Here is a 57,671-nt window from a genome sequence, read left to right on the forward strand (position 1 = left end):
CGTCTTCCCGACGCCGGCCTCGCCCTCGAGGAACAGCGGCCGGTGCATGGCCAGCGCCAGGTGCGCGGCGGTGGCCAGCCCCTCGTCGGCGAGGTAGCCGGTGCCCGCCAGGGCGGCGGACAGCTCGTCGGGGCTCCCGGGGACCGTGCGCTGGCTCACCTCCCGAGCATCCCACCTGGGCGCTTCCTCCCGCTCCCCCGCCTCCGTCCGGGCGTCGGGCACGATGACCGCATGCCGACGCCGGATGCCGCCCCGACCGACGAGCTCGCCCTCGGCGACGACCTGCGGGCCTTCGTCGACGCCTCGCCGTCCCCTGCCCACGCGGTCGCCGAGCTGGCGCGCCGGCTGCGCGCAGCCGGGTTCACCGAGCTGGCCGAGGCGGACTCCTGGGCACCGGCGCCCGGCGGGCAGCACTTCGTCGTCCGGCACGGCAGCCTCATCGCCTTCCGGATGGGCAGCGGCCCGCTGGCCGAGACCGGGATGCGGCTGGTCGGCGCGCACACCGACTCGCCGACGTTCAAGGTGCGGCCGCGCAACGACGTCCGGCAGTCGGGGTACCGCCTGGTGGGCGTCGAGCCCTACGGCGGCGGGCTGTGGCACACCTGGCTGGACCGGGAGCTGACCGTGGCCGGGAGGCTGGTGCTGCGCGGGGGCGGGACGACCCTGGTGCGGCTGCCCGGCGCCCCGCTGCGGCTGCCCTCCCTCGCCATCCACCTCGACCGGAGCGTCCGCGAGGGGCTGACCCTCGACCCGCAGCAGCACCTGGTGCCGGTGTGGGACCGCGACCTCGGCACCGGGCCGGGGCTCACCGAGGCCCTCGCCGCCACGGCCGGGGTGGACGCCGGCGACGTCGTCGGCACCGACCTGGTGCTGGCCGACACCCAGCCGGCGTCGCGCGCCGGGGCGGACGGCACGTGGGTGGCCGCCCCCCGGCTCGACGACCTGGCCTGCTGCCACTCCGGGCTGCTGGCCCTGCTGGCCGCACCGGCCGGGGCACGCACGCAGTTGCTGGTCTGCAACGACCACGAGGAGGTGGGCAGCGGCTCCATGTCCGGCGCCCGCGGCAGCTTCCTCGAGGACGTCGTCCAGCGGCTGGCCGCGGCGACCGCTCCTGCGGATGCGCAGGCGGTGCACCGGGCGCTGGCCCGGTCGGTGCTCGTGTCGGCCGACATGGCCCACGCCGTGCACCCGACGCGCGCCGAGCGGCACGAGCCGGCGCACCGGCCCGAGCTCGGCGGCGGGCCGGTGCTCAAGGTGAACGCCAACCAGGCCTACGCCACCGACGCGGCCTCCGGGGGCTGGTTCACCGAGCGCTGCGACGACGCCGGCGTCCCGGTGCAGACGTTCGTCACGCGGGCGGACCTCCCGTGCGGGAGCACCATCGGCCCGCTGACGGCGACCAGGCTGGGAGTCACCACGGTCGACATCGGCGCCCCCATGCTCGCCATGCACTCCTGCCGGGAGCTGGCCTCGGCCCGCGACGTGCCGCTCATGGTGGGGGCACTCACCGCCTGCCTGGCTGGCTGACCGGTGGACCGCCGGGCCGCGCCCGGCGGTCCACCGGCTCAGGTGGCTGCCGGCGCCCGCTCGGCCAGGCCGTCGCGGATGACCTGCTTGGTGAGCTTGCCCGACGGGTTGCGCGGCAGCACGTCGACGGTCACCACCTCGCGCGGGAGCTTGTACCGCGCGAGCTTGTCCCCGAGGAAGTCCCGCACCTCGTCCAGGGTGATCCCCTCGCCGTCCGCGCTCACGCAGACGGCCACGACGGTCTCGCCCCACTCCTCGTGCGGCCGGCCGACGACGGCGACGTCGGCGATCCGGTCGTGACCGCGCAGGACCTCCTCGACCTCCTGCGAGTGCACGTTCTCCCCGCCGACGATGATCACGTCCTTGAGCCGGTCGACGATGAAGAGGTAGCCGTCCTCGTCCACCCGGGCGACGTCGCCGGTGCGGAACCAGGGGCCGACGAACACGTCGGCCGTGGCCTGCTCGTTGCCGTGGTAGCCGGCCATGCGGGTGTCGGCGCGCAGCCAGATCTCGCCCACGCCGCCCGGGCCGACGTCCGCGCCGTCGGCGGCGACCACGCGCAGATCGACACCGGGCATGCCACCCCGGCCGATCGATCCGGCCTTCGCCAGCTGCTCGGCCGGGTACAGCGCCGTGCCGACCGGGCCCATCTCGCTCATCCCGTACACCTGGAAGAAGCGGTCGGTGCCGTAGGCGTCGACCAGCGCCCGGGCCACCTGCTCGCCCAGCGGGGCGCCGCCGTAGAGCCACTTGTCCACGCTGGACAGGTCGGCGTCGGCCAGCGACAGCCGCCCCGCACGCGCCAGCTGCACCGGTGCCAGGTAGGCGATCGGCGCTCCGAAGAACGCGGTGACGCGGTGCCGCTCGACCGCCCGCAGGAAACCGGCGGGGTCGTACTCGCGCTGCAGGACCGTGGTGGCCCCGAGGAACACCATGGTCAGCAGCCAGTCGTTCAGCGGGGCGGCGTGCCAGATGGGCATCGCGAGCAGGAACCGCTCGTCCCGGGTGAACCCCAGGGTGCTGACGATCAGCGGCGCGACCGCCGAGATGGTGCGGTGGGTGTGCACGCAGCCTTTGGGAGAGCTCGTCGTGCCGGACGTGTAGAGGATCTCGGCCGGGGAGGCGTCGTCGTCCACGGCCGGGCCGGCCACAGGGGTCGCCGCGTCGACCAGCGTGTCGAGGTGGGGGAGCTCCCCGGCGCCGGTCTCCGTGGTCAGCCAGGTCGTGCCCGGGCTGGCCTCGGTCGCCGTGCCGGCGAGGGCGCCGGCGACGACGCCCACGGTCGCGCCGCTGTGCTCGACGGCGTACCTGACCTCGGGGACGGCGAGCTTGTGGTTCACCGGCACCAGCACCCCGCCGGCGAACCAGGTGCCGAAGGCACCGATGACGAAGCCCGGGGTGTTGTACGTCATCACCGCGACCCGGTCGCCGGGCCGGACGCCGGCGTCGATGAGCACCCGGGCCGCCCGGCGGGCCCGGTCCAGCAGCTCGGCGTAGGTGATCGCCCCGTCGTCGGTGACCAGGGCCTCCTTGGTGGGCACGAGGCGGGCGGCACGCTCGAGCACGGCGGTCAGGTGCATGGATGGGTCCTCCGGGTCGGGTCAGGGAGTGGCGGCGCGGTCGGCCGCGCCGCCGGGTCGGGGAGGCGCCGGCCGCACGGCGACGACGGTGCCCTGGGCGATGGCGACCGGGGTCGTGGCACCGGCGTCGTCCACGGACAGGACCTCGCAGTGGCACACGGCCCTCCGTCCGGTCGTGTGGACCACGGACGCGCGCGCCCGGAGGGTGCGGCCCCGTGCCGGCGCCAGGTAGTCGAGGGTGAGGCTCCCGGTCAGCACGGCCGGTCCGAGCACCGAGCCACCGGCGAAGGTGACCGCGTTGTCGGCTGCGTAGGCCAGCACACCGCCGTGCACGTGGCCGTTCTGCTGGGTCAGCTCCGGGCGCACCGACAGCTCGAGGACGGCCGCGCCGTCGCCGAAGCCGGTGAGCCGCGCACCGAGGAGCCGGCTGAACGGCTGGTCCGCGAGCACGCGTTCGGCGATGGCCGGTGACAGCGGGGGATCGGCGGCCCGGGTCACCGGCGCCGTCGCGTCCACTGCCGGATCAGGCACGGGCGACGATGGCGGCGAGGTCCAGCGAGGGGTCCAGGGCGCCGTACTCGAGGGCGCGCTCCTCACCCAGCCGCGCGGCGACGAAGGCGTCGGCGACGGCGCCGGGCGCCTCGCGGATCACGACGGCGCCCTGCAGGGCCAGCGCGAGCGACTCCACCACCCGCCGCGCGAGGCCGGGCGCGGCCGCGGGGTCCGCCTGCGCCCGGGCGAGGAGCCGCCGGGTGGTCGCGACGTGCGCGTCGAATTCCCGGTGCTGCCCGAGCGCGGAGGAGATCTCCCGGTCGACGGCCTCGACCGACCGGGGCTCGCGCGCCATGGCTCGCAGCACGTCGAGGGCGATGACGTTGCCCGAGCCCTCCCAGATCGCCATCACCGGCTGCTCCCGGTAGCGGCGGGCCAGCGGGAAGCTCTCGGTGTAGCCGTTGCCGCCCAGGCACTCCATCGCCTCGTAGGCGTGGTTCGGCCCGCGCTTGCAGACCCAGTACTTGGCCACCGCGGTGGCCAGCCGGCGGAAGGCGACCGACTCCTCGTCCTCGCTGTCGTAGGCGGCGGCCAGCCGCAGTGCCGTCCAGGTGGCGGCCTCGGCCTCCAGCTGCAGGTCGGCGAGGACTGCGGTCATCGCCGGTTGGTCGACCAGCGTGGCACCGAACGCGCTGCGGTGCCGGGCGTGCCAGGCCGCCTCCGCGACGGCCTGCCGCATGCCGGCGGCGCTGCCCAGGACGCAGTCCAGGCGGGTCTGGCCGACCATCTCGATGATGGTGCGCACGCCGCGCCCCTCCTCCCCGAGGAGCCACCCGACGGTCCCGTCCAGCTCGATCTCGGAGGAGGCGTTGGACTTGTTCCCCAGCTTGTCCTTGAGCCGCTGGATGCGGAACACGTTGCGCTCGCCGCCGGGCAGCACCCGGGGGACGAGGAAGCAGGACAGCCCGCTGCCGGTCTGGGCGAGGACGAGGAACGCATCGGACTGCGGCGCCGAGCAGAACCACTTGTGCCCGGTGAGCCGCCAGGTGCCGTCACCGGCGTCGACGGCGCGGGTGGTGTTGGCCCGCACGTCGGAGCCGCCCTGCTTCTCGGTCATCGCCATGCCGAAGATCGCCGAGGGCTTGGTGGCCGGGTCGCGCAGCTCGGGGTCGTAGTCGCGCGAGTACACCCGGGGCAGCCACTCCGCGGCGAGCTCGGGCGAGTGCCGGAGGGAGGGCACGACGGCGTGGGTCATGCTCACCGGGCAGGAGTGGCCCGCCTCCACCTGGGCGAAGAGCATGAAGGTGGCCGCGCGGGCGACGTGCGCACCCGGCCTCGGGGCGGACCAGCAGCTGGTGTGCGCCCCGTGCTCGACCGCCGCGCCGATGATCCGGTGGTAGGCGGGGTGGAACTCCACCGCGTCGACCCGGTGGCCCCACCGGTCGTGGCCGGCGAAGACGGGGGGATGGGTGTTGGCCAGCTCGGCGTCGCGCTGGAAGTCCGCCCGCCCCACCAGCACGCCGACCTCGCCGAGCGCCTCGTCCGCCCACTGCGCGTCGTAGCGCTTGACCGCCTCGGTCAGCACCGCGTTCGTCCGGTACTCGTCGATGTCCACCCGCGGTGGCGCCTGGTTGAACACCTCGTGCGTGCTGGTCACTGGAGCTCCTCCGCACCCAGGGCCCGGAAGCAGAAGCTCCGGATCCCGGTGATCACGTCGTGGTCGGTGGTGGGGGTGGTCGTCGCCGGGCCGAGGGGGCGGAGCCGGTCGACGAGCGCCTCGGAGATGGCCCCCATCACGGCCGACGCGGCGAGGACCACGTCCTGCTCGACGAAGACGCCCTCGGCGATGCCGTCGTGGACGATCTGCTCGCCCAGTTCGGTGTAGGAGCGGCGGAAGACCAGGCGCTCGGCGTCGACCCCGGACGTGACCGGCTCGAAGAGCAGGGCCCAGGCCATGCGCCGCCCCTGCAGCGCCCGCCCGGCGAACGTGCGCACCAGCGCGTCCAGCCGGTCCGCGGGCCGGGGCCCGGCGTCGGCGACGGCGGTGCGGACGGCGGCGAGCTCGTGGGCGGCCGCGCTGCGGAACACCTCGGCGAGCAGGTACTCGCGGCTGTCGAAGTGCGAGTAGACCGAACCCACGCTGACGCCGGCCTCCCGGGCGATCGCGGCCACGGTCGCGGCGGCGAACCCGTGCCCGGCGACCAGGTGCCGGGCCGCAGCGAGGAGGGTCTCGCGCCTGCGCTCGGCGGTGCGCCGGGTGAGCTCGGTGGCGCGGTACGGCACGGCGCCCTCCCGATAAAGAAGTGAACCGCGGTTCAGTCGCGGACAGGAAGGAGTGAACCACGGTTCAGAACGGGCGCGCAAGGGGCCCGTGCCCGGACATGCTGACGGCGGCCGGCCGAGGAGAGATCTCCCCGGCCGGCCGCCGTTCGTCAGGTGCCCCGGCCCTCGGCCGGGGTGGGCTCACCGCCGACGGGCGTCGTCCGCGCCGTCGACCTCGACCTGCTCCTTGCGCACGTCGGCGCTGACCGTCTCCTGGTCGGTGACGGTCTCCTTGTCCATCCGGACGCGCTCGACCGGGACCGCCTCCTTGGCGACGACGGGCTTCTCGGCGTGGAGGGTGACCTCGTGCTCCTCCTCGCTGATGGCCGGCCCGTCCATCGCCTTGCCGGCGTTGGCGTCGGTGATCGGCTCGCGCTCGACCCGGACCTCCTCGTGGGACACGGGGACGGTCTCGGTCACGTTCTCGCTCACCACGTACTTGCGCAGGCGGGCGCGACCGGTCTCCTCGCGGCGGGTGCCGACGTCCAGCCGCTCCTCCGAGCGGGTCATGGCGTCGTCCGTGGTCGGGCCGGAGGTGTCGCGGCCGACAGTGCCCCGGGTGTCGGTGCGGTCCGTGTCGGCCGTGCCGGTGGTCCCCGCCACGCCCGTGGTCTCGGTCATGGTGTCGGTGCGGCCGGTCGTCCCGGTCGTGCCCGTGCCCATGCCGTAGTACCGGTAGAGCTCCTCCTCCTCCTGCGGGGAGAGGTGACCGTCGGTGTCGATCTTGGGCGCGTCCTTGACGCGGTCCTTGCTCACCGGTACGCGGAGACCGTCGTCGGTCAGGTCGGCGTCACGGATGGGGACGAAGGACTCCTTCGTCCCGAACATGCCGGTCTTCACGGTGACCCACTCGGGCTGGCCGGTCTCGTCGTCCAGGTAGACCTCGGAGGCCGACCCGATCTTGCTGCCGGTCTCGTCGTAGACGTCCTGGCCGATCACTCGGCTGATGGTCTCGGTGCCGATCATCGTCGTTGTCGCTCCTATCTGAGCTCGGGGATGTTCGTCCCTCCGATGGGTGACCGGCACGGTCGCAGCGAAACGAACCGATCGAGACCGACGGCGGATCGACCCGGCCCGGAGCGCTCCGCCCGTCACGGTCCCGGAGCGCTCCACGGGCTCCGGAACGGCCATCGGCGCAGGTCACGCGCGTATCCGTGGCGCACCACCGGATCGCCCGTTGCGCCCGGCAACTGCCGCAGCCACGCTCACTCTGCGTGTTTTGGACCTGCCCGGGCGTGTCGTCCGGGATCGGTCCGGCACGCGGGTCGGCGCGTCGCCCACGACCGTGCCGACAGCATGCCTAGCGTCGTCGGCGTGCCTCCCCGTTCGCCGTACGACAACCTGGTCCACCCGCGTACCGTCAAAAAGCCCAGCCCCCAGGTCGAGGCGCTCAAGGACGTCGTCGTCGAGGACCCCAGCAGCGGGTTCGTCGGCGCCGTGGTGCGCTGCGAGAAGGACGTCGTCCACCTCGAGGACCGGTTCGGGAAGGTCCGCGCGTACCCGCTGGGGCCCGGCTTCTGGGTCGACGGCCGGCCGGTGGTGCTGGTGCGCCCGAAGCAGAACGCGCCCTCGGGCCCGCAGCGGAGCGCGTCGGGCTCGACCTACGTGGTCGGCGCGCGGGCGCGGGTGGCCCGCGAGGGGCGCATCTACGTCGAGGGCAAGCACGACGCCGAGCTGGTGGAGAAGGTCTGGGGCCACGACCTGCGCATCGAGGGCGTCGTCGTCGAGCCGCTGCACGGCGTGGACGACCTGCCCGGGATCGTGCGCGACTTCCGGCCGTCGTCGGGACGGCGGCTCGGCGTGCTCGTGGACCACCTGGTGACCGGCTCCAAGGAGTCGCGGATCGCCGCCCAGATCACCGGGGACCACGCGCTCGTGGTCGGGCACCCGTTCATCGACATCTGGCAGGCGGTCAAGCCGTCCGTCGTCGGCATCAAGGCCTGGCCGACCGTGCCCAAGGGCGAGGACTGGAAGACCGGTGTCTGCAAGCGGCTGGGCTGGGAGGACGACACCGGCTACGTGTGGGCGCAGCGGATCCTGGCCCGGGTGAAGGTCTGGACCGACCTGGAGCCGACGCTCATCGGCCGGGTCGAGGAGCTGATCGACTTCGTCACGACCGACTGACGCTCCGATGTTGATCAGGTGACCTGATCGTCAGGGGGGCGGGGGGGGGGGGGGCGGGGGGGCCGGCCCCCCCCCCCCCCCGGTGAGTCGCTGGAACGGCCCCGTCCAGAGGCTCACCCCGAGCGCGCGAGGGGTGAGGAGGACGGGGTCCTGCTACACGCCGCGGAAGCGGTTGATCGCGTCGATGTGCTTCTCGCGCTTCTCGGCGTCCTTGACTCCCAGGCCCTCCTGGGGGGAGAGGGTCAGGACGCCGACCTTGCCCTGGTGGGCGTTGCGGTGGACGTCGAGGGCGGCCTGGCCGACCTCCTCCATCGGGTAGACCTTCGACAGGGTCGGGTGGATGAGGCCCTTGTCGATGAGGCGGTTGGCCTCCCACGCCTCCTTGTAGTTGGCGAAGTGCGAGCTCAGGATCTTCTTGAGGTTCATCCACAGGTACCGGTTGTCGTACTGGTGCAGGTAACCGGTGGTGGAGGCGCAGGTGATGATCGTCCCGCCCTTCTTGGCGACGTAGACGCTCGCGCCGAAGGTCTCCCGGCCGGGGTGCTCGAAGACGATGTCGACGTCCTCGCCGCCGGTCAGCTCGCGGATCCGCTTCCCGAAGCGCTGCCACTCCTTCGGGTCCTGGGTCTCCTCGTCCTTCCAGAACTTGTAGCCCTCCGCGGACCGGTCGATGACCAGCTCGGCGCCCATCTTGCGGACGATCTCGGCCTTCTCCGGGCTGCTGACCACGCACACGGGGATCGCGCCGCCGTTGAGGGCCATCTGCGTGGCGTAGGAGCCCAGGCCCCCGGACGCGCCCCAGATCAGGACGGTGTCGCCCTGCTTCATGTTGGCGCCGTTCTTGCTGACCAGCTGGCGGTAGGCGGTGGAGTTGACCAGCCCGGGGCTGGCCGCCTCCTCCCACGTGAGGTGGGCCGGCTTGGGCATCAGCTGGTTGCTCTTGACCAGCGCCAGCTCGGCCAGGCCGCCGAAGTTGGTCTCGAAGCCCCAGATCCGCTGCTGCGGGTCCATCATCGTGTCGTCGTGGCCGGCCGGGTCCTCCAGCTCGACCGAGAGGCAGTGCGCGACCACCTCGTCGCCCGGCTTCCACTTGTTCACGCCCGGGCCCACGCGCAGCACGACGCCGGCGAGGTCGGAGCCCACCACGTGGTAGGGCAGGTCGTGCCGCTTGGTGAGCTCGGAGACCCGGCCGTAGCGCTCGAGGAAGCCGAAGGTGGAGACCGGCTCGAAGATCGACGTCCAGACGGTGTTGTAGTTCACCGAGGACGCCATGACGGCCACGATCGCCTCGCCCGGGCCGAGCTCGGGGGTCGGCACTTCGTCCACGTGGAGGGACTTGCGCGGGTCCTTGTCCTTCGTGGCCTGGCCTTCGAACATGTGCTGCTCGTCCTTGCGGACGAGCACGGCGCGGTAGGACTCCGGCACGGCCAGGCCCCCCAGCGCGTCCAGCTGGTCGGCGAGGATGGCGTCCCTGATCTCGTTCACGCGTACTCCCGGGTCATCGGTGGCCGTGGTCGGCCGGGCTCGGAGGGCGGTGCGGGTGCGGTGAGGTTACCGGTGGGTAACCGGCAGGACGGGGCGGGTTCAGCGGGCCGGCTCCACGAGCTCGACCAGGACGCCGCCGGCATCCTTCGGGTGGACGAAGTTGACCCGGCTGTCCGACGTCCCGCGCCGGGGGGTGTCGTAGAGCAGTCGCAGGCCGCGCTCGCGCAGCGTCGCGCTCACCGCCTCGACGTCGTCGACCCGGAAGGCCAGCTGCTGCAGACCGGGACCGGAGCGGCCGATGAACTTCGCGATGGTGGACTCCGGCGTCAGCGGCGCCAGCAGCTGGATGCGGGTCTCCCCGGTGCCGACGGCGAGCATGGCCTCGCGGACGCCCTGCTCCTCGTTGGTCTCCTCGTGCACCGAGTGCACGCCGAAGGTCCGGGCGTAGAAGGCGATCGCCTCGTCCAGGTCGGGGACGGCGATGCCCACGTGGTCGATGGTCGTCAGCAGGCCCTCGGGCAGGCCGGGGCGGGCGGCGTCGTTGCTCACGCGAGGCATCCTGCCGTCAAGACGTCTGAGACGACAGGTCGTTGTGGTGGGCCTCACTCCCCGGGCGTGACGGCGGCCACGAAATCCGCCCTGCCGCGCGTCGGATGCCCGTCCTATCCTTCCCGGAAGGCCCGATGCCGCGCCGGTAACGCCGTCGCGGTGCGTCCCGACAACGAGGTCGCCACCGGCGGCGGCCCGCCACTGGAGGCAGCATGTCCCGCTCGGTCATCGTCAGCGGCGCCCGTACCCCGATGGGCCGGCTCCTCGGCTCGCTCAAGGACTTCTCGGCGGCCGACCTCGGCGGCATCGCTATCAAGGCCGCGCTCGAGCGGGCCGGCATCTCCGGCGACCAGGTCGACTACGTGATCATGGGTCAGGTCATCCAGGCCGGCGCCGGCCAGAACCCCGCCCGCCCGGCCGCGGTGGCCGGTGGCATCCCGATGTCGGTGCCCTCGCTGACCATCAACAAGGTCTGCCTCTCCGGCATGAACGCCATCGCGCTGGCCGACCAGCTCATCCGCGCCGGCGAGTACGACGTCGTCGTCGCCGGGGGCATGGAGTCGATGACCCAGGCGCCGCACCTGCTGGCCAGCTCGCGGACCGGCACGAAGTACGGCGACACGAAGCTGATCGACGCGATGGCCCACGACGGGCTGTCGGACACCTTCGACCAGGTGGCCATGGGGGCGCTCACCGAGCAGGCCAACAGCCGCTACGACCTGACCCGCGAGGAGCAGGACGAGTTCGCCGCGGCCAGCCACCAGAAGGCCGCGCGCGCCGCCAAGGACGGGATCTTCGACGAGGAGATCACCCCGGTCCTCATCCCGCAGCGCAAGGGCGACCCGATCGAGTTCCGCGAGGACGAGGGGATCCGCCCCGACACGACCGCCGAGAGCCTCTCGAAGCTCAAGCCGGCCTTCGCCAAGGACGGCACGATCACCGCCGGCACCGCCTCGCAGATCTCCGACGGCGCCTGTGCCGTCGTGGTCATGAGCGCCGAGAAGGCCGCCGAGCTCGGGTGCACCGTGCTCGCCGAGATCGGCGCGCACGGCGTCGTCGCCGGCCCGGACGCCACCCTGCAGAGCCAGCCGTCCCGGGCGATCCAGAAGGCCTGCGAGCGCGAGGGCATCGACCCGACGTCGCTCGACCTGGTCGAGCTGAACGAGGCGTTCGCGGCGGTCGGCATCGTCTCCACCCGTGAGCTGGGCATCGACCCGGAGAAGGTGAACCCGAACGGCGGGGCCATCGCCCTCGGGCACCCGATCGGCATGAGCGGCGCTCGGATCGTGCTGGACCTGGCGCTCGAGCTGCGCCGCCGCGGTGGCGGTGTCGGCGCCGCTGCGCTGTGCGGTGGCGGCGGCCAGGGTGACGCGCTGATCCTGCACGTGCCCGCGAAGAGTTGAGCGAGCTCGCGAGCTCGACCGGGGAGCGGAGCACCCCCGGCACGTGGCTGACGAGCGCCAGCGAGGAGGCCGCGTGACGGAGGGAACCGCGGTCCAGCCGGCGGCTCCGGGCGCCCCTCGCGGGCGGCGGAGCCGTCGGGCCGCCGACGTCCCGACGCTGGTAGCGGGGGCCCGCGAGGGCGATGCCCGGTCGGTGGCCCGGTTGATCTCCCTGGTCGAGGACGCGAGCCCGGCGCTGCGCGAGGTGGCGGCGGCGCTCGCCCCACACACCGGTCACGCCCAGGTCATCGGCCTGACCGGCTCGCCGGGCGTGGGCAAGTCGACGTCGACGACCGCGCTCGTGCGGGCGCTGCGGCAGGCCGGCAAGCGGGTCGGGGTCCTGGCCGTGGACCCGTCGTCGCCCTTCTCCGGCGGAGCCCTGCTCGGCGACCGTGTGCGCATGCAGGACCACGCCGGCGACAGCGGCGTTTTCATCCGGTCCATGGCCTCGCGCGGGCACCTCGGTGGGCTGTCCTGGGCCACGCCGCAGGCCCTGCGCGTGCTGGACGCCGCCGGGTGCGACGTGGTGCTGATCGAGACCGTCGGCGTCGGGCAGTCCGAGCTCGAGATCGCGTCGCTCGCCGACACCACGCTGGTGCTGGTGGCCCCCGGCATGGGGGACGGCATCCAGGCCGCAAAGGCCGGGATCCTCGAGGTCGCCGACGTCTTCGTGGTGAACAAGGCCGACCGGGACGGTGCCGACCAGACCGTGCGCGACCTGCGCTACATGCTCTCGCTCGGCGGGCGGCACTCCGAGGCCGGGCACTGGCGCCCGCCGATCTGCCGCACGGTGGCCGCCCGCGACACCGACAACGGGGTCGAGGAGGTCCTGGCGAGGATCGAGGAGCACCGGCAGTGGCTGGAGTCCTCGGGGGAGGGACACCGTCGCCGCAGCGAGCGGGCCGCCCGCGAGATCGAGGCGATCGCGCTGGCCACGCTGCGCGAGCGGATGGGTGACGTGCGCGGGTCCGCCGCGCTCGGGGCCCTGGCCGACGCGGTCGTCGGCGGCGGGACCGACCCCTACCGCGCCGCCGACGAGCTGCTCGGCCAGCTGTAGGCGCTGACCGGGCAGGGCGCGCCCGGTACGGCGAGGATGGACGGGTGAACGGACTACGGCATTGAACGGCAAGGCGGACGCCGTCGTGGTCGGAGCGGGACCCAACGGGCTGGCGGCGGCGCTCCGCCTCGCGGCTGCCGGCCTGCGGGTGCAGGTCGTCGACGCCGGCGAGCGGCCCGGCGGCGGGATGCGCACCGAGGAGCTCATGCGCCCCGGCTACCACCACGACGTCTGCTCGACCGTCCAGCCGCTGGCCGCCGCCGCGCCCTTCTTCCGCGAGTTCGACCTGCCGGCGCGGGGTGTGCGCCTCGTGCAGCCCCGGATCAACTTCGCCCACCCGCTGGACGGCGGCCGGGCGGCGGTCTCCCACCGCTCCCTGGAGCGGACCGCGGAGGGGCTCGGCGCGGACGCGGCCGCCTACCGTCGCCTGTTCGCGCCGCTGGTGGAGCACGGCGCCGACATCGTCGACTTCTTCCTCACCAGCCGGCTGCGCAGCTTGCCGACGCGCAGCCCGGTGCAGATCGCCAGGTTCGGGCTCACCGGCCTGCCCAACGTGCGCTGGCTGGCGCAGCGGTACTTCGACACCCCGGAGGGGCAGGCCCTCATCGCCGGCGCTGCCGCGCACGGAATGCTCGACCTGCGCCAGCCGCTGACCTCGGCGCTGGGCATGCTGCTGACGATGCTGTCCCACCACGTCGGGTGGCCACTCGTCGAGGGTGGGTCGCAGAAGCTGGCCGATGCCATGGTCACCGCGCTCGAGGAGCAGGGGGGCGAGGTCGTCACCGGGCGCCTGGTCACCGACCTGCGCGAGTTCGAGGGCGTGCCGGCGGTCCTGCTCGACACCACGCCGGACGCCTTCATGTCGATGGCCGGGGACCGGGTGCACGAGGGTTACCGCCGCTGGGTGCAGCGCTACCGGCACGGCGCCGGAGTGTTCAAGATCGACTGGATCCTCTCCGAGCCGGTGCCGTGGGCCAACCCCGACGTGCGCAGCGCCGGGACGATCCACGTCGCCGGCACTTTGGCGGAGACGATCGCGGGGGAGCAGGCGCCGAACGAGGGGCGGCTCACCGACCGCCCCTACGTGCTCGCCGTCCAGCCGACCGTGCCCGATCCCAGCCGCGCCCCGGACGGCGGGCACATCTTCTGGGCCTACGTGCACGTGCCGCACGGGTCCGACGTCGACATGACGCAGGCGATCGAGACGCAGATCGAGCGGTTCGCGCCCGGCTTCCGCGACACTGTCGTCGACCGCCACACGAAGAACGCCGTCGCGATGGAGCAGTGGAACCCCACCTACCGGGGCGGGGACATCTCCAACGGCCAGACGACGCTCTGGCAGATGCTGGCCCGCCCGGTCCCGCGCTGGAACACCTACAAGACGCCGGTGCGCGGGGTCTACCTCGCGTCGTCGGCCACCCCGCCCGGTCCCGCCGTTCACGGGGCCTGCGGCGACCAGGCCGCGCGCGTCGCCCTGGCCGAGGTGTTCGGCGTGCGGGAGGTCCCGCCGCTGCGGCCACCGCTGCACTGAGCCGCCCGGCCGTCGTCGAGTGGGCGGGGGGTCGAGCGGCCCGCACCTCACGCGGCGTCGAGGGTCAGTGCACGAGCCGCAGGGCCGCGGCGATGCGGGCGAGCAGCTGGACCGGGTCGGTGAGGTCCTCCGCGGTCACGAGGACGACGGTCCACCCGGCCGCCCTGCAGGGGGCCGCCGGGCAGGAGGGAACAAGGGATCGCCGCTGCATGCGCACCCCGCGGACGGCGGTCAGTTGTCGGCGGCACCGTGGCAGCGTGCCCGGTCGCACCGGAGTGCCGTGGCCCCTTTCCCAGGCACCCCCGGTGTCGACCCGACGTGGTGACGGTCGGGGTCGACACCACGACAGGTCGGCACCGAGCGAGGGTGGCGGCGGGGGAACGTGGCGCAGGTACCGTGCCGCGCATGGTCCGACCGCTGGGGTTGCCGTTCGACCCGATCGAGCGCGCCGGGGAGACGTGGGAGAAGCACTTCGGGCCGTCCTCGGCGATGCGGGCGGCGACGTCGGTCTTCCGGGTCCAGCAGATCCTGCTCGCCCGCTTCGACGAGGTGCTGCGCCCCCTGGAGCTGACGTTCGCCCGGTACGAGGTGCTCGTGCTGCTCACCTTCAGCCGGTCGGGGGAGTTGCCGCTGAAGGTGATCGGCAGCCGGCTGATGGTGCACCCGACGAGCGTCACGAACGCGATCGACCGCCTGGTCGCGGCGGGCTACGTCGACCGCCGCCCCAACCCCGCCGACGGTCGGGGTGTCCTCGCCTCGATCACCGAGCGCGGTCGCGCCGTGGTGGAGGAGGGCACCCGGGCGCTCACCGGCATCGGTTTCGGCCTGGAGGACCTCTCGGTCGACGAGCACGAGATCCTGTTCGCCACGCTGCGCCGGGTCCGGCTGGGCGCCGGCGACGTCGCCGGGTGACCCTCGACACAGGATAGTTGGACGTCCTAGCATCTCGGCATGACCCAGGACGCGCGGCAGCGGTGGCAGCAGCGGTACGACGCGGCACTGGCCGCAGGTCGGGTGCGGGACGCGGACTTCACGACGCTCTCCGGCGTCGAGGTCGACCCGGTGTACGGGCCGGCCGACGAGAGCGCGGTGGAGGGCTTCGAGCGGATCGGTTACCCGGGTGAGTTCCCCTTCACCCGGGGCCTGCACGCCACCGGTTACCGCGGTCGGGCCTGGACCATCCGGCAGTTCGCCGGCTTCGGCAACGCGAAGCAGACGAACGAGCGCTACAAGATGATCCTGGCCGAGGGCGGCGGCGGGCTCTCGGTGGCCTTCGACATGCCCACGCTCATGGGCCGGGACTCGGACGATCCGCGCAGCCTCGGCGAGGTCGGCCACTGCGGCGTCGCCATCGACACCGCCGTGGACATGGACGAGCTCTTCGACGGCATCGACCTCGCGGGGACGACGACGTCGATGACCATCAGCGGCCCCGCCGTCCCGGTCTTCTGCATGTACCTGGTCGCCGCCGAACGCCAGGGCGCCGACATCGGGAAGCTGAACGGCACCCTGCAGACCGACATCTTCAAGGAGTACATCGCGCAGAAGGAGTGGCTCTTCCCGCCGGAGCCGCACCTGCGCCTGATCGGCGACCTGATGGAGTACTGCGCCGAGAAGATCCCGGCGTACAAGCCGATCAGCGTCTCGGGCTACCACATCCGCGAGGCCGGCTCGACCGCCGCGCAGGAGCTGGCCTACACGCTGGCCGACGGCTTCGCCTACGTGGAGCTGGGCCTGTCCCGCGGCCTGGACATCGAGCAGTTCGCGCCCGGCCTCTCGTTCTTCTTCGACGCGCACATCGACTTCTTCGAGGAGATCGCGAAGTTCCGCGCCGCGCGCCGCATCTGGGCCCGCTGGCTGCGCGACGTCTACGGAGCGACGACGGAGAAGGCCCAGCAGCTGCGGTTCCACACCCAGACCGCCGGCGTCTCCCTGACCGCCCAGCAGCCGGACAACAACATCGTCCGGACGGCGGTCGAGGCGCTGTCGGCCGTGCTCGGCGGCACGCAGAGCCTGCACACCAACGCGCTCGACGAGGTGCTCGCCCTGCCCAGCGCCAAGGCAGCGCAGATCGCGCTGCGCACGCAGCAGGTCATCGCCGAGGAGACCGGCGTCATGAACGTCGCCGACCCGCTCGGCGGCTCCTGGTACGTCGAGGCGCTCACCGACGAGATCGAGCGGCAGGCCGAGGAGATCTTCGCCCGCATCCGCGACATGGGCACCGACGGCACGATGACCTCGGGCATCCTGCGGGGCATCGAGGACGGCTGGTTCACCGGGGAGATCGCCGAGGCGGCGTTCGTCTACCAGCGGGCGCTGGAGAAGGGCGACAAGAAGGTGGTCGGGGTCAACACCCTGGTCGGCTCGGTCGACGCCCACGACAAGCTGGAGATCCTCCGGGTCAGCCACGAGGTGGAGCGGGACCAGAAGGCCGAGCTCGCCGAGCGCCGGCGGCAGCGGGACGACGACGCCGCGCGGGCGGCCGTCGCCCGCATGGTGGAGGTGGCCCGGACCGAGCAGAACATGGTGCCGGCCATGCTCGACGCGGTCCGCGCCGAGGCCACCCTCGGCGAGATCTGCGACGCGCTCCGCACCGAGTGGGGCGGCTACACCGAGCCCGCGCGGTTCTGACGTACCCGCCCGGCACGATGCCGGGCATGACCGACCACGTGCACCACGCCATCGACTACGTCGAGCTGACCGTCACCGACCTGGAGCGGGCGAAGCGCTTCTACGCCGAGGCGTTCGGCTGGGACTTCACCGACTACGGGCCGGCCTACGCCGGGATCCGCGGCGCGGGCGGCCCGGAGGCCGGCGGCCTGCGGGTCGACGAGCAGCCGCCTCGGCCCGGCGGCCCGCTCGTCCTGCTCTTCTCGGCCGACCTCGACCGCACGGTCGCCGCCGTGGCGGCCGCCGGCGGTCGGGTGACCGAGGGCCCCTACCCGTTCCCCGGCGGTCGGCGGTTCCACTTCGCGGACCCGGACGGCAACGAGCTGGGTGTCTGGTCGGAGGCCTGACCGGGGCCGCTCGATGCGCCACGGGGGGCGCGGGTGGCACGAGCAGGGGCGGCCGGTAGGACCGGCGTGCGCGGGGTGGGATGATCGAGGTCATGCAGCCGACCCGTCCCGGACGCCCCGACCCGCGCGCGCAGGCACAGCAGGCCCAGATGGCCGCCGCCATGGCCGGCGCCGTCGACCTCGCCGCCGTCAAGGCCCGCTCGGAGGCCGCAGCACGCGCCCAGACCGCCCCGCCGCCCAGCGCCTCCGCGCCGGCGGGCGCGGCGGGCGGCGCCGTCGTCGACGTCACCGAGGCCACGTTCCAGGCCGAGGTGCTGGACCGTTCGTTCCAGGTGCCGGTGGTGCTCGACCTGTGGGCCGAGTGGTGCGGTCCGTGCAAGCAGCTCTCCCCGGTGCTCGAGCGGCTGGCCGTCGAGGGCGGCGGCTCCTGGGTGCTGGCGAAGGTCGACGTCGAGGCCAACCCGGCGCTGGCCCAGGGGCTGCGCGTCCAGGGCATCCCCGCCGTCAAGGCGGTGTGGCAGGGGCAGCTGGTCGCCGAGTTCACCGGGGCCATCCCCGAGGAGCAGGCCCGCCAGTTCGTCACCGAGCTGGTGCAGGCCACCACCGGCGGCGCGGTCCCCGGCGCCCAGCCCCAGGAGGTGGAGGATCCGCGGCTGGACGCCGCCGAGGCCGCGCTCGAGCGTGGTGACCTCGCCGCGGCCGAGGCCGCCTACGAGGCGATCCTCGCCGAGGAGCCCGACCACCCCGACGCGAGCATCGCCCTGCGCCAGGTGCGGCTGTTCCGCCGGGCGGAGGAGGCGGGGCCGGAGGCGCTGGCCGCCGCGGACGCCGCGCCCGACGACGTCGCCGCGCAGACACGGGCCGCGGACTTCCTGCTGGGCACCGGCGACATCGAGGCCGCCTTCGACCGGCTGCTCGACGTCGTCCGCCGCACCGGGGGCGAGGACCGCGACCAGGCGCGCAAGCACCTGGTGGAGCTCTTCTCGGTCGTCGGCGACCAGGACCCGCGCGTCGCCGCGGCCCGCCGTCAGCTCACCGCCGCGCTGTTCTGAGCCGGCCCCGCTCCTCTTCCCGCGCGCATGCGAGCGGGGAGAGGAGCGGGCCTTCACCGGATGTCGCAGGCCTCGCCGCCGTCGAGGAAGCCGCTGCGGAAGGCGCCGACCAGCTCGAAGCCCGAGGCGTCGGTGTCGGGGAACACCTGCTCGTCGACGCCGTAGCGCAGCAGGAACTGCACGGCCTCGTCGAGGTCGCCCGGGCTGATCTCGGCCTCGACCACGTCGACGAACTCGGCGTTGTACCACTGCGCCTGATACCAGCCGGTGAGGCAGACCGCCGACCGGGTCGCCTCGCCGTCGTCCACCGACAGGCCGGCCTGGTCGCGCACCGCGAGCGCGTAGGGGAGGGCCATGGCCGTGGCCAGCGCGAAGTCGCCGATCTCGTCGTAGGCCGGTACCGCGAGGTCGGTCTCGTCGATGTAGACGGTCAGCTCGTCGGGGCAGTAGCCCAGATCCCGGCCGTCGAGCCCGTCGCAGGCCGGGGCGCTGCCGTCGAACCCGGCGATCTCGGGTTCCTCGAACCGACCGCCGAAGGCCGCGGGGAAGACGTCGCCCCAGAAGGCGGGCAGGGTGGCGCCCACCCAGTCGACGATGTCGGCGAAGTAGGCGTTCCCCTGGTTGAGGTCGGTCGGAGTGAACTCCGCGGCGGTGAACAGCCGGTCCTCGCCGAACGCGTCGCGGCAGGTGCCCAGACCGCTCTCGAAGCCGTCGTAGAAGGCCGAGACGCGGTCGAAGTAAGAGCCGTGCGCCTCGACGTCGTCCGGGTCGCTGCCCACGTCGTCACGGAGCAGGAGGAACCCCCGGACGACGTCGTCGAGCTCCGGCTCGCGCAGGGACACGTGCGCGGCCTCCCCGTCGGCGACCCAGCGGGTCCAGGCGCCGGCGAGGCAGTCGGCCTGGGTCTCGTCCTGGATGCTGCGCCCGGACTCGGCGAAGCCGAACCGGCCCTGCATGGCGTGCCCGAACTCGTGCGCCATGATCACCGGCACGAGGAAGCGTCCGTAGTCGTCGGAGAGCTCCTCCAGCAGCGCCCGGTCGTAGGCGATGACGTCGCAGGCCGGGTCGTAGAACGCGTTGCCGGCCACGTCCTCCGGCGCGGTGGGGGAGCCCGCGCAGCCGATCCCGGTCTCGGGGTAGGCGTTCCCGTCCAGGTCCTCGGAGTCCACGGAGAAGTAGCCCTCCAGCGGGGTGTACTCCTCCCCGAAGTACTCGGGGTAGGCCTGTGTCCAGAAGGTCTCGAGGTCGGCCAGGGCGTTGCGGGCGAACTGGTCGATCGGGTCGTCGCTCACGCCGGTGATCGGGAACTGCTCGGCCGGCACATCGGTCGGCGCCCCGTCGGGGGGAGTGGCCTCCCCGCGGACCGTGCCGGTGGCGCAGCCGGAGAGCACCAGTCCCGCGGCCACCAGGGGGGCCACCCGGCGCAGCAGCTCTCTCATCCGGTGGGGCTCCTCCAGGCGGTGCGGGGCGCGCGTCCGGGAGGTCGCGCGCCGCACAGCATGCCCGGTGGCGCAGGACCCGGCCACCACCCGGCAGCGCCGGAGCGGCGCGGCCGGGTGGTGGAACGCTGGATCAGCCCTCGTGCAGGAACCAGACGGTGCCCAGCGGCGGTGCCGAGATCGTCGCCGAGTACGGCTGGCCGTGCCAGGGCTCCGCCTCGGCCTCGATCCCGCCGTAGTTGCCGACGCCGGAGCCGCCGTAGCCCTCGGCGTCGGTGTTGAGCACCTCGCGCCAGTGCCCGGGGCGGGGCAGCCCGATGCGGTACTCGTGGTGCGGGGCGCCGGAGAAGTTGACGACGCAGGCCAGCGCGGAGCCCGCGACCGTCTCCTCGGCGGTGCCCTCTTCGCTGCCCTCCGCGGGGTCCGCCGCGGCTCCGGCTCCCTGCGGGGCGGCCCCGTAGCGCAGGAAGGACAGCACGTTGCCCGAGGCGTCGTTGGCGTCGATCCACTGGAAGCCGGCCGGGTCGACGTCCAGCGACCAGAGGGCGTCGAGCTCCTTGTACCGGCCGTTGAGGTCGGTGACCAGCTGGAGGATGCCGCGGTGCGCGGGGTCGTCGAGGTGCCACCAGTCCAGCGAGCGGCTCTCCGCCCACTCGGAGTCCTGGGCGAACTCCGATCCCATGAACAGCAGCTGCTTGCCGGGGTGGGCCCACATGTAGGCCAGGTAGGCGCGCAGGTTGGCCAGCTGCTGCCACCGGTCCCCGGGCATCTTCCGCAGCATGGACCCCTTGCCGTACACGACCTCGTCGTGGCTGATCGGCAGCACGTAGTTCTCGCTGTACGCGTAGTGCATCGAGAACGTCAGCTGGCCGTGGTGGTAGCTGCGGTAGACCGGCTCCCGCTCGACGTAGGCGAGCGAGTCGTGCATCCAGCCCATGTTCCACTTGAAGCCGAAACCCAGCCCGCCCAGGTGGGTCGGCCGGGTGACGCCGGGCCAGGCGGTCGACTCCTCGGCGATCGTCATGACGCCGGGGACCTCGCGGTAGACGGTCGCGTTGAACTCCTGGAGGAAGGCCACCGCCTCCAGGTTCTCCCGGCCGCCGTACTTGTTGGGCTCCCACTCGCTGCGGGAGTAGTCCAGGTAGAGCATCGAGGCGACCGCATCGACGCGGATGCCGTCGATGTGGAACTCCTTGCACCAGTACAGCGCGTTCGCGACCAGGAAGTTGCGGACCTCCGACCGGCCGAAGTCGAAGACGTAGGTGCCCCAGTCCAACTGCTCGCCCCGGCGCGGGTCACCGTGCTCGTAGAGCGGCGTCCCGTCGAAGCGGGCCAGCGCCCACTCGTCCTTGGGGAAGTGGGCGGGCACCCAGTCGACGATGATCCCGATACCGGCCTGGTGTGCCCGGTCGATCAGGTACCGCAGGTCGTCCGGGGTGCCGAAACGGGAGGTGGGCGCGTAGTAGGAGGTGACCTGGTAGCCCCAGGAGCCGCCGAAGGGGTGCTCGGCCAGCGGCATGAACTCGATGTGGGTGAAGCCGGCCTCCCGGACGTAGTCGACCAGTTCGTCGGCCATCTCGCGGTAGGACAGCCCCTCGCGCCACGAGCCGGCGTGGACCTCGTAGACGCTCATCGGGCGCTGGTGCCACCCGGCCTCGGCGCGCTCGGTCAGCCAGGCGTCGTCGCGCCACTCGTAGGTGGACTCCGTCACCACGGACGCGTTCAGGGGCGGCACCTCGGTGGCGAACGCGAGCGGGTCGGACTTCTCGCGCCAGGTCCCGTCGGCACCCAGGACGTGGTAGCGGTAGCGGGTGCCGACCTGCACCCCGGGGATGAAGATCTCCCAGACACCGGAGGACCCGAGCACCCGCATCGGGTAGGCGCGGGCCTCCCAGTAGTCGAAGTCGCCGGTGACCTTCACGCCGCGCGCGCTGGGCGCCCAGACGGCGAAGGAGACGCCCTCGACCGTGCCGCGCGGCGTCTCGTACCGCCGGACGTGCGCGCCGAGCACCTCCCACAGCCGCTCGTGGCGCCCCTCGCGGATCAGGTGCTCGTCGACCGGTCCGAGCGTGGGCAGCCAGCGGAAGGGGTCGTCGACCGTGTGCGTGGTCGTGCCGCCCTGCCCGTCCCCGTAGACCACCTCGATCCGGTAGTCCCCGGGCTGGCGGGGGAGGCGCGCCTCGTGGATGCCCCCGTCGTGCAGGCGCTCGGCCTCGTACCGGCTGCCGTCCTCGTCGAGGACGGCGACGCTGACCGCATCGGGCCGCAACGTGCGCACCGCCCAGCCCTCGGCCGTGCGGTGCGCGCCGAGGATGCGGTGCGGGTCGTGCGACCAGCCTTCGACGATCGCCCGGAGTTCCTCCTCGCCGAACTCCTCGATCCCGCTGTCCTCGGCGGCGCCGGCGGTCGTACCGCCGGCGGGGGACGGAGCGCCGGCCGGCAGGACCGGCGCAGCCGGCTCCGCCGAGCCCCCGGTGGTCGCCCGGTCCTCGGTCGGCGCCTGCGGGGTGTCGGGCTGGGCCGGGTCGGGGTCGGGGGCTTCCGGCTGCCCGGCCGGGGCGCCGCTGGGGGAGCCGGGCTCGGCGACGGGGGCGGGGGCCACCACCGGGTTGGCGGTGATCTCGGTGTCCTCGCTGCCGGGCTCCGGCGTGGCCTCGGTGGCCGTGGGCGCGGCGGCGACCTTCTTCGCCGTCGCCCGCTTCGCTGCCGTCGCCCTCGTGGTGGGCGTCGCCGCGTCGGCGGCGGCCGCCTTCTTGGCCGGGGTCGCCTTCTTGGCCGGCGCCGCCTTCTTCGCGGCCGGGGCCTTCTTCGCGGGCGCCTTCTCGGCGGGCGTGGCCTTCTCGGCGGGCGCCTTCTTCGCCGCGGCGCGGCGGGTCGTCTTCTTCGCCGGTTCGGCGTTCACGACCGGGCCGCCGGCAGCTGCCTCGGCCTCGGCCACCTTCCGGTCCACGGCGCGCTGCAGATCGTCCTTGTCGGCCACGTGGCTCTCGCCTCGGTCGTCGGTCGTCATCGTCTCGCCGTCCTCGTCCGTTCTCGGTGCTCTGGTCCGTCGGTTCGGGAGCTCAGTCGCGGCCGGCGAGCCGGGCGATCGACTGGAGCGGGATCATCAGCCAGTGCGGACGGTTCCTCGCCTCGTAGACGCATTCGTAAACCGCCTTGTCTGCCTCGAACGCCCGAAGGAGTGGTGACTCCCCGCACGGGTCCAGGCCGCTGGCCTCGGAGTAGCCGGCGCAGAAGGCGGCCCGGTTCCGTGCCGCCCACTCCTGGGCGCGGTACTCGCGCTGCGGGTCCTCCGGCTGCTCGACGAGCAGGTGCCGGGCCGCGTAGTCGAAGCTGCGCAGCATGCCGGCGACGTCGCGCAGCGGGCTGTCGAGCTCCCGGCGGGACACGAGCGGGCGGGCCGGCTCACCCTCGAAGTCGAGGATGATCCAGCCGGTGGCGGTGCGCAGCACCTGGCCCAGGTGGAGGTCGCCGTGCACCCGCTGGCGGACGACCTGCTCGCCGCTCTCGGCGACGGCGGCGTAGACCTGGCGCAGCGCGTCCGCGTGCTCCTGCAGCTGCGGCACGATCTCGATCGCGGCGTCGAGCCGCTCGGACATCTGCCGGGCCACGGTCGGGTACCAGTCCGGCGCGGCCTCCTCCGTGGGGAGGACCGCAGCCATGTCGGCGTGCACCGAGGCGGTCGCCGCACCCAGCCGCTCGCTGTCGGCCGCGAAGTCCCCACCCACCTCGTCGGCGTGCAGGTCACCCTCGGCGTACAGGTCGCGGACGCTCGCGGTCGCCAGCCGCCAGCCGTCGCTGGCGTTGGGCACGAACGTCTGGAGCATGGCCACGGTGGCCGGTTCGCCGCCCGCCGGGTCGTCGATCTCCACGTGACCCAGCAGCGGGGCGATGTGCTCGTTGTCGGTCCGGCGCAGGGCGCCGTGGATCTCGACGTCGGGGTTGAGCCCGGGCTCCAGCCGCCGGAAGAGCTTGAGGATCGCCTCCTGGCCGTACACCAGCGAGGTGTTGCTCTGCTCGGTCGAGACGATGTCGCCCGGCAGGCCAGCGGGGATGTCGCCCTCGCCGGCGGGGGCAAAGTGCATCGGGCCCACCGAGGAGCCGTTGGCCAGGTGGATCAGCCACGGCGCGGTGGCCTCCCGATCGCGCATCGCGTCGTAGGCGTAGGTCTCCTGCCCCTCGCCCACGACCGCGCCGATGTAGGCCGCTCCCAGCTCCTCGGCCTGCTGGTCGCGCCAGGAGATCGGCACCAGGTAGGTGTCGCGGGCGCCGTCGGTGTACTCGATCCGCACCCGGTGCACCGACAGCACCGGGTTGCCGCGGTCGAGGAAGAAGCCGTCCTCGGTGACCCCGGCCCACTCGCGGCCCTTGCCGCCGAACCACCGCTGCTGCGGGATCCACTCGCGGAACAGGTCGATCAGTGCGCTCATCGGGCATCTCCGGACTCGTCGGACGGCTCGTCGGCGGCGCTCACCACGCCCGCGGCCAGCAGGGAGTCGGCCACGGCGCTGGAGGTGGCGCTGGCCCAGTCCTCGTGCTCGTCGGCGGCGGGCTCGGTCGGCTTGGAGAGCTCGAACCAGTAGAAGCCGTGGCCGGCGAGGGTGAGCATGTACGGCAGGACGCCGATCTGCGGGAACTCCACCCGCCCGGTGAGCTCGATCGGCGTGTAGCCCTCGAAGCGGCGCAGGTCCAGCTCGACCGGCTGCGGGAAGCGCGACAGGTTGTTGACGCAGAGCACGACGTCGTCGCCGAACTCGCGCACGAACGAGAGCACCGTGGGGTTGCGCGAGCCGATCTCGGCGTAGCTGCCCAGCCCGAAGGTGGGGTGCTGGCCGCGGACCTGGATCATCCGCCGGACCCACTGCAGCAGCGAGTTGGTGTTGCGCAGCTGGGCCTCGACGTTGGTGACCTGGTAGCCGTACACCGGGTCGGCGTTGAGCGGCAGGTACATGCGCTGGGGGTCAGCGGTGGAGAACCCGCCGTTGCGGTCCGGGGTCCACTGCATCGGCGTCCGGACGCCGTCGCGGTCACCGAGCCAGATGTTGTCGCCCATGCCGATCTCGTCCCCGTAGTAGAGGACCGGGGAGCCCGGCAGGCTCAGCAGGAGCGCGTTGAACAGCTCGAGGGTGTTGATGTCGTTGTCCAGCAGCGGGGCCAGCCGCCGGCGGATGCCGATGTTGGCCTTCATGCGGGGGTCCTTGGCGTACTCGTCCCACATGTAGTCGCGTTCCTCGTCGGTGACCATCTCGAGGGTCAGCTCGTCGTGGTTGCGGAGGAAGACGCCCCACTGGCAGTTGTCCGGGATGTCCGGCGTCTGCGCCATGATCTCCGAGATGGGGAAGCGCTGCTCCCGGCGCACCGCCATGAACAGGCGCGGCATGACGGGGAAGTGGAACGCCATCTGGCACTCGTCGCCGTTCTCGCCGAAGTACTCGACGACGTCGGCCGGCCACTGGTTGGCCTCGCACAGCAGCACCGTGTCCGGGTAGTTGGCGTCGACGACCTTGCGCACCTCCTTGAGGAACTCGTGGGTGCGCGGGAGGTTCTCGCAGTTGGTGCCCTCCTCTTCGAAGAGGTAGGGCACGGCGTCGAGCCGGAAGCCGTCGATGCCGAGGTCCAGCCAGAAGCGCAGGGCGTCGATGATCGCCTCCTGCACCTTCGGGTTCTCGAAGTTCAGGTCGGGCTGGTGGGAGAAGAACCGGTGCCAGAAGTACTGCTTGCGCACCGGGTCGAACGTCCAGTTGGAGCTCTCGGTGTCGACGAAGATGATCCGGGCGTCGGCGTAGCCGGTGTCGTCGTCGGCCCAGACGTAGAAGTCGCCGTACGGGCCGTCGGGGTCGCTGCGGCTGGCCTGGAACCACGGGTGCTGGTCCGAGGTGTGGTTCATGACGAAGTCGATGATCACGCGCATGCCCCGGGCGTGGGCCTCGTCGAGGAACTCCTTGAAGTCCTCGATGGTGCCGAACTCGGGCAGCACCGCCGTGTAGTCGCTGACGTCGTAGCCGCCGTCGCGCAGCGGGGAGGCGAAGAACGGTGGCAGCCACAGGCAGTCGACGCCGAGCCACTGCAGGTAGTCCAGCTTGTCCTTCATGCCGCGCAGGTCGCCGACGCCGTCGGCGTTGCTGTCGGCGAAGCCGCGGACGAGCACCTCGTAGAAGACCGCGCGCTTGTACCACTCGGGGTCGGTGCCCGGCGGCGGGAGCGCGGACCGGTGCGAGGGGGAGTCGGGGACGGGAACGTTCATCGGGAGCGGGTGCCCCTCTCCTGTCGTGCCTGGGGTGGAAGTGCGCGGCCCGCCTGCCGGGGCCCGCCGCGAGCGCGCGAGCGGTGGGGGTGGGGGGCAGGCGGGTCCTCTTTCAGTCGACCGGCGGGGGGAACTGCACGGGCCGCGGGAAGGTGACCGCGAAGACGTGGGCGGGCTCCCGGTAGGGGTCGAGCTCCACGTAGTTGAACTGGCCCCAGTCGTAGCGGGCGCCGGTCAGCTCGTCGGTGACCCCGAATCGCTCGTGCCAGTCCAGGCCCAGCGCCGGCAGGTCCAGCGCCGTCGTCCCGATCTGGGTGTCGCGGCTGGACAGGTTCACGACGACGATGACGGCGTCGTCCGAGCCCGGGTCGGTCTTGGAGAAGCAGAGCAGGCTGGGGTTGTCGACCTGGTGGAAGCGCAGCGTGCGCAGCTGCTGCAGCGCCGGGTGGGCGCGCCGGACCTCGTTGAGCCGTCGCAGGTACGGGGCGAGGCTCCGGCCGGACGCCTCCGCGCCGGCCCAGTCGCGCGGGCGCAGCCGGTACTTCTCGCTGTCCAGGTACTCCTCGCTGCCCGGCTTCACCGCCACGTGCTCGAAGAGCTCGAACCCGGAGTAGACGCCCCAGGTGGGGCTCATCATCGCCGCGAGCACGGCGCGGATCTTGAACATCGGCGGGCCACCGAACTGCAGCGACTCGTGGAGGATGTCCGGGGTGTTCACGAAGAAGTTGGGCCGCATGTAGTGGCTGTTCGCGGCCAGCTCCCGGCCGTACTCCTCCAGCTCCTCGCGCCCGGTGCGCCACGTGAAGTACGTGTAGGACTGCGTGAAGCCGATGCGCGCCAGCTGGTGCATCATCGCCGGCCGGGTGAACGCCTCGGCGAGGAAGAGCACGTCGGGGTGGCTCTGCTTGACGTCCCAGATCAGCCAGTGCCAGAAGTTCAGCGGCTTCGTGTGCGGGTTGTCGACGCGGAAGATCGTCACCCCGGCGTCGATCCACACCTGGATCACCCGGCGGCACTCCGCGTAGATGCCCTCGGGGTCGTTGTCGAAGTTGATCGGGTAGATGTCCTGGTACTTCTTCGGCGGGTTCTCCGCGTAGGCGATCGTGCCGTCGGGCTTGGTCGTGAACCACTCCGGATGGGTCTCGACCCACGGGTGGTCCGGCGCGGCCTGCAGCGCGAAGTCGAGCGCGACCTCCATGCCCAGCTCCCGGGTGCGGGCGACGAAGGCCTTGAAGTCGTCCATGGTGCCCAGCTGCGGGTGGACGGCGTCGTGCCCGCCCTCGTCGCTGCCGATGGCCCACGGGGAGCCCACGTCGTCGGGGCCCACGTCGTGCGGGTTGCCGCCGGGGAACTGGCTGGAGTTCGGGCCCTTGCGGTTGACCTTGCCGATCGGGTGGATCGGGGGCAGGTAGACGACGTCGAAGCCCATGTCCGCGATCGCCGGCAGCCGGTCGGCGGCGGTGGTGAAGGTGCCGTGCGTCGGGACGCCGCCGACGACGGGCCCCTCCGACCGCGGGAAGAACTCGTACCAGGAGCCGTAGAGGGCCTCGCGACGGTCGACCCACACCTCGTACCGGGGGGAGCGGGTGACCAGCTCGCGCACCGGGTGCTCGTAGAGGTAGCGCTGGAGCCCGGCGGCCAGCGCCGGGGCGATGCGCACGGTCAGCTCCTGCGAGGTGTCGCGGAGCGCGGCGGCGGCGGCCTCCACCCGGCCGCGCCAGTCCTCCTCGGCGTCCGCGGCCACCCGGTCGAGCAGCCGGGCGCCCTCCTCCAGGTCGTTGGCCAGCTCGTCGGCGCCCTGGCCGGCCTCGACCTTGACCTCGACGGCGTGCCGCCAGGTGGCCAGGGGGTCGCTCCAGGCCTCGATGCGGAAGGACCAGGAGCCCTCGCGGTCGGGGACCACGGTGGTGAGCCAGCGGTCGGGCTCCTGCCCGTGCTTCGCCAGGCGGCGCAGCGGGCCGGGGTCGTCCTCGGCGCCGGGTGGGATCCACACGACGTTGGCCGCGACGGCGTCGTGGCCCTCGCGGAAGACGGTGGCGGTGATCGGCAGGTGTTCACCGACCACCGCGCGGGCCGAGAAGGACCCGCAGGACACGACGGGGGCGACATCGGTGATGCCGAGGCGGAGATCAGCGCGGCCAGTCATCGGCGACCACGCTACTGAGCTGCCGCCTCACCAGCATCTCGGCCGCTCGTCCGCAGCTCCCACCTCACCCGTCCGGGGTCGGTGGCCTGCTCCGGCGGGCTCCGCGGGGCACCGCGCGACGGACGCGACGGAGGGCCCGCGACTCGTTAGGCTCGCCGGGTGCGAGCTCTTCGTCGGTTCACCGTCCGCGCGGCTCTGCCGGAGCCGCTCCTGCCGCTCTCCCAGCTGGTGACGAACCTGCGCTGGTCCTGGCACGTCGAGACCCGCGATCTGTTCGAGGCCCTCGACCCCGATCTGTGGGGCCGCTGCGGCGGCGACCCGGTGCGCGTGCTGGGGGAGGTGTCGGCCGAACGCCTGGCCACCCTGGCCAAGGACCGGCGGTTCGTCCGCCGGCTGACCGACGCCGTCGACGACCTGGAGGAGTACCTCGCCACCCCGCGCTGGTATCAGTCGCTGGGCGACGAGGCGCCGCGGAGCATCGCCTACTTCTCCGCCGAGTTCGGCATCAGCGAGGTGCTCCCGCAGTACTCCGGCGGCCTGGGCATCCTCGCCGGCGACCACCTGAAGGCCGCCTCCGACCTCGGCGTACCGCTGATCGGCGTGGGCCTGCTGTACCGGGCCGGCTACTTCAGCCAGGGGCTGTCCGCCGACGGGTGGCAGCTCGAGCACTACCCCTCGCTGGACCCGCACGGCCTGCCGATCAAGCTGCTCCGCCAGGCCGACGGCTCGGCCGTGGTCATCACCGTGCCGCTGCCGGAGGGGCGGACCCTGCACGCGCACGTCTGGCGCGCGCAGGTCGGGCGGGTCTCGCTGCTGCTGCTGGACAGCGACATCGAGGAGAACGCCCCGGGCGAGCGGCTGGTCACCGACCGGCTCTACGGCGGCGACGAGGACCACCGCCTCCGGCAGGAGATGCTGCTGGGCATCGGCGGGGTGCGGGCGCTGCGCGCCTACTGCTCGCTGACCGGCACCCCGCAGCCGGAGGTGTTCCACGCCAACGAGGGCCACGCCGGCTTCCAGGGCGTCGAGCGCATCCGGGAGCTCACCGAGGCGCACGGTCTCACCTTCGCCGAGGCGCTCCAGGCCGTGCGCGCGGGCACCGTCTTCACCACCCACACCCCCGTGCCGGCCGGCATCGACCGGTTCCCGAAGGCGCTCATCGAGCGTTACTTCACCGGCTTCGGCGTGCCGATGGACCAGCTGCTCCCGCTGGGCGCCGAGGACGACCCGACGAAGTTCAACATGGCGCACATGGGCCTGCGCCTGGGCCAGCGGGCCAACGGGGTGAGCGCGCTGCACGGGCACGTCAGCCGGGGGATGTTCAACGACCTGTGGCCGGGCTTCGACGAGAGTGACGTGCCCATCAGCTCCATCACCAACGGCGTGCACGCCCCCACCTGGACCGCGCGCGAGCTGGTGGAGATGGGCACCCAGACCTCCAGCCAGGGCGATCCGGTCACGGTCGACGGGCCGGTGCACTTCGACGGCGTCGACAAGATCCCCGCCGACGTCCTGTGGGGCGTCCGCCGGGCGCTGCGGGGCCGCCTCGTCGAGGAGGTGCGCCGGCGGATCCGGGAGACCGCGCTGTCCCGCGGTGCCACCGAGACGGAGGTCGGGTGGACCGACACCGCCTTCGACCCCGACGTGCTCACCATCGGCTTCGCCCGCCGGGTGCCCTCGTACAAGCGGCTGACGCTGATGCTGCGCGACCCGGAGCGGCTCAAGGCCCTCCTCCTGGACCCCGAGCGACCCCTGCAGCTGGTCATCGCCGGGAAGAGCCACCCCGCGGACGACGGTGGCAAGCGGCTCATCCAGCAGATGGTGGAGTTCGCCGACGACCCGGAGATCCGCCACCGGATCGCGTTCCTGCCCGGCTACGACATCGGGATGGCGCGCTACCTCTACTGGGGCTGCGACGTCTGGCTGAACAACCCGCTGCGCCCGCTCGAGGCCTGTGGCACCTCGGGCATGAAGGCCGCGCTCAACGGCGGCCTGAACCTCTCCATCCGCGACGGCTGGTGGGACGAGTGGTTCGACGGGCAGAACGGCTGGGCGATCCCCACCGCCGACGGCGTCGCCGATTCCGACCGCCGCGACGAGGTGGAGGCCCGGGCGATCTACGACCTGCTGAGCACCCAGGTACTGCCGCGCTTCTACGAGCGGGACAGCGACGGCGTGCCGGGCCGCTGGGTGGAGATGGTGCGGCACACCCTGCGCGAGACCGGCCCCAAGGTCCTGGCCACCCGGATGGTCCGCGACTACGTCCGCGGGCTGTACGTGCCGGCGGCCGGCTCGGCCCGTGCGATGGCCGCCGACGGCTACGCACCGGCGCGCACCGAGGCCTCGTGGCGGGCGCACCTGCTGTCCCAGTGGCACGACGTGCGCGTCGCCCACGTCGAGGCGACCGGCGCCGGCGACACCCCGGAGATCGGCTCGACCCTCGCGCTGCGGGCCGAGGTCGAGCTGCCGGGGCTGCAGCCCGGCGACGTCCAGGTGCAGGCCGCCTACGGCCGGGTCGACGACGCCGACGGGCTGCACGAGGTGACCACCGTGCCCATGGCCCACGAGCACGCGGACGGGACGCGCCACTGGTTCACCGCCACCGTGCCGCTGGAGCGGACGGGCGCCTTCGGCTACACGGTGCGCGTCCTCCCGCACTCGGAGCACCTCGCCGATCCGGCGGAGCTCGGCGTGGTGAGCACGGCGTAGCCGGGCTCAGCCGGCTCATCCACCACGTCGGCCCCAGCGACACCGTGTGACGTCGTGACGCCCCGGCGTGGCGTCGGCCCGCGCCCAGCCAGACCGCTCGCGGATCACTAGGCTGGACGCCATGCCCGACCGCTGTGAAGTCCTCCCCGGAGATGCCGTCGTCGCCCGCCGTGGCGGCGGCCTGCTGTGGGTCGACGCTCCCGGCTCGCCCGCCCTCGTGTCGGCCCTGCACGCCTGCTTGGGCGTGACGGGTCCCGGGGCCGACCGCGTCCTCGCCGCCGTCGCCGGTCAGCTGAGCTCCCTCGCCTCCGGCAGCGTGTCCTTCGCCCTCGTCGTCACCGCCGACGCCGGAACCGGTGTCGCGCTGTGGGCGGGCAAGGGGCAGCCGGCCGTCGACGGCGTCCCGGTCTCCGGGTCGTCGGTCGAGGGCGGCACGCTCGCGGCCGGCTTCTCGCTGGGGCAGTCGCTCTACGTGGGCCCGGGGCAGTCGGCGCCGCGCACCCCGCCGGGGGTGAGCTACGACCTGGTCGAGGGCACCGTGCCCGGCGGTGGCGCCACGCTGCACCTGGCCGGTGCGGCGCCGGTCGCCGCCGCGGCACCGGTGGCGGCGGCGCAGTCGTCGTTCTCTGCGGGCACGGACGCGGGCTTCGGCGCCGGCCGGGGCTCCTCGGCGGCGTCGGCCCGCCCCGACTCGGGCGAGCAGACCGCCTTCTGGCGGCCGGACCCCGCCGAGGCCACCCCGATCCTGCGGTTCGACGACGGCATGGTGGTCACCATCGACGAGGACCTCGTGCTCGGCCGGCGTCCCGACAACCACGAGATGGTCTCCAGCGGCTCGGCGCGTGCGGTGCCGATAGCCGACACCCAGAACGTGCTCTCCTCCGCCCACGCCGCGCTGACCCGCAACGGCCGCGAGGTCTCGCTGGTCGACCTCGGCTCGCTCAACGGCACCCACGTCGCCGGCCCCGAGGCCACCGAGTGGACCCAGCTGGAGCCGGGTGTGGCCCACCCGCTCTCCGACGGCGACCGCCTGCTGCTGGGCTGGACCGTCATCACCTTCGAGCAGCCGCAGGAGTAACTGCAGCGCGAACCACCGAGAGCCCCCGGTCACCAGGACCGGGGGCTCTCGTGCGTCGTGGGGGCCGCCCGACTGCGCAGTTGGTGCAGCTCAGGACGGCGTGCCGCCGCGTGTCGGCGGCAACAACTGCGCAGTCGACGTCTCAGGGGCGGCGTTCGACGCGGAGCAGCCAGACGCAGCGGCCGGGCATCACCAGCGGCCCCGGGGCCACGAAGGTCGGCTCCGGCGGGGTGCCGCGGGCGTACTCGGTGGAGAGCACCAGCTCGTAGCCGTCGGCCCACGGCGGGCCGGGGAGCTCGACGGTCACCGGGTCGGGCCCGGCGTGCACCTGCACCAGGTAGGAGTCGTCGACCACCGGGTGGCCGTGCTCGTCGCGGTGCCGGATGCCGCGGCCGTCGAGGTACATGCCCACCGTCTGCAGCCCGGTGTCGAACCAGTGCCCGGTGGTGAGCTGACCTCCACCCGGGGCGAACCACGCCAGGTCGCGGGTGCCGCCGGTGCCGGCCAGCTCGTGCCCCTCGAAGAACGCCTCCTGCCGCAGCACCGGGGCGCCGCGCCGGAGCCGGACCAGCCGGGTGACGAAGGCGAGCAGGTCCTCGTCGGCGTTGTCCCAGTCCAGCCAGGAGATCTCGTTGTCCTGGCAGTAGGCGTTGTTGTTGCCCCCCTGGGTGCGGCCCAGCTCGTCACCGGCGGTGAGCATCGGCACCCCGGTGGACAGCAGCAGCGTGGCCAGGAGGTTGCGCACCTGGCGCGCGCGCAGGGCGAGCACCTCCGGGTCGTCGGTGGGCCCCTCGACGCCGCAGTTCCAGTTCCGGTTGTGGCTCTCGCCGTCCCGGTTCTCCTCGCCGTTGGCCTCGTTGCGCTTGTGCTCGTAGCTCACCAGGTCGGCGAGGGGGAAGCCGTCGTGCGCGGTGACGAAGTTGATGCTGGCGAACGGACGGCGGCCGTCGGAGCGGTAGAGGTCCGAGGAGCCGGTCAGCCGGTAGGCGAGGTCCCGCACTCCGACGTGGGCGCCCGCCCACACGTCCCGCACGGTGTCGCGGTACTTGCCGTTCCACTCCGTCCACGGGGGCGGGAAGTTGCCGACCTGGTAGCCGCCGGGGCCGATGTCCCACGGCTCGGCGATCAGCTTGACCTGGCTGACCACGGGGTCCTGGTGCACGACGTCGAAGAACGCCGACAGTCGGTCGACGTCGTGCATGGAGCGCGCAAGCGCGGAGGCGAGGTCGAAGCGGAAGCCGTCGACGTGCATCTCGGTCACCCAGTAGCGCAGCGAGTCCATGAGCAGCCCCAGGACCGCCGGCCGGCGCACGTCGAGGGTGTTCCCGCAGCCGGTGTAGTCGGTGTAACGGGCCGGGTTGCCGCCGTCGAGCCGGTAGTAGCCGGGGTTGTCGATGCCCTTGAACGACAGGGTCGGCCCGGTGTGGTCACCCTCGGCGGTGTGGTTGTAGACCACGTCGAGGATCACCTCGATACCGGCGGCGTGGAGCTCCTTCACCATCGTCTTGAACTCGGTCACCTGCCCGCCGCCGCTGCCGGAGGAGCTGTAGGCGGCGTGCGGTGCGAAGTAGCCGAGCGTGTTGTAACCCCAGTAGTTGGTCAGCCCGCGGCGCAGCAGGTGCGGCTCGCTGACGAACTGGTGCACCGGCAGCAGCTCCACCGCCGTCACGCCGAGGGCCAGCAGGTGCTCGACGAACGCCGGGTGGGCGAGCCCGGCGTAGGTGCCGCGCAGGTGCGACGGGACCCCGGGATGACGGGCGGTCGCGCCCTTGACGTGCACCTCGTAGATGACCGTGTCGGACCACGAGCGCCGCAGCGGGCGGTCCCCGTCCCAGGGGAACGGGTCGTGCACGACGACGCCGCGCGGCACGTACGGCGCGGAGTCCTGGTCGTCGGGGACGGCGGAGTCGGGGGCGCCGAACGGGTGGCCGAAGAGCGCGGTGTGCAGCCGGAGCTCGCCGTCGACGGCCCGCGCGTAGGGGTCGAGCAGCAGCTTGGCCGGGTTGAACCGCTGCCCCGAGAACGGGTCGTAGCCGCCGTGCACGCGGTAGCCGTAGCGCTGCCCGGGGCCGATGCCCGGGAGCCGGCCGTGCCAGACCTGGTGGGTGGTCTCCTCGAGGCGGTGCCGGTGCTCGGCGCCGTCGGGGTCGAACAGGCACAGGTCGACGGCGGAGGCGCCGGCCGACCACAGCGCGAAGTTCGTCCCGCGGCCGTCCCACACCGCGCCCAGGGGGGCGGGCGCGCCGGGCAGCACGTCGAGGAGCGGGTGGCCGGCGGCCGGGAGATCGGTCACCGGGCGATCGTGCCAAGTCCTCGCCCGGAGCGGGCGCACCGACCGCCGCGCCGCTTGGTTGGATGGGGGCGTGGCGAACCCTGACGCCCCCGAGGGGGCGGTCGTACGGATGACCGGGGTCGACGTCGTCCGGGGCCAGAACCACCTGCTCCGCGGCATCGACTGGGTGGTGGAGGAGGACCAGCGCTGGGTGGTGCTCGGCCCCAACGGGGCGGGGAAGACGACGCTCCTGCAGCTGGCGGCCGCGCAGCTGCACCCGACCCGCGGAGAGGTGCGGCTGCTGGGCGAGACGCTCGGGGCCGTCGACGTGTTCGAGCTGCGGCCCCGCATCGGGCTGACCAGCGCCTCGCTCGCCCAGCGGATCGCCCCGTCGGAGAGGACCGGCGACATCGTCGTGTCGGCCGGCTACGCCGTCGTCGGCCGCTGGCGGGAGCGCTACGACGTCCACGACCTGACCCGGGCCGGGATGCTCATGCAGCAGTGGGGGGTGGCCCAGTACGCCCACCGGCCCTTCGGCACGCTCAGCGAAGGTGAGCGCAAGCGGACCCAGATCGCCCGCGCGCTGATGCCCGACCCCGAGCTGCTGCTGCTGGACGAGCCCGGCGCCGGCCTCGACCTCGGCGGGCGCGAGGACCTGGTGGCCCGGCTGACGGACCTCGCGAAGTACCACTACGCGCCCGCGCAGGTGCTGGTCACGCACCACGTCGAGGAGATCCCGCCGGGCTACACCCACGCGCTGCTGCTGCGGGAGGGCGAGGTGGTGGCCTCCGGTGCGGCCGACGACGTCCTCACCGCCGGGCACCTGTCGGACACCTTCGGGCTCCCGCTCGAGCTGACCCGCACCGACGGCCGCTTCACCGCCCGCCGGGCTCGCTAGCAGAAGGACCCCCTCCTTCCCACCCCTCGCACGCTCGGGGCGGTCCCCTGGAGGGGGCCACGGATAGGCTCCCCGCATGCCCGAATTCGTGACCCTGCAGGTGGCCGACGGTGTCGGCACGATTCGGCTCGACCGGCCGAAGATGAACGCGATCGACGAGCAGCTGCACCTGGAGGTGCGGGCCGCGGCGCTGGAGGCCGGGCAGCGCGACGACGTGCGTGCCGTGGTCATCTACGGCGGGGAGCGGGTCTTCGCCGCCGGCGCCGACATCAAGGCGATGTCGCAGCTCGACGCCACCGGCATGACCGCGTGGGGCAAGGAGCTGCAGGACTCGTTCCGCGCGGTGGCGCGGATCCCGCGCCCCGTCATCGCCGCCGTCACCGGCTACGCGCTCGGCGGCGGCTACGAGCTGGCGCTGTGCGCCGACTTCCGCGTGCTGGGGGCGGGGGCGAAGATCGGCCAGCCCGAGATCCTGCTCGGCGTCATCCCGGGCGCCGGCGGCACCCAGCGCCTGGCCCGGCTGGTCGGCCCGGCGCGGGCCAAGGACCTGGTGTTCACCGGCCGCCACGTCGGTGCGGAGGAGGCCCTGGAGATGGGGCTCGCCGACGCCGTCGTCCCCGACGCCGAGGTGTACGACACCGCACTCGCCATGGCCCGCAAGCTCGCCGCCGGCCCGCCGCTGGCCCTGGCGGCGGCCAAGCGGGCGATCGACGAGGGCCTCGAGCTGCCGATCGAGCAGGGGCTGGACCTGGAGAGCCGGCTGTTCGCCGAGCTGTTCGACACCGAGGACCAGAAGTCCGGGATGCGCTCCTTCCTGGAGAACGGTCCGGGCAAGGCCGAATTCACCGGCCGCTGACCCCCGTGGACGCCGTCGTCGACCGGTCCGACCCAGGCGGCCGGGCGTGGGTCGACCGCGCCGTCTCGGCCGTCGAGGCCGACGCGCGGCGCAGCGCGGACACCCACCTGCTGGTCTACCCGCTGCCGCCCGAGTGGGGGGTCGACCTCTACCTCAAGGACGAGTCCACCCACCCGACCGGCAGCCTCAAGCACCGGCTGGCCCGGTCGCTGTTCCTCTACGGGCTGTGCTCGGGGCAGATCACCGAGGGCAGCACGGTGGTGGAGGCCTCCAGCGGGTCGACGGCGGTGAGCGAGGCCTACTTCGCCCGGATGCTCGGCCTGCCCTTCATCGCGGTGATGCCGCGGTCCACCAGCCCGGAGAAGGTGGCGCTCATCGAGTTTCACGGAGGGCGGTGCCACTTCGTCGACCGGGCCCCGGAGATGTACGACGAGGCCCGCCGGCTCGCCGACGAGTGCGGGGGGCACTACCTCGACCAGTTCACCTACGCCGAACGCGCCACCGACTGGCGCGGCAACAACAACATCGCCGAGTCGATCTTCGAGCAGCTCGCCGCCGAGCGGCACCCGGTGCCGGAGTGGGTCGTGGTCGGGGCCGGCACCGGCGGGACCAGCGCCACCATCGGCCGGTACCTCCGGTTCCGGCGGCACCCGACCCGGCTGGCCGTGGTCGACCCGGAGAACTCCGCCTTCTTCCCCGGGTACGCGGCCGGCGAGCCGGGCTGGACGACGGGGACGCCGTCGCGCATCGAGGGCATCGGGCGGCCGCGCGTGGAGCCCTCGTTCGTGCCGACCATCGTCGACCGGATGATCGCGGTGCCCGACGCGGCGTCGCTGGCCGCGATGCGGCACCTGGAGCAGGTCACCGGACGCCGGGCGGGGGGTTCGACGGGCACCAACCTGTGGGGCGCCTTCGGGCTGGTCGCCGAGATGGTCGCCGCCGGGCGGCAGGGGAGCGTGGTGACCCTGCTGTGCGACGGCGGGGAGCGGTACGCGCGCACCTACTACTCCGACGACTGGGTCGCGGCGCAGGGGCTGGGCCTCGCCCCGTACACCGAGATCCTCCGGCGGTTCGCCACGACGGGGGAGTGGCCACCGGCCTGAGCCGCTCGGTCGCGGAACGCTCGGGGCCCGCGCACCGTTGGTCGGTCGCGGAGGCGTCGCCCGCCCCCACCGGCCCACGAAGAGAGACATGAGTACGAGTCACAGACGCCCGGCCGCGCCCCCCGGATCCGACGAGGGGGTTCGCGGCCGGTGACCGAGGTCCTCACCCTCCTGACCGGCGTGCTCGTCGTCTTCGGCATCACCGTCGTCACGGGGTACTTCGTGGCGCAGGAATTCGCCTACATGGCGGTCGACCGGTCGGAGCTCACCGCCCTGGCGGCGGACGGTGACTCCGCCGCCGAGCAGGCGCTGACCGTGACCCGTCGCACCTCCTTCATGCTCTCGGGCGCCCAGCTGGGCATCACCGTGACCGGGCTCCTCGTCGGCTACGTCGCCGAGCCCCTGATCGGACGGTCCCTCGGCACGCTGCTCGGCGGCATCGGCATCCCCGCCGCGGTGTCGGTGGGCATCGGCGCGGTGCTCGCGCTGCTGTTCTCCACGGTCGTGCAGATGCTGTTCGGCGAGCTCTTCCCGAAGAACCTCGCCATCGCCCGGCCCCAGCCCGTCGCCCGGTGGCTGGCCCGGTCGACCGTCCTCTACCTGACCGTCTTCGGCTGGCTGATCCGGGTCTTCGACGCCGCATCGAACCTGCTGCTGAAGGCGCTGCGGATCGAGCCGGTGCACGACGTCGAGCAGGCCGCGACCGCGCGCGACCTCGAGCACATCGTGGAGGACTCACGGGAGAGCGGGGACCTGCCGGCGGAGCTGTCGATGATGCTCGACCGCATCCTCGACTTCCCCGGCCGGGACGCCGGGCACGCGATGACGCCCCGCCCGCGGGTGGACACGGTGACCGATGCCGACACCATCGGCCAGTTGCGCACGCTCATGGCGCAGGGGCATTCCCGGTACCCGGTGCTGGCGGGCGACACCTACGACGTCGTCGGCGTGGTGCACCTGGTCGACCTGCTGACCACCACGGCGTCCGACAGCGCGCCCGTCACCACGATCGCCCGGCCCCCGCTGACCGTCTCCACGTTCAGCCCGCTGCCCGACACGCTGCTCCTGCTCGGGCAGACCGACGACCGGCTGGCCTGCGTCATCGACGAGTACGGCGGCTTCGCCGGTGTCATCACCGTCGAGGACCTGGCCGAGGAGCTCGTCGGTGAGATCACCGACGAGCACGACGCCGAGCACTCGGGGTACGTCCCGGTCGAGGGCGACGGCGTGTGGGAGATGCCGGGCGACGTGCACGTCGACGAGGTGGAGCGGGCGCTGGGCGCCGACCTGCCGCGGGGCGACTTCGAGACGATCGCCGGCCTGGTCATCGCCGTCCACGGAGCCTTTCCCGAACCCGGCACCCGGCTGGAGGTCGAGCTGCCGCCCGACCTCGCCGATCTGGTCGCCGACGGCGCCCCCGCCCCCCGGCAGCTGCGCCTCGAGGTGCTGGCGGTCGAACGCCACGTCCCGTCGCGGGTACGCCTCGAGCTGCCCCGCCGGGTCGAGGCCCCCACCGCGACCGAGGAGGCCGGCCGGTGAGCGGCAGCCCCTGGGTCGTGCTGCCCGCGACGGTGGTCATCGTCGCGCTCAGCGCCTTCTTCGTGGCGGTCGAGTTCGCCGCCCTGGCGGCCAAGCGGCACCGCCTGGAGGACGCGGCCGCCGGCAGCCGCTCCGCCCGGGCCGCGCTGCGGAGCTCCTCGGAGCTGACGCTGCTGCTGGCCGGCTCGCAGCTGGGCATCACCGCCGCGACCCTCGCGCTCGGTGCGATCAGCAAGCCCGCCGTGCACCACTGGCTGACCCCGGTGTTCGAGGCCTGGGGACTGCCGCCTGTCGCCGCAGACGTCGTGGGCTTCGTCCTGGCGCTGGTCGTGGTCACGTTCGTGCACCTGGTGGTGGGGGAGATGGCCCCGAAGTCGTGGGCGATCGCCCACCCGGAGCGCTCCGCGACCATGCTCGCGCTGCCCATGCGGGCGTTCATGGCGGTGTTCCGTCCGCTGCTGCGCGTCCTCAACTCGGCGGCGAACGTCCTGGTGCGCAGCGTCGGCGTCGAACCGGCGAACGGGGTCGCAGCCGGTCACGGCTCCGCAGCGTTGCGGCACCTGGTGGAGCACTCGGTGGACGTCGGCGCCCTCGACGCACGGTTCTCGGGCCAGCTCTCCAGCGCCCTGGAGCTCGAGCGCCTCACCGTCGGCGAGCTCGTCCGTCCCGGCGCCCCGCTGGTGGCCGTGGGGGTGCACGGGACCGCCGGTGAGGTGCGCGAAGCCACCCGGACGACCGGGCACCTGCGGATACTGCTCGACGACGGAGCGGGGATCGCCGGCGTCGTGCACGTCCGCGACACCCTCTCGGCACCGGACGACGCTCCCGCCGAGCAGTTCGCGCGCCCCGTCTTCCGCCTCGACGCGGACACCACCGTCCACGCGGCGTTGACCGCGATGCGGGAGACCAGGAACCACCTCGCGCTGGTGACTCACGCCGGCGCCGTGATCGGCGTCATCACGCTGGCCGACGTGCTGCGCCGGTTGCTGCCGGAGCCGTCGGGGGCGGCGACCTGACCTGACCTTGCCTGCGTCCTGCCGGCCCGCGGGACGCGGGGGAGGTCGGCGTGACGTGCCTCACCGGCCCCTCGTGCCGCAGCAGCGTTACTGCGCAGTAGCCTCCATGATCGGAGCCAGGCGGGTCACCGTGCCCGCGTCTTGAACGCGTCCTGAGGAAGGTTCAGCGCGATGAACATCGTCGTTCTTGTCAAGCAGGTCCCGGACTCGGGAAGTGAGCGGAAGCTGGACCCGGCCGACAACACCGTCGCCCGGGCGTCCGCGGACAACGTGATCAACGAGATGGACGAGTACGCCATCGAGGAGGCGCTCACCATCAAGGAGGCGCAGGGCGGGGAGGTCACCGTCCTCACCGTCGGCCCCGACGACGCCACGGACGCCATCCGCAAGGCGCTGTCCATGGGCGCCGACAAGGCCGTCCACGTCAGCGACGAGGCGATCCACGGCTCGGACGCCTCGCAGATCAGCGCCGTCCTGGCCGCCGCCCTGCAGCAGCTCGAGTACGACCTGGTGATGTGCGGGGCCGAGGCCACCGACAGCCAGATGAGCGTCATGCCCGCCCTGCTGGCCGAGCGCCTGGGCATCCCGCAGCTCTCCGGGGCCCGCAAGGTCACCATCGACGGCGGCACCGCCAAGGTCGAGCGGCAGACCGACGGCGGCTACTGGGCCCTCGAGGCTCCGCTGCCGGCGATCATCTCCACCTGGGACACCATCAACGAGCCTCGCTACCCCTCGTTCAAGGGGATCATGGCCGCGAAGAAGAAGCCGGTCGAGACCAGGACCCTGGCCGACCTCGGCGTCGACGCCTCCACGGTGGGCCTGGCCAACGCCACCACCCAGGTGCTCGACTTCGCCGGCCGCCCGCCCAAGGGCGAGGGCGTCAAGGTTCCCGACGAGGGCGACGGCGCGCAGAAGTTCGTCGACTTCCTCGCCAGCCAGAAGATCGTCTGAGCCCGGCCCGGATCGAAGGAAGAGGAGAAAATCATGGCAGAGGTCCTGGTCCTGGCCGAGCTGAACCCGGCCGGCGGCGGCGTCCGCAAGACCACCCTGGAGGCCCTCACCGCGGCCCGCGCGCTCGGTGAGCCCTCGGCCGTCGTCCTCGGCGCCCCCGGCACCGCGGCCGGCGTGCGCGACCAGCTCGCCGAGTACGGCGCGGCCACCGTCTACGTGGCCGAGTCGGCCGACATCGACGACTACCTCGTGGCCCCCAAGGCCGAGGTGCTGGCCCAGCTGGTGGGCGAGAAGTCGCCGGCCGCCGTCGTCATCCCCTCCTCCCCGGAGGGCAAGGAGATCGCCGCGCGCCTGGCCGTCAAGACCGGCAGCGGCTTCCTGACCGACGTCACCGAGATCGCCGCCGACGGCACCGCGGCCCAGGCCGCGTTCGCCGGGGCGACGATCGTCCACTCGAAGGTCACCACCGGCACCCCGATCTACACGCTGCGCGGCAACTCGGTCACCCCCGAGCCGGCTCCGGCCGCCGGCGCCGAGCAGCCCGTGTCGGTGTCGATCAGCGACGCGGCCAAGCAGGTCCGGGTCGTCGAGCGCGTCGTCGAGCAGAAGAGCAACCGCCCCGAGCTCACCGAGGCCTCGATCGTCGTCTCCGGTGGTCGCGGTGTGGCCAGCGCCGAGAACTTCTCGATCATCGAGGCCCTGGCCGACTCGCTGGGCGGCGCCGTCGGCGCCTCCCGCGCCGCGGTGGACTCCGGCTTCTACCCGCACAGCTTCCAGGTGGGGCAGACCGGCAAGACCGTCTCGCCGCAGCTGTACGTGGCCGTCGGCATCTCGGGTGCGATCCAGCACCGCGCCGGCATGCAGACCTCGAAGACCATCGTGGCCATCAACAAGGACCCCGAGGCCCCGATCTTCGAGCTGGCCGACTTCGGTGTCATCGGCGACCTGAACACGGTCGTGCCGCAGGCCACCGAGCAGATCAACGCCCGCAAGTGAAGGACCCCGTCCTCCTCATGCCTCGCTCCGCTCGGCGTGAGCCTCTGGACGGGGCCGGCCGCGCGGACTGAACCCGCAAGGCTTGAACAACCGGTCGAGCGCCGATCCCTCCGGGGGTCGGCGCTCGACTCGTGTCGGGGGACGGGAAGCAGCCGGGGGCGCGCGTGGTTGGCCACGGCGTGGAGACCGGAGCGCCCCCGACGCTGTTCGACCGGGTGCACCGGCTGACCACCGCCGGGCTGCTGATGCTGGTCACCTTCGTCGCCTTCGAGGCGATGGCGGTGGCGACCGCGATGCCGACCGCGGTGCGGGAGCTCGACGGGCTCGCCTGGTACGCGTGGCCGTTCAGCGCCTTCCTCGTCGCCTCCGTCGTCGGGATGGTGCTCGGCGGTGACCTGGGTGACCGCCGCGGGTCCCGGGTCGCGCTGCTGACCGGTGTGGCGGTCTTCGCGGCGGGGCTGCTCGCCGCCGGCGTCTCGGGGCACATGGCGGTGTTCGTCGCGGCGCGGGCGCTGCAGGGCGTCGGCGGGGGCGTCATCGCCGTCTCGCTGTACGTGGTGGCCGGTCAGGCGTTCGCCCCCGGCCTGCGGCCCCGGCTGTTCGGCGCGTTCGCCGCGGCCTGGGTGCTGCCGGCGCTGATCGGCCCGGTCGTCGCCGGGCTGCTCACCACCCACCTCACCTGGCGGCTGGTCTTCCTCGGGCTGCTGCCGCTCATCCTCCTCGGCCTCGGGCTGGTGCTGCCCGCAGTCCGCGCGCTGCCCCGGCCGGCCGCGGCCGCCGCCCCCGCGTCCGCCCGCCGCTGGTGGGCGCTGCTGGCCGGCGTGGGCATCGGGGCGCTGCAGTACGCCGGGCAGCGCCTGGACCTCCTGGCGGCCGGGCTGGCCGTCGCCGGGCTGCTGGCCCTGGTCGTCGGCCTCCGCCCGCTGCTGCCCGCGGGCACCGCCGTCGCCCGACCGGGGCTGCCCGCGGTGGTCGCCGGGCGCGGCCTGCTGGCCGGCGCCTTCTTCGGCATGGACGCCCTGCTCCCGCTGGCCCTCACCGAGCTGCACGGGTACTCCGCCACCGCCGCGGGGATCCCGCTCACCGCCGGCGCCCTGGGCTGGGCCACCGCCTCGCAGCTGCAGGGGCGCAACGCGCACTGGTCGCGGGTGCGCCTGCTGCGGCTCGGGTTCGTGGTCCTGACCGCAGGGCTGCTGGCCACCGCGGCCATCGCCGTCCCGGGTATCGGCGGCTGGCCGGCGTACGCGAGCTGGGCGGTGGCGGGGCTCGGCATGGGGCTGGGCATGCCCAGCCTCAGCGTCCTGCTGCTGGACCGCTCGTCCGACGCCACCCGCGGCGCGGACTCCGCGGCCTTCCAGATCGCCGACGTCACCGGAGCCGCGCTCTGCGTCGGCGTGGTCGGGGTCCTCGTCGCCGTTGCGGTCACCGGGGCGCTGACGCTGCCGCTGGCGGTCGTGGCCGGGGTGGTCGTGCTGTCGGCCGTCGCGGTCACCGGCGCGGTGCTCGCCCCGCGTGCGGGTGGTTCCCCGACGGCGACAGCGGCTGCGGCCGTTCCCGCGACTACCCTGAGCGCGTCATGACGTACTCCGAGCCGGTCTACCTCGACCACGCGGCGACCACGCCGATGCTGCCCGAGGTGCTCGCCGCGATGACCGAGCAGCTCGGCCGCGTGGGCAACGCCTCGTCGCTGCACGCGAGCGGCAGGGCCGCGCGCCGCGCCGCCGAGCAGGCCCGCGAGCGGCTGGCCGAGGCGCTGGGTGCCCGGCCCTCGGAGGTGCTGTTCACCGGCGGTGGCACGGAGAGCGACAACCTCGCGATCAAGGGACTGTTCTGGGCCCGGCGCGAGGCCGACTCCCGCCGTCGCCGGATCGTGGTCAGCCCGGCCGAGCACCACGCCGTCCTGGACAGCGTCGAGTGGCTGGCCAAGCACGAGGGCGCCGAGGTCACCTGGCTGCCGGTCGAGCCGACGGGCCGGGTCACCCCGCAGGCGCTCGCCGAGGCGCTCGGTGATGGCAGCGACGTCGCGGTCGCCAGCGTCATGTGGGCCAACAACGAGATCGGCACCGTCAGCGACGTCGCCGCGCTCGCGGCCACCGCGCACGACGTCGGCGTCCCCTTCCACACCGACGCGGTGCAGGCCGTCGGGCAGGTGCTGGTCGACTTCGGCGCCAGCGGCGTCGACGCGCTCACGATGACCGGGCACAAGCTGGGCGGGCCCATGGGCGCCGGCGCCCTCCTGCTGCGCCGCGACGCCGAGTGCACGCCGCTGCTGCACGGAGGAGGCCAGGAGCGCGACGTCCGCTCCGGCACCCTCGACGTCGCCGCCATCGTCGGGCTGGCGGTGGCCGCGCACACGGCGGTGCAGGGCCGCGTCGAGCGGGCCGCGGACCTGGCCCGGCTGCGCGACCGGCTGGTGGCCGGCGTCGCCGCGCAGGTGCCCGACGCGCAGCTCAACGGTGCCCCGCTCGACGACGTGGTGCGCTCCGGCCCCGGCAGGTTGCCCGGCAACGCCCACCTGTCGTTCCCCGGCGCCGAGGGCGACGCGCTCCTCATGCTGCTGGACGCCCGCGGCATCGAGTGCTCGACCGGGTCGGCGTGCAGCGCCGGGGTGGCCCGTCCGAGCCACGTCCTGCTGGCCGTGGGCGCCGACCCCGACCGGGCGCGCAGCTCGCTGCGGTTCAGCCTCGGGCACACCAGCACCGACGACGACGTCGACGCCCTGCTCGAGGTGATCGCCCCGGTGGTCGAGCGCGCCCGGCGGGCCGGGACGGGGCGCCGGTGAGGGTGCTCGCCGCGATGAGCGGGGGAGTGGACTCCGCCGTCGCCGCGGCGCTCGCCGTCGATGCCGGCCACGACGTCACCGGGGTGCACCTCGCGCTCTCCCCGGACCGGCAGACGCTGCGCAGCGGGGCGCGGGGGTGCTGCAGCGTCGAGGACTCCCACGACGCGCGGCGGGTCGCCGACGAGCTCGGCATCCCGTTCTACGTCTGGGACATGGCCGAGCGGTTCACCGAGGACGTGGTCGAGGACTTCGTGGCCGAGTACGCCGCCGGTCGCACGCCGAACCCCTGCCTGCGCTGCAACGAGAAGATCAAGTTCTCCGCCGTCCTGGACCGGGCGCGGGCGCTCGGTTTCGACGCCGTCGTCACCGGCCACCACGCGCGGCTGGCCGACGGCGAGCTGCGGCGGTCGGTCGACGCCGCGAAGGACCAGTCCTACGTGCTCGGGGTGCTGACCGCGGAGCAGCTGGCCGCGGCGATGTTCCCGCTGGGGGGCATGACGAAGGACCGCGTGCGGGAGATCGCGGCGGAGCGGGGCTTCGCCGTCGCCACCAAGGCGGACTCGCACGACATCTGCTTCATCCCGGACGGCGACACCCGCGGCTTCCTCGCCCGCCGGCTGGGCAGCCGCCCCGGCCCCGTCGTCGACGCCGCCACCGGCGCGACCGTCGGCGAGCACGACGGCACCTACGGCTTCACCGTCGGCCAGCGGCGCGGCCTCGGGGTGAGCGCCGGTGACTCGCGCCCCCGCTACGTGCTCGGGATCGAGCCGGTCACCCGGACGGTGACCATCGGCACCGCCGACCTCGCCGGCGTGGAACTGGTCGTCACCGGCGCTCCGACGTGGACCGGGGAGCCGCCGGTGCCGCCGTTCCGGGCGGAGGTGCAGCTGCGCGCGCACGGCACGCCCGTGCCCTGCACGGTGACCGCCGACGAGACCGGCGGGCTGCGGATCCTGCTCGACGCCGAGCAGCGCGGGGTGGCCGCCGGGCAGTCGGCGGTGCTCTACGAACCCGACGCCGAACGTGGTGACCGGGTCCTGGGACAGGCCGCGATCCGAACCGCCGGTGAACGAGGAGGGACGGTTCGTCACGGGGCCTTGGCATGAGCCGGGCCGCCCGCTAGCTTTCACGCGAACCGTCTCCCCGAGCGCGAGCGCGCAGCTCGACTCCGTGCACCGAACCCGCAGGCCGTCCCTCCCGGCGGTCTGGTCCCGCACGCCCTTCTGGAGGACCTCCCGTGCGCAGAACGCGCCTCTCCCTGACCGCCACCCTGGCGGCGTCGGCCGTGGTGGTGGGCCTGCCGGCCGTGGCCTCGGCCGCCCCCGTTCCGGACCGCTACGCCGACGTCCCGGTCCAGCTCCTCGCGATCAACGACTTCCACGGCCGGATCTCCGAGACCACGGGCAGCGACGCGACGCTGGTCACCGGTGAGGGCCCCGGCCCCGACGGCGTCGCCGGCACCGCCGACGACGGCACCGTCCTGGTCGGCGGCGCCGCGAGCCTGGCGAGCACCGTCGAGGAGACCCGGGCCGCGTTCGTGCAGTCCGGCGGGAACGCCGACTCGTCGCTCTTCGTCAGCACCGGCGACCTGATCGGCGCCTCGCCGTTCGACTCCAGCGTCTTCCAGGACGAGCCGACGATCGAGGTCTTCAACGCCCTGGGTCTGGACGTCTCGGTCGTGGGCAACCACGAGTTCGACCGCGGCACCGACGAGCTGCGCCGCATCTCGGCGGCCACCGACGGCACGTTCACCGACGACGTCGAGGCCTGCGAGGGCGTCGAGGTCGGGGTGACCGGTTGCTTCGAGGACAGCACCGGGAACGCGTTCCGCGGCGCCGACTTCCCCTACCTGGCGGCCAACGTCTACGCCAAGGGCACGGACCAGCCGATCCTGCCCCCGTACCAGGTCTTCGACGTGGCCGGCGGCAAGAAGATCGCCCTCATCGGTGTGGTCACCGACACCACCCCGACCATCGTCTCCCCGACCGGCATCGCCGACGTCGACTTCGGCGACGAGGCCGAGGCGGTCAACCGCTGGGTCCCCGAGCTGCGGGAGCAGGGCATCGAGGCCATCGGCGTGCTCCTGCACGAGGGCGGGGAGAACACCGGCGAGGACGCGGCCGACTTCAACGGCTGCGACGAGCTGACCGGCCCGGTCGTCGACATCAACGACCGGGTCTCCCCGGCCGTCGACCTGATCGTCAGCTCGCACAGCCACGCGAGCTACTCCTGCCTGGTGGCCGACCCCGCCGGCCAGCCGCGGCTGATCACCCAGGCCGGCTCCTACGGCCGCCTGGTCAGCGACATCCGGCTGACGCTGGACGGCCGCACCGGTGACGTGCAGCGAGGGTGCGACTACCGGGCGGCGAACGTCCCGGTGCTGCGCGACAACCCGGACGCCGAGATCGCGGGGATCGTGGAGTACTGGGACGAGCGGTCCGCCGAGGCGGGTGACCGCGTCGTCGGCACCGCCAGCGAGGACATCCGCCGCGCCGGCACCTGGACCACCGACCCGACGACGGGGCAGCAGGTGTTCCGCCCCGTCCGGGACGGCGAGTCCAGCCTGGGCAACCTGGTGGCGCAGATGCAGCTGGAGGCGCTGCAGGTCGACCCCGCCTACGGCGACCCCGTGCTGGCGTTCATGAACCCCGGTGGCCTCCGCGCCGACATCGAGGTCGGCGAGGTCACCTACGCCGAGCTGTTCACCGTGCAGCCGTTCGGGAACACGGTCAACGCGATCACCCTGACCGGCGCTGACATCCGCGCGGTGCTGGAGCAGCAGTTCCAGTCCGACCAGCCGCGTGCGAGCACCCTGCGGCTGGGCACCTCGGAGGGCTTCTCCTACCGCTTCGACACCGCCAACCCCTACGGGCAGCGGGTCGACCCGGCGTCGATCACCCTGGACCCCGACGGCTCGGGCCCGCTGCCGGCCGAGGTCGTCGACCCCGCGGCCAGCTACCGGGTGGCGGCGAACTCCTTCCTGATCGCCGGCGGCGACTCCTTCACCGCCTTCACCAACGGGACGGATCCCGCCACCGGTCCGGTCGACGTCGAGACCGCCGTCGCCTACTTCGAGGCGGCGTCCGGCCCGGTCGCCCCGCCGGCGGCCGACCACGGCCAGCCGGGCAGCTTCCCCCTCCCGCCGGTGGCCACCGGTCTCAGCGGCACCGACGCCCCGGCGCAGCCGCCGGCGGTCGCCGACGGCACCAGCGCCGTGGCCGGCCCGTGCGACGCCACGGCCACCCTCTCCACGGCCACCCCGGACCTCGGCGACGTGATCTCGGTGACCGTGGCGGACTTCGGCCCCCGCGAGAAGGTGACCGCGGTGCTGTCCGACGGGCGCCGCCTGGCCGAGGGCCGGACCGATGCGCAGGGCACCGCCACGATGCGCTTCCCGGTGCCCAAGCGGGCTCCGGCCGGCGAGTACACGGTGACGGTGACCGGCACCTCGGGTGAGTGGGCGACGACCACCTTCACGCTCGGCTGAGCCGCCGCGCCGACCGAGCACGCTGACCGGAGGCCGGTTCCCGCACCGCGGGGGCCGGCCTCCGGCGTCACCGACGGAGCCACCGGCGACCTGTGCGTTCCCGGGTGGCAGGTCCGCCGGGGGCGTGATCATCTTGGTGGTCCTGCCCGGCTCGACGAGGAGGTCCTGTGCTCCTGTCCCACCGCGTCGGAGCGCCGGCCGTCGCGCTCTCGCTGCTGCTCCTGACCGCCTGCCGGAGCACGGTCGCGCCGACGGCGGACGGCAAGCCCGCCGCGACGGAGAGGACCGCCACCCCGGTCACCGAGACCACGGTGCAGGTGCTCGCCCTCAACGACTTCCACGGCAGGCTGGACGTGCCGGCGGGCGTGGACGGTCTCCTCGACACCGGTGAGCCGGGGCCCGGGGCCGACGGGGTCCCGGACACGCCCGACGACGGCCCCTGGCCCGTCGGCGGGGCCGCGTACCTGGCCGCGACGCTCGCCGACCGGCGGGCGGACTTCGGCGGCGCCGAGCAGGACTCCCTCACCCTGGCCGCGGGTGACCTGGTGGGCGCTTCGACGCTCGCCTCCACGCTGTACCAGGACGAACCGGCCATCGAGGTCCTCGACGCCCTGGGTCTGGACTTCGCCGCGGTCGGCAACCACGAGTTCGACCGCGGCAAGGAGGAGCTGTTCCGGCTGTCCGGTGCGACCGACGGGCAGTTCTCCGACGACATCGGCGCCTGCGACGGCGTGGCGCGGCGGACGGAGGGCTGCTTCCGCGACAGCACCGGCGAGGAGTTCTCCGGCTCGGGGTTCGGCTACCTCGCCGCCAACGTCCGGGACACCGACACCGGCGAGCCGGCGCTCCCCCCGTACGCGGTGGTGCGCACCAGCGGAGGCACGCAGGTCGGGATCATCGGGGTCGTCACCCGCGAGACCCTCGACTACGTCCCCGGTTCGGCGCTCGCGGGGCTGACGATCGAGCCCCCGGCCGCAGGGGCGAACCGGTACGCCGCCGAGCTGCAGGAGCGCGGGGTGGAGGCGATCGTCCTGCTGGCGCACGAGGGTGGCGGCCAGCCGCCGGGCACGACGCCGGACACCTGCGTCGGGGAGCTCGCGGGCACCCCGGCGGGTGCGCTGAACGCCGAGGTGTCACCCGCTGTCGACGTGATCATCGGCGGGCACACGCACGCGCCGTACACCTGCTCGCTGGCCGACCCCGACGGCGCTCCGCGGCCGGTGACGCAGGCGGCCACCTACGGGCGGACGGTCACCGACCTGCGGCTGGTCGTCCGCGCCGACGGCGACGTGGACCGGGAGCGCACGACCGCCACGGCCGTGCCGGTCCTGCGCACCGCCGCGGACGCGGAGGTGGAGCGGATCGTCGGGCACTGGGTGGCCCGTGCCGAGCCCGAGGGCGACCGGGTGGTGGGCGAGGTGGCCGGTGACGTCCCGGCCGGGCCGGCGCCGGAGTCGCCCATGGGCGTGCTGGTGGCGGATGCGTTCCTCGCCGCCGTGCAGGACGAGCGGCACGGCCGTCCCGTCCTCGCCTTCACGACCGTGCCCATGCTGCGGGCCGGCCTGCTCCGGGACGACGGCGACCCGCCGGGCGCCGACGGCGTCGTGACCTACCGGGACGCATTCCGCGCCCTGCCGTTCGGGTTCCGCGTCGAGACCCTCACCGTCTCCGGTGCGGCGATCCGGGAGGCGCTGGAACACCAGTTCACCCACGCGGACGTCCTCGTGCTGAGCACCTCCAGCAGCCTGACCTACCGCTACGACCCGGCCCGGCCGCTGGGCGACCGCGTGGACCCCTGCTCCCTGGAGATCGACGGCGCGCGCGTCGAGCCGGAGGGGCGTTACCGGGTGGCTATGACGAGCTACCTGCGCGAGGGGGGCGAGGGGTACACCTCCTTCGCCGAGGGCGACGACGTCGTGCGCGGGCCCTCGGACCGCCGGGCCCTGGTGGCGTACCTCGGGTCGCGCTCCCCGGTGGGTCCGCCGGCGCTGGGGCTCGCCGTCCCGACCGACCAGCGGCTGGCCTGCTGAACCGGTGCTCCGGGCGACGGGCTACCGTCGCCGCCGTGGTCTCCCCGCTCGACCCCGCCCATCCCGCCCCGGGGGCTGCCGACGGCGCCCAGCCGGCCGGTCCGCCCTGGGGCCCCGCCACCGGTGTGGGATCCCTGCCGGGCAGCGACCCGGCCGAGGCGGCGCGCACGGTGGTGGGGGAGCTGCCGGGGTTCGCCCACCTCCCCGAGCTGCCCGGCCGGGGCCCCGGGGCCGACATGCTCGGGCGCACCGCGGCGCTGCTGGTCGGCCTCGCGGTCGACCTCACCCCCTCGGGCTGGCGGCTGGTGCCGCGGCCCGGGATGGACCAGCAGCGGGCCGAGGAGTTCCTCGCCCGGGACCTCGACGCGCTGCACGACGTGGCCGAGGACTGGACGGGGCCGTTCAAGGTGCAGGCCACCGGGCCGTGGACCCTCGCCGCAGGGCTGGAGCGCACCCGGGGGGACCGGGCGGTGGTCGATCCCGGGGCGCGGCGCGATCTGGGTCAGTCGCTGGCCGAGGGGCTCTCCGCGCACGTGGCGGCCGTGCAGAACCGGCTCCCCGGCGCGCGGATCGTGGTCCAGCTCGACGAGCCGTCGGTTCCCGCGGTGCTCCAGGGCGGGCTGCCGACGATCAGCGGTTTCGGGAAGCTGCCGGCGGTCGCCGCCGACGTCGTCGAGCAGGAGCTGGCCGCCGTCCTGCGGGCGCTGCCCGGCCCCGTGGTGGTGCACTGCTGCGCGCCGCGCATGCCGCTCACCCTGTTCCGTGCAGCCGGCGCGGCCGGACTCTCGTTCGACCTGGGCCTGGTCCAGGACCTCGACGCGGTGGGTGAGGCGGTCGACGCCGGGGTGCACCTGCTGCCGGGCGTCGTGCCGGGCACCGACACCGCACTGCCGGCTCCGAAGGCGACGGCGTCGCGGGTGCAGGCCTGGTGGAGCGAGCTGGGGTTCGCCGCCGAACGGCTGCCCGGGGCGGTGACGCTCACCCCCGCCTGTGGACTCGCGGGGGCGACGCCGTCCTACGCCCGCGCCGCGATGCGCCAGGTGCGCGAGGCCGCGAAGTACCTGCTGCCCGGGTAGCGCGAGGGACCTGCCGCCGGGAGCACCGCGCCACGAGCGGGTGAGCCCCGGTTGACCGTCGTACCCGCCGGATACCGTTCGCCCGTGAGCACCGACGCCGACCTCGTCGAACCGTCCGTCACCCCGGTGGCCGACCGGGAGGACCTCACCGAGGTCCCCGACGACGTCCGCACGCGCCACCGCGACCTCTCCGAGGAGCTGGACCGGTACGCCTTCGCGTACTACGTGCGCGACGAGCCGCTGATCAGCGACGGCCAGTACGACGAGCTGATGGCCGAGCTGAAGGCGATCGAGTCCGCGCACCCGGCCCTGGTCACCCCGGACTCGCCCAGCCAGAAGGTCAACGGTGGCTTCACCGCGACCTTCGCCCCCGTGCAGCACCTGGAGCGCATGCAGAGCCTGGACAACGCCTTCAGCAGCGACGAGCTGTCGGCCTGGGCGGCGCGCGCCGAGCGGGAGGGCGCGGCGGAGGCCAGCTACCTGTGCGAGCTGAAGGTCGACGGGGTGGCCGTCGACCTGGTCTACGAGCGGGGCCGCCTGGTCCGGGCCGCCACCCGGGGCGACGGGGTGACCGGCGAGGACGTCACCGCCAACGTGCGCACGATGGACGACGTCCCCCAGCAGCTCACCGGCGACGACGTCCCGGAGTTGCTGGAGGTCCGCGGCGAGATCTACTTCCCCGTCGCCGCGTTCGCCGACGTGAACGCCGCCATGGTGGAGCAGGGCAAGCCGCCGTTCGCCAACCCGCGCAACGCCGCGGCCGGCTCGCTGCGGCAGAAGGACCCGAAGGTCACCGCGTCCCGCCCGCTGCGGATGGTCGTCCACGGGCTGGGCGCCCGCACGGGCTTCGAGCCGGAGCGGCAGTCGGCGGCCTACGAGGGCCTGCGGGCGCTGGGGCTGCCGGTGAGCGACCGCTTCGAGGTCGTCCCCGATCTCGAGGGCGTGTGGGCCTACATCGAGCGCTACCGCGAGCAGCGCCACGCGGTGGAGCACGAGATCGACGGTGTCGTGGTGAAGGTGGACCAGGTCGCGCTGCAGCGTCGGCTGGGGTCGACCTCCCGGGCGCCGCGGTGGGCGATCGCGTTCAAGTACCCGCCGGAGGAGGCGACGACGAAGCTCCTGGACATCCGGGTCAACGTCGGGCGCACCGGCCGGGTGACGCCGTTCGCCTTCATGGAGCCGGTGAAGGTGGCCGGGTCGACGGTGCAGCTGGCCACCCTGCACAACGCCAGCGAGGTGAAGCGCAAGGGCGTGCTGATCGGCGACACGGTCGTCATCCGCAAGGCCGGTGACGTGATCCCCGAGGTGCTGGGCCCGGTCGTCGCGGCCCGGACCGGCGACGAGCGCGAGTTCGTCATGCCGACCCACTGCCCCGAGTGCGGCACGGAGCTGCGGCCGGAGAAGGAGGGGGACGCCGACATCCGCTGCCCCAACGCCCGGTCCTGCCCGGCGCAGCTGCGGGAACGGGTCTTCCACGTGGCGGGGCGTGGCGCCTTCGACATCGAGAACCTCGGCTACGAGGCTGCGGTCGCACTGCTGCAGAGCCGGCTGCTCACCGACGAGGGCGATCTGTTCTTCCTCGACGAGGAGCAGCTGCAGCGCTCACCGTTCTTCACGCGGAAGAACGGCACCCTGTCGGCCAACGGCGCCAAGCTGCTGACCAACCTGCAGGCCCGCAAGGACGTGCCGCTGTGGCGGGTGCTCGTCGCGCTGTCGATCCGGCACGTGGGGCCGACCGCCGCGCAGGCGCTGGCTCGCGACTTCCGGTCGATGGACCGCATCATCGCCGCCACGGAGGATGAGCTGGCCGCCGCGGACGGCGTGGGTCCGACGATCGCGAGGTCGGTGCGCGACTGGTTCGCCGTCGACTGGCACCGCGACGTCGTGGAGAAGTGGCGGCAGGCCGGGGTGCGCATGGCCGACGCGGCCGAGGACGCACCCCCGGGACCGCTGACCGGCGTCACCGTGGTCGTCACCGGGTCGCTGCGCGACTTCAGCCGCGACCAGGCGATCGCGGCGATCCAGGAGCGGGGCGGCAAGGTGACCGGTTCGGTGTCGAAGAAGACCGGCTTCGTCGTCGTGGGCGCCGACCCGGGCAGCAAGTACGACAAGGCGGTGCAGGTGAAGGCACCGATCCTGGACGACGACGGCTTCCGGGTGCTGCTGGAGCAGGGGCCGGACGCCGCCCGCGAGGTCGCGACGATCGGCGACGGCAGCGAGTAGCCCCGCGGCCGGGTGCGCCAACGATCACCTGGGTCAGTAGGGCGGGGGAGTCGTGCTCGCCACCATGCCGGTCGGTGTGGTGACGGTGAGCGTGCCGTCGGGCGCGAGGTCGTAGGCCCAGCCGGGCGCCTGGTGCTTGCCCCGGTGGTGGCGGGTGCAGAAGCCGGTGAGGTTCTCCGCACTCGTCGGCCCCTCGGGGTAGGGGCGGTCGTGGTCGAGCTCCCCGCCCAGCGGGACGCGCCGGCGGCAGCTCGGGAAGCGGCAGCGGCGGTCGCGGGCGCGGATGTACCGGTCGAGCGCGGCCCCGGGTCGATACCCGTCGGTCGGGCCGGGCGGGTCGAGCCCCGGACGGCCGGTGAGGTCGTGCGTGCACCGGGTCGGCGCGCGGCGGCAGGCGGCGTCGCCGCAGTGGGCCAGGCGGCGGAGTTCGCGGCTGTCGGTGAGCGCGAGCAGCGCGCCGGTGAGTTCGTCGACCACCGCGATCCGCGGTCGGTCGACCAGCGTCCCGCCGCTGCTCGCATCGAGCAGCGCGGCGAGGGCTGCCCGGCGGGACTCCCCGGCGTCGGCGCAGGCGTCGAGATCGCTCGGCGCACGAGTGACCCGGCCGGCGGCGCTGCGCAGCCACGCGCTCTCGTCCTGGCGGTCGGCGCGCTGGGCGTCGGCCACCATCCTCCGGGCGCGACCGATCGCCCGGTCCAGGCCGAGCAGGGCGTCTGCGGCGGCCTGCAGCGACCCGTGCGCGTTGGCCCAGTGAGAGGAGCTGTCGCCGTCGTCTGTCCCTGGTTCCACCTCGGTGCCGGACCCGGGGTCGGGTTCCGGGTCAGGGCCGGGGCCGTGTTGCGGTTCCAGCCCGGGATCGGGGGATCCTTCCGCTTCGGGGTCCGGCGCCGGCTCGGAGAACGCCCCGGCTGCTTCGAGCCAGGCCTCGAAGCGGGCCTCCTCGGCCCACCGCCGGAGGAGCTCGTCCTCCGGGGTGTAGTCCGCGCCGCCCCATTCGCCCCGGAGAGCGCGGGCCTCGACCTCCGCCCACCACCGCTCGCCGGCCTCCCGCCACTCCGTGGCCCGGGTGTGCAGCGGCCAGGCATCGGTGGGGCAGACGTCGTCGGGCGAGGAGTCGGTGCCGTGGGCGTCCTCCGGCCGGCTGTCGGCCCGGCCATCTCCTGTCGGCGAGTGGCCGTCCGCGGCCGTCGTGGCGCCCTCCTCGCAGGGATCCGGCGCCGGCCCGGGCAGCAGGCCCAGGGCGCGGGCGAGCGCGCGGACGACCTCGGCCGGTACGGGTTCACCGCCGATCTCACCCGGCTGGTCGCCGCCGAGCAGGGTTCGCACCCCCGCGACCACGGTCAGCTGCGCCTGCACGGCGGGCAGTTCGTTCTGCTCCGGCCGGAGCACCAGGTCGAGCAGGCAGTCGGCCATCTTCTGGCCGCGCGTCCTGCGGTCGTCCGGGTCGTCCAGATTGTCGGCGTAGCGCCCCAGCGCATCCAGCAGCGCCTGCGCTTCGGGCACCGTGAGCAGCGCGCCGAGGACCGCCATGCCCTCGCGGCGATCGGGCCGGACGGAGACGCCTCGCTCGCGGAGGGCCGCAGCCAGCCGGGCGGCTTCGTCGCGTGCGTCACGGGCCAGGCCGAGCCGGCGCGCCTTGGCGCCGAGCTGCGCAGGTGTGGTCACCCGGCCGGACATCCACCGGAGCAGCTCCCGTTCGACGGCGGCCCGCTTCGCCGCGTCGGCGATCGGCGCCACCCGCTCGAGCATCGGCCAGAGGTGTCCCGGGTGGAGATCTCCGCGTTCCAGTGCGGCCAGCGTTCCCGGGAGACGGTGCACCAGCGTCAGCGATCGCGTCAGCAGCTGCTCGGCCGCTGGGTGGAGATCGACAGGGCCACCACCAGCTCCTGCGCTGCCCACTCGCTGACGTCGGCCAGCACCTCCGGCCGGGCGGCGCGGCGCTCCTCGCTCATGGCCCCCGGCTGGCCCGCCGGGCGATCGGCCGAGGCGGGACGGGTGGCGGCGAACTCGGCGACCGCCCGGGCGCGCAGCGCGGTCTGCCGGGCGATCTCCCAGTCCGCCGCCTGCACAGCACCCAGCGGACCGGTGGCCCAGCCGGCGGCGGGCGCCGAGGCAGCGGAGGCGCCCGATGCCGGACGACCCGACGCGGACGGAGGGAGCGCCGTCCTTGACGTCGTCCCGGTCATGTCTTCGATCATATGTTCGAAGGAACGTCGGTGCAAGCGAAGCACGAAGAAGGCGCAGGTCAGGGGCTCAGCGACCAGGCCTCGAGGCGTCCGGAAGGGGGTTGACCGACCTGCTGCGGCTGCCTAGGTTCCTGCTCGGCTGATGCGGCCGGCCGCTCGCGCCCCCGGGGGTGTGGTGAACGCATCGTGACTTCACTGACCTGTCCACCGGTCCACCACGGCGAACCAGTCAGCAACGCGAGCACTGGCGTGCATCGACGGGTTCGCCGATCGGAGGATCCATGTCGGACGCCGAGTCGAGGCGCGATCCGGACAGCCGGTCCGCCAAGCAGATGGCCAGGCGGCTCCGCGCCGCGCTGCGCGAGCGGCAGGGGCTCGAGCTGACGCACGGCCAGTGCCTGGAGCTGGTGGCGCGCCAGTTGGGCGCGGCGGACTGGAACACCCTCAACGCCAGGCTCGCGCCGTCCCCGGTGCGGGTGCCGTGGGGTGGGTCGGGCACCACCATCCCGGTGTTGCGAATCTTCTCCGTCGACGTCGCGTTGCAGTTCTACGTCGACTTCCTCGGGTTCCGCCTGGATTTCGGGGGCCCGTCGGGCGGAGAGGGGACGCCCTTCTACGGGCAGGTCACCCAGGCGTCCACCACGTTGCACCTGACCGAGGTCGCCTACACGCCCGGCGCCGGAGCCACGGTGCTGGTCTGGATCGCGGGGTTGGACTCCCTCCGGGAGGAGCTGAACGCCCGCCGGGCGGAGGTGCCGGTATGGGGCCCGGCGGTCTGGGTGCCCGAGATCGAGGAGGCGCCGTGGGGAGCTCGCGTGCTGACCCTTGCCGACCCGTTCGGCAACCATCTCCACCTCAACGAGCCCACCGATGCGGAGGCCCGGCGCTTGCTGCCCGCGTGGGGAGCGGTGGGTTCCTCCGGTTGAGCGGCGAGCGGTCCTGGTGGCGCCCGAGCGGGGTGCCGGCCGCTGGTGGCGGTCGCCGAATGCCGGTCAGGGCGGCGGCAGGTGGGCGACCGTCGTCGCGATCCCGGTGAAGTGGGCCAGGCGGAGGAGCTCCGACCGGCGGAATGCCGGGCCGCCGGAGCGGCCGAGCACGATGGCCCGGCCGGCGCCGTAGGGCACGGCCATCATCTCGATGGCCATCTCCTGCCACCGCTCCGGCAGCCAGGGGTCGTCGCTGGGCAGCAGCCGCGGGCCGCTCAGCGGCAGCCACGGCAAGGTGAGGCCGGGAAAGGCCGGCGCCGCGTCCGAGGCCGCGAGCACCGCGCCCTCGGTCAGCGGGGCCGGTTGCCCCGAGTCGTCGAGGATCACCGCCCAGCCGCTGTGGAAGACCCGCGGCAACGACGCGGTCAGCAGCTCGGTCGGCGGGCGATCGCCGCGGGCGAGCGCATCCAGCAGGTCCAGTTCGCGGTGGGTGTCCAGCGGGCCGGCGAAGGGGCGCAGCGACTCCACCCGCACGCCGTCGACCGCCTGCGCCACCGTGATGAGGCTGTCGGGCAGCCGGTCGCCCGGCAGGTCCACGACGACGTCGTCGACCGCGATCCCGTTGCCCCGCTCGAGCACGTCCACCGAGACGATGTCGATGCCCGCGGTGCCCAGTGCGGTCGCCACCGCACCGAGGATGCCCGGGCGGTCGGGCAGCACCAGGCGCAGGAGATAGGACACGGTTCCTCCGGGTCATGGGCCCCATGGCCCCCTTCCGGGGCCCGCCGCGAGCCTGCGAGCGGTGGGGAGGAGGGGGGCCTCGTTCGATCTCCGTCGATCGCGATCGGGAGGAGCCTCTCACGCTGACCGGCGTCCGGAGGGCCCCACGTAGAGTGGCCCGGTCACGCCCCGGGCCGAGAGCGGGCCGCCGGGCACCGCCGAAGTGGAGTTCCGCCGCAGCATGAGCACCCCCTCCCCGAAGGGTCGACTGACCCGTGACGAGGTGGCCCACCTGGCACACCTGTCCCGGCTCGCCGTGAGCGACGAAGAGCTGGATCTCTTCGCCGGCCAGCTCGCCGCCGTGCTGGACGCCGTGGCGCAGGTCGGCAAGGCCGACGTCGCCGAGGTCGCCCCGACCACGCACGCCGTGCCCATGACCAACGTCATGCGCCCCGACGCCGCCCGCCCGAGCCTGCCCCGCGACGTCGTCCTCGCCGGCGCCCCGGCCGCGGAGGACGACCGCTTCCGGGTCCCGCGAATCCTCGGGGAGGAGGCGTGACCATCCCGACCACGAGCGCCGCCGCGCTCAGCGAGGCGCTGCAGGCCGGCGAGGTGAGCGCGGTCGAGGTGACGCGCGCGTACCTCGACCGGATCAGCGACCAGGACGCCGTCATCGGCGCCTACCTGCACGTCGACGCCGAGGCCGCGCTCCAGGCCGCCGGCGAGGTCGACGCCGCCCGCGCCGCCGGGGCCGAGCTCGGCCCGCTGGCCGGCGTTCCTCTCGCCCTCAAGGACGTCGTCGTCACCGAGGGCGTG

The 57,671-nt window shown here is 73.6% G+C and carries 46 protein-coding genes (2 of these 46 only partly in view); 28 read left to right on the forward strand and 18 right to left on the reverse strand.

Going from position 1 to position 57,671, the window contains the following annotated elements; genetic code table 11:
- Window positions 1-159: the 5' portion of an AAA family ATPase gene (locus ACI79K_RS10355; RefSeq protein ID WP_456591151.1), read on the reverse strand. The gene continues 729 nt to the left of window position 1, outside the view; 159 of the gene's 888 nt are visible here — the first part of the coding sequence; it begins with the start codon at window positions 157-159; the stop codon falls past the left edge of the window.
- 72 nt (window positions 160-231) lie between these two features.
- On the opposite strand from ACI79K_RS10355, the gene ACI79K_RS10360 reads away from it, so the two are divergent.
- Window positions 232-1,527 carry a M18 family aminopeptidase gene (locus ACI79K_RS10360; protein WP_456591150.1) on the forward strand — a complete coding sequence of 432 codons (1,296 nt, stop codon included), beginning with the start codon at window positions 232-234 and terminating at the stop codon, window positions 1,525-1,527.
- Window positions 1,528-1,565: 38 nt separating this feature from the next.
- Here the strand turns inward: ACI79K_RS10360 and ACI79K_RS10365 are convergent, their stop codons facing one another.
- The 5 genes from ACI79K_RS10365 to ACI79K_RS10385 form a co-directional block, all read right to left on the reverse strand.
- Window positions 1,566-3,107 carry a class I adenylate-forming enzyme family protein gene (locus tag ACI79K_RS10365; RefSeq protein ID WP_456599651.1) on the reverse strand — a complete coding sequence of 514 codons (1,542 nt, stop codon included), beginning with the start codon at window positions 3,105-3,107 and terminating at the stop codon, window positions 1,566-1,568.
- A gap of 21 nt (window positions 3,108-3,128) precedes the next feature.
- The gene (locus ACI79K_RS10370; protein ID WP_456590218.1) at window positions 3,129-3,638 is read right to left on the reverse strand and encodes a PaaI family thioesterase; all 510 of its coding nucleotides are present in this window, start codon (window positions 3,636-3,638) and stop codon (window positions 3,129-3,131) included.
- Window positions 3,631-5,256 carry an acyl-CoA dehydrogenase family protein gene (locus ACI79K_RS10375; RefSeq protein ID WP_456590217.1) on the reverse strand — a complete coding sequence of 542 codons (1,626 nt, stop codon included), beginning with the start codon at window positions 5,254-5,256 and terminating at the stop codon, window positions 3,631-3,633. Before ACI79K_RS10375 ends, ACI79K_RS10370 begins: the two co-directional genes overlap by 8 nt.
- Window positions 5,253-5,882, reverse strand: a complete 630-nt coding sequence (locus ACI79K_RS10380; protein WP_456590216.1) for a TetR/AcrR family transcriptional regulator — start codon at window positions 5,880-5,882, stop codon at window positions 5,253-5,255. Before ACI79K_RS10380 ends, ACI79K_RS10375 begins: the two co-directional genes overlap by 4 nt.
- Before the next feature lie 180 nt (window positions 5,883-6,062).
- Window positions 6,063-6,887, reverse strand: coding sequence for a DUF2382 domain-containing protein (locus tag ACI79K_RS10385; protein ID WP_456599652.1), 825 nt, complete (start codon window positions 6,885-6,887; stop codon window positions 6,063-6,065).
- Between the two features lie 348 nt (window positions 6,888-7,235).
- Here ACI79K_RS10385 and ACI79K_RS10390 point away from each other — a divergent pair, with 348 nt between their 5' ends.
- Entirely contained in the window at window positions 7,236-8,045 is an 810-nt protein-coding gene (locus ACI79K_RS10390) for a DUF3097 domain-containing protein (protein WP_456590214.1), read from the forward strand.
- Between the two features lie 153 nt (window positions 8,046-8,198).
- On the opposite strand, the gene ccrA is transcribed toward ACI79K_RS10390, so the two are convergent.
- Window positions 8,199-9,530, reverse strand: a complete 1,332-nt coding sequence (gene ccrA / locus ACI79K_RS10395; RefSeq protein ID WP_456588902.1) for a crotonyl-CoA carboxylase/reductase — start codon at window positions 9,528-9,530, stop codon at window positions 8,199-8,201.
- A gap of 99 nt (window positions 9,531-9,629) precedes the next feature.
- Window positions 9,630-10,088 (reverse strand): methylmalonyl-CoA epimerase, encoded by a 459-nt coding sequence (mce, locus tag ACI79K_RS10400; protein ID WP_456588901.1) that lies wholly within the window; start codon window positions 10,086-10,088, stop codon window positions 9,630-9,632.
- 203 nt (window positions 10,089-10,291) lie between these two features.
- Between mce and ACI79K_RS10405 the strand changes: the two genes are divergently transcribed.
- The 3 genes from ACI79K_RS10405 (at window position 10,292) to ACI79K_RS10415 (ending at window position 14,109) form a co-directional block, all read left to right on the forward strand.
- Complete coding sequence (locus tag ACI79K_RS10405; RefSeq protein ID WP_456588900.1) at window positions 10,292-11,482, forward strand: acetyl-CoA C-acetyltransferase; 1,191 nt, start codon at window positions 10,292-10,294, stop codon at window positions 11,480-11,482.
- Between the two features lie 73 nt (window positions 11,483-11,555).
- Window positions 11,556-12,578, forward strand: coding sequence for a methylmalonyl Co-A mutase-associated GTPase MeaB (meaB, locus tag ACI79K_RS10410; protein ID WP_456597957.1), 1,023 nt, complete (start codon window positions 11,556-11,558; stop codon window positions 12,576-12,578).
- A 61-nt stretch (window positions 12,579-12,639) separates the two neighbouring features.
- On the forward strand, window positions 12,640-14,109 hold the full coding sequence (locus ACI79K_RS10415) for a phytoene desaturase family protein (RefSeq protein ID WP_456599653.1): 1,470 nt from the start codon (window positions 12,640-12,642) through the stop codon (window positions 14,107-14,109).
- 64 nt (window positions 14,110-14,173) lie between these two features.
- Here the strand turns inward: ACI79K_RS10415 and ACI79K_RS10420 are convergent, their stop codons facing one another.
- On the reverse strand, window positions 14,174-14,320 hold the full coding sequence (locus ACI79K_RS10420; RefSeq protein ID WP_456588897.1) for a hypothetical protein: 147 nt from the start codon (window positions 14,318-14,320) through the stop codon (window positions 14,174-14,176).
- Window positions 14,321-14,514: 194 nt separating this feature from the next.
- On the opposite strand from ACI79K_RS10420, the gene ACI79K_RS10425 reads away from it, so the two are divergent.
- The 4 genes from ACI79K_RS10425 (at window position 14,515) to ACI79K_RS10440 (ending at window position 18,178) form a co-directional block, all read left to right on the forward strand.
- Entirely contained in the window at window positions 14,515-15,021 is a 507-nt protein-coding gene (locus ACI79K_RS10425; protein ID WP_456588896.1) for a MarR family winged helix-turn-helix transcriptional regulator, read from the forward strand.
- Window positions 15,022-15,060: 39 nt separating this feature from the next.
- Window positions 15,061-16,740: an acyl-CoA mutase large subunit family protein gene (locus ACI79K_RS10430; RefSeq protein WP_456588895.1), complete on the forward strand. Its 1,680-nt coding sequence runs from the start codon at window positions 15,061-15,063 to the stop codon at window positions 16,738-16,740.
- A gap of 26 nt (window positions 16,741-16,766) precedes the next feature.
- A complete protein-coding gene (locus tag ACI79K_RS10435) occupies window positions 16,767-17,126 on the forward strand; it encodes a VOC family protein (protein ID WP_456588894.1) in 360 nt (119 codons plus the stop codon).
- 92 nt (window positions 17,127-17,218) lie between these two features.
- The gene (locus tag ACI79K_RS10440; protein ID WP_456588893.1) at window positions 17,219-18,178 is read left to right on the forward strand and encodes a tetratricopeptide repeat protein; all 960 of its coding nucleotides are present in this window, start codon (window positions 17,219-17,221) and stop codon (window positions 18,176-18,178) included.
- A 53-nt stretch (window positions 18,179-18,231) separates the two neighbouring features.
- On the opposite strand, the gene ACI79K_RS10445 is transcribed toward ACI79K_RS10440, so the two are convergent.
- The 5 genes from ACI79K_RS10445 to ACI79K_RS10465 all read right to left on the reverse strand — a co-directional run bounded on the left by ACI79K_RS10445 (window position 18,232) and on the right by ACI79K_RS10465 (window position 28,007).
- Window positions 18,232-19,617 (reverse strand): neutral zinc metallopeptidase, encoded by a 1,386-nt coding sequence (locus tag ACI79K_RS10445; RefSeq protein ID WP_456599654.1) that lies wholly within the window; start codon window positions 19,615-19,617, stop codon window positions 18,232-18,234.
- Window positions 19,618-19,750: 133 nt separating this feature from the next.
- The gene (gene glgB / locus ACI79K_RS10450; protein WP_456599655.1) at window positions 19,751-22,627 is read right to left on the reverse strand and encodes a 1,4-alpha-glucan branching protein GlgB; all 2,877 of its coding nucleotides are present in this window, start codon (window positions 22,625-22,627) and stop codon (window positions 19,751-19,753) included.
- A 52-nt stretch (window positions 22,628-22,679) separates the two neighbouring features.
- Window positions 22,680-24,047: a maltokinase N-terminal cap-like domain-containing protein gene (locus ACI79K_RS10455; protein WP_456588890.1), complete on the reverse strand. Its 1,368-nt coding sequence runs from the start codon at window positions 24,045-24,047 to the stop codon at window positions 22,680-22,682.
- The gene (treS, locus tag ACI79K_RS10460; RefSeq protein ID WP_456599656.1) at window positions 24,044-25,861 is read right to left on the reverse strand and encodes a maltose alpha-D-glucosyltransferase; all 1,818 of its coding nucleotides are present in this window, start codon (window positions 25,859-25,861) and stop codon (window positions 24,044-24,046) included. Before treS ends, ACI79K_RS10455 begins: the two co-directional genes overlap by 4 nt.
- 112 nt (window positions 25,862-25,973) lie before the next feature.
- Entirely contained in the window at window positions 25,974-28,007 is a 2,034-nt protein-coding gene (locus tag ACI79K_RS10465; RefSeq protein ID WP_456588888.1) for an alpha-1,4-glucan--maltose-1-phosphate maltosyltransferase, read from the reverse strand.
- A 159-nt stretch (window positions 28,008-28,166) separates the two neighbouring features.
- Here ACI79K_RS10465 and glgP point away from each other — a divergent pair, with 159 nt between their 5' ends.
- Both glgP and ACI79K_RS10475 read left to right on the forward strand, forming a co-directional pair.
- Window positions 28,167-30,716, forward strand: a complete 2,550-nt coding sequence (glgP, locus tag ACI79K_RS10470) for an alpha-glucan family phosphorylase (protein ID WP_456588887.1) — start codon at window positions 28,167-28,169, stop codon at window positions 30,714-30,716.
- Window positions 30,717-30,837: 121 nt separating this feature from the next.
- Window positions 30,838-31,794 (forward strand): FHA domain-containing protein, encoded by a 957-nt coding sequence (locus tag ACI79K_RS10475; RefSeq protein WP_456588886.1) that lies wholly within the window; start codon window positions 30,838-30,840, stop codon window positions 31,792-31,794.
- 142 nt (window positions 31,795-31,936) lie between these two features.
- Here ACI79K_RS10475 and glgX read toward each other — a convergent pair whose 3' ends face one another.
- The gene (gene glgX, locus ACI79K_RS10480) at window positions 31,937-34,087 is read right to left on the reverse strand and encodes a glycogen debranching protein GlgX (protein WP_456599657.1); all 2,151 of its coding nucleotides are present in this window, start codon (window positions 34,085-34,087) and stop codon (window positions 31,937-31,939) included.
- 70 nt (window positions 34,088-34,157) lie between these two features.
- On the opposite strand from glgX, the gene ACI79K_RS10485 reads away from it, so the two are divergent.
- From ACI79K_RS10485 to ligA, 14 genes are all read left to right on the forward strand, one after another.
- Window positions 34,158-34,964, forward strand: coding sequence for an ABC transporter ATP-binding protein (locus ACI79K_RS10485; RefSeq protein ID WP_456597967.1), 807 nt, complete (start codon window positions 34,158-34,160; stop codon window positions 34,962-34,964).
- 76 nt (window positions 34,965-35,040) lie between these two features.
- On the forward strand, window positions 35,041-35,820 hold the full coding sequence (locus ACI79K_RS10490) for an enoyl-CoA hydratase/isomerase family protein (RefSeq protein ID WP_456588883.1): 780 nt from the start codon (window positions 35,041-35,043) through the stop codon (window positions 35,818-35,820).
- Window positions 35,821-35,825: 5 nt separating this feature from the next.
- Window positions 35,826-36,923 carry an L-cysteine desulfhydrase Cds1 gene (cds1, locus tag ACI79K_RS10495; RefSeq protein WP_456599658.1) on the forward strand — a complete coding sequence of 366 codons (1,098 nt, stop codon included), beginning with the start codon at window positions 35,826-35,828 and terminating at the stop codon, window positions 36,921-36,923.
- Between the two features lie 150 nt (window positions 36,924-37,073).
- On the forward strand, window positions 37,074-38,462 hold the full coding sequence (locus tag ACI79K_RS10500) for a hemolysin family protein (RefSeq protein WP_456588881.1): 1,389 nt from the start codon (window positions 37,074-37,076) through the stop codon (window positions 38,460-38,462).
- A complete protein-coding gene (locus tag ACI79K_RS10505; protein WP_456599659.1) occupies window positions 38,459-39,478 on the forward strand; it encodes a CNNM domain-containing protein in 1,020 nt (339 codons plus the stop codon). The genes ACI79K_RS10500 and ACI79K_RS10505 overlap by 4 nt, the downstream gene beginning before the upstream one ends.
- Window positions 39,479-39,649: 171 nt before the next feature.
- Window positions 39,650-40,429: an electron transfer flavoprotein subunit beta/FixA family protein gene (locus ACI79K_RS10510; RefSeq protein WP_456597971.1), complete on the forward strand. Its 780-nt coding sequence runs from the start codon at window positions 39,650-39,652 to the stop codon at window positions 40,427-40,429.
- Window positions 40,430-40,462: 33 nt separating this feature from the next.
- Window positions 40,463-41,425, forward strand: coding sequence for an electron transfer flavoprotein subunit alpha/FixB family protein (locus ACI79K_RS10515; RefSeq protein WP_456588878.1), 963 nt, complete (start codon window positions 40,463-40,465; stop codon window positions 41,423-41,425).
- Window positions 41,426-41,604: 179 nt separating this feature from the next.
- Window positions 41,605-43,005, forward strand: a complete 1,401-nt coding sequence (locus ACI79K_RS10520) for an MFS transporter (protein WP_456599660.1) — start codon at window positions 41,605-41,607, stop codon at window positions 43,003-43,005.
- A complete protein-coding gene (locus ACI79K_RS10525) occupies window positions 43,002-44,207 on the forward strand; it encodes a cysteine desulfurase family protein (protein WP_456588876.1) in 1,206 nt (401 codons plus the stop codon). The genes ACI79K_RS10520 and ACI79K_RS10525 overlap by 4 nt, the downstream gene beginning before the upstream one ends.
- Window positions 44,208-44,209: 2 nt before the next feature.
- Window positions 44,210-45,313 carry a tRNA 2-thiouridine(34) synthase MnmA gene (gene mnmA / locus ACI79K_RS10530; RefSeq protein ID WP_456599677.1) on the forward strand — a complete coding sequence of 368 codons (1,104 nt, stop codon included), beginning with the start codon at window positions 44,210-44,212 and terminating at the stop codon, window positions 45,311-45,313.
- Window positions 45,314-45,444: 131 nt separating this feature from the next.
- Window positions 45,445-47,694 carry a 5'-nucleotidase C-terminal domain-containing protein gene (locus ACI79K_RS10535; protein ID WP_456588874.1) on the forward strand — a complete coding sequence of 750 codons (2,250 nt, stop codon included), beginning with the start codon at window positions 45,445-45,447 and terminating at the stop codon, window positions 47,692-47,694.
- 167 nt (window positions 47,695-47,861) lie between these two features.
- Window positions 47,862-49,724 (forward strand): bifunctional metallophosphatase/5'-nucleotidase, encoded by a 1,863-nt coding sequence (locus ACI79K_RS10540; protein WP_456599661.1) that lies wholly within the window; start codon window positions 47,862-47,864, stop codon window positions 49,722-49,724.
- Between the two features lie 35 nt (window positions 49,725-49,759).
- Window positions 49,760-50,800, forward strand: coding sequence for a methionine synthase (locus ACI79K_RS10545; RefSeq protein WP_456588872.1), 1,041 nt, complete (start codon window positions 49,760-49,762; stop codon window positions 50,798-50,800).
- Window positions 50,801-50,884: 84 nt separating this feature from the next.
- Window positions 50,885-53,023 carry an NAD-dependent DNA ligase LigA gene (gene ligA, locus ACI79K_RS10550; RefSeq protein WP_456599662.1) on the forward strand — a complete coding sequence of 713 codons (2,139 nt, stop codon included), beginning with the start codon at window positions 50,885-50,887 and terminating at the stop codon, window positions 53,021-53,023.
- Window positions 53,024-53,056: 33 nt separating this feature from the next.
- On the opposite strand, the gene ACI79K_RS10555 is transcribed toward ligA, so the two are convergent.
- Window positions 53,057-54,922 (reverse strand): DUF222 domain-containing protein, encoded by a 1,866-nt coding sequence (locus ACI79K_RS10555; RefSeq protein WP_456599663.1) that lies wholly within the window; start codon window positions 54,920-54,922, stop codon window positions 53,057-53,059.
- Window positions 54,859-55,209 carry a hypothetical protein gene (locus ACI79K_RS10560; protein ID WP_456599664.1) on the reverse strand — a complete coding sequence of 117 codons (351 nt, stop codon included), beginning with the start codon at window positions 55,207-55,209 and terminating at the stop codon, window positions 54,859-54,861. The genes ACI79K_RS10555 and ACI79K_RS10560 overlap by 64 nt, the downstream gene beginning before the upstream one ends.
- A gap of 281 nt (window positions 55,210-55,490) precedes the next feature.
- Between ACI79K_RS10560 and ACI79K_RS10565 the strand changes: the two genes are divergently transcribed.
- A complete protein-coding gene (locus ACI79K_RS10565) occupies window positions 55,491-56,135 on the forward strand; it encodes a glyoxalase superfamily protein (protein WP_456599665.1) in 645 nt (214 codons plus the stop codon).
- A 66-nt stretch (window positions 56,136-56,201) separates the two neighbouring features.
- Here ACI79K_RS10565 and ACI79K_RS10570 read toward each other — a convergent pair whose 3' ends face one another.
- Window positions 56,202-56,876, reverse strand: a complete 675-nt coding sequence (locus ACI79K_RS10570; RefSeq protein WP_456588868.1) for an ACT domain-containing protein — start codon at window positions 56,874-56,876, stop codon at window positions 56,202-56,204.
- Window positions 56,877-57,096: 220 nt separating this feature from the next.
- Here ACI79K_RS10570 and gatC point away from each other — a divergent pair, with 220 nt between their 5' ends.
- The gene (gatC, locus tag ACI79K_RS10575; protein ID WP_456588867.1) at window positions 57,097-57,414 is read left to right on the forward strand and encodes an Asp-tRNA(Asn)/Glu-tRNA(Gln) amidotransferase subunit GatC; all 318 of its coding nucleotides are present in this window, start codon (window positions 57,097-57,099) and stop codon (window positions 57,412-57,414) included.
- Window positions 57,411-57,671, forward strand: partial view of an Asp-tRNA(Asn)/Glu-tRNA(Gln) amidotransferase subunit GatA gene (gene gatA, locus ACI79K_RS10580; protein ID WP_456597980.1) — the 5' portion only. The gene runs 1,248 nt beyond the window's last position; only the first 261 of its 1,509 coding nucleotides appear in the window; its start codon is at window positions 57,411-57,413; its stop codon lies off the right edge, out of view. The genes gatC and gatA overlap by 4 nt, the downstream gene beginning before the upstream one ends.

Source organism: Blastococcus sp. SYSU DS0616 (genome assembly GCF_054051015.1).

Coding starts and splice junctions, on each gene's coding strand:
- treS (WP_456599656.1), bottom strand. CDS start 25,861: ATGAACGTTCCCGTCCCCGACTCCCCCTCGCACCGGTCCGCGCTCCCG.
- ACI79K_RS10455 (WP_456588890.1), bottom strand. CDS start 24,047: ATGAGCGCACTGATCGACCTGTTCCGCGAGTGGATCCCGCAGCAGCGG.
- mce (WP_456588901.1), bottom strand. CDS start 10,088: ATGCCTCGCGTGAGCAACGACGCCGCCCGCCCCGGCCTGCCCGAGGGC.
- ACI79K_RS10360 (WP_456591150.1), top strand. CDS start 232: ATGCCGACGCCGGATGCCGCCCCGACCGACGAGCTCGCCCTCGGCGAC.
- ACI79K_RS10435 (WP_456588894.1), top strand. CDS start 16,767: ATGACCGACCACGTGCACCACGCCATCGACTACGTCGAGCTGACCGTC.
- ACI79K_RS10560 (WP_456599664.1), bottom strand. CDS start 55,209: ATGACCGGGACGACGTCAAGGACGGCGCTCCCTCCGTCCGCGTCGGGT.
- ACI79K_RS10465 (WP_456588888.1), bottom strand. CDS start 28,007: ATGACTGGCCGCGCTGATCTCCGCCTCGGCATCACCGATGTCGCCCCC.
- ACI79K_RS10405 (WP_456588900.1), top strand. CDS start 10,292: ATGTCCCGCTCGGTCATCGTCAGCGGCGCCCGTACCCCGATGGGCCGG.
- ACI79K_RS10565 (WP_456599665.1), top strand. CDS start 55,491: ATGTCGGACGCCGAGTCGAGGCGCGATCCGGACAGCCGGTCCGCCAAG.
- ACI79K_RS10510 (WP_456597971.1), top strand. CDS start 39,650: ATGAACATCGTCGTTCTTGTCAAGCAGGTCCCGGACTCGGGAAGTGAG.
- ACI79K_RS10490 (WP_456588883.1), top strand. CDS start 35,041: ATGCCCGAATTCGTGACCCTGCAGGTGGCCGACGGTGTCGGCACGATT.
- ACI79K_RS10475 (WP_456588886.1), top strand. CDS start 30,838: ATGCCCGACCGCTGTGAAGTCCTCCCCGGAGATGCCGTCGTCGCCCGC.
- ACI79K_RS10420 (WP_456588897.1), bottom strand. CDS start 14,320: ATGCAGCGGCGATCCCTTGTTCCCTCCTGCCCGGCGGCCCCCTGCAGG.
- ACI79K_RS10445 (WP_456599654.1), bottom strand. CDS start 19,617: ATGAGAGAGCTGCTGCGCCGGGTGGCCCCCCTGGTGGCCGCGGGACTG.
- gatC (WP_456588867.1), top strand. CDS start 57,097: ATGAGCACCCCCTCCCCGAAGGGTCGACTGACCCGTGACGAGGTGGCC.
- ACI79K_RS10515 (WP_456588878.1), top strand. CDS start 40,463: ATGGCAGAGGTCCTGGTCCTGGCCGAGCTGAACCCGGCCGGCGGCGGC.
- glgB (WP_456599655.1), bottom strand. CDS start 22,627: ATGACGACCGACGACCGAGGCGAGAGCCACGTGGCCGACAAGGACGAT.
- ACI79K_RS10385 (WP_456599652.1), bottom strand. CDS start 6,887: ATGATCGGCACCGAGACCATCAGCCGAGTGATCGGCCAGGACGTCTAC.
- ACI79K_RS10430 (WP_456588895.1), top strand. CDS start 15,061: ATGACCCAGGACGCGCGGCAGCGGTGGCAGCAGCGGTACGACGCGGCA.
- ACI79K_RS10525 (WP_456588876.1), top strand. CDS start 43,002: ATGACGTACTCCGAGCCGGTCTACCTCGACCACGCGGCGACCACGCCG.
- ACI79K_RS10425 (WP_456588896.1), top strand. CDS start 14,515: ATGGTCCGACCGCTGGGGTTGCCGTTCGACCCGATCGAGCGCGCCGGG.
- ACI79K_RS10440 (WP_456588893.1), top strand. CDS start 17,219: ATGCAGCCGACCCGTCCCGGACGCCCCGACCCGCGCGCGCAGGCACAG.
- ACI79K_RS10365 (WP_456599651.1), bottom strand. CDS start 3,107: ATGCACCTGACCGCCGTGCTCGAGCGTGCCGCCCGCCTCGTGCCCACC.